The sequence below is a fragment of the Salinicola sp. MH3R3-1 genome, from assembly GCF_001937155.1.
Classification (GTDB): Bacteria; Pseudomonadota; Gammaproteobacteria; order Pseudomonadales; family Halomonadaceae; genus Salinicola; species Salinicola halophyticus.
Window position 1 is genome coordinate 55405 of record NZ_MSDP01000003.1, and the last position, 40482, is coordinate 95886.

Sequence of the window (40482 nt, forward strand, 5' to 3'; positions counted from 1 at the left end):
CAGCAATCCGGCATTGAGCAAGGAGGCTTGACCATGGATCTGGCTATTCGCGGCAAGACAGCGCTGATCACGGGCGCTCAGAGCGGTATCGGTCTGGCAACGGCAAGACAGCTGGCCGCCGAAGGCGTCAGTCTGATTCTCAGCGATCTCGATGCAGACGCCCTCGACCAGGCTGCCAGTGAAATCGATGGCGATCCGCTCTGTGTCATCGCCGACGTGACCCATCAGGAAGAAGTCGATGCGCTGGTTCGCCAGGGAGTCGAGCGCTTCGGCGCGGTCGACATCGTCGTCCACACGGCAGGCGTCACCGGCGCCAAGGGCGATCCGCTGGCACTCAGCGACGACGATTACCGCGACGCCTGGGAGATCGATTTCTTCTCGGCGGTGCGACTGGCGCGAGCGACGATTCCGGCGATGCGCGAGCGCGGCTGGGGCCGCTTCATCTGCATCACCTCGGAAAACACCGTTCAGCCCTACTGGGAAGAAGCGGTCTACAACACCGCCAAAGCCTCGCTCAGCACGTTCATCAAGAATCTCTCCTACCAGGAAGCCGCCCATGGGGTGCTCTGCAACACCGTGGCCCCAGCCTTCATTGCGACGCCGATGACCGACGGCATGATGAAACAGCGCGCCGAGCAACTCGGCTGTTCCTTCGAACAGGCGATCGAAAGCTTTCTCGAGGAAGAACGTCCCGGCATCGTCGCCAAACGCCGCGGCGAGGTCGATGAAGTGGCTTTCGTCATCGCCATGCTGGTGTCACAGCACGCCTCGTTCGTCAACGGCAGCAACGTTCGTGTCGACGGGGGCTCCGTCATCTCGGTTCAGAACTGAAGCGGCGGAGATGACGGCACGGAGCAAACGAGAAACGGGGCCGAGGCCCCGTTTTTGATTCCGCGATCATGCGGCGATCACAAATTATAGACCAGCGAGACACCCGTGGTGGTATCGGTCTGACTGGAAGCGCCCGGCGGTGGGTTGTCGTTGAACTCGACCTCGTAGGACACCTTGAGCGACAGCGTGTCGTTCATCGCCACCGTCAGTGCCGTTTCCGAGCGGCCAATGATGTTCTCCTCCGAGGCCTCGGTCGCCAGCGCTTGCGAGAACTTCGACGTCTCGGAGAATTGCCAGTCGTAGTCCAACCCGGCGTAGAGCAGGCCGACGTTGTCATGGCCGCCCTCTTCATACTCGTCGTGGCGTACACCCGGGCCCGCTTCCACGGTCAGCGATTGCGGCGGGCCGATGAGCAACTGTCGCCCGTAGCCGCCAACCAGGGTCGATTGGGAGTCGTAACCCGAGAAGCGGTCCTTGTCCCAGCGGGCCAGGCCAAACAGATAGTTGTAGGTGGAGAGGTTGTAACGCGTGCGCCCGGCGACCAGATACTCCTCCGCCGAGGTCTCGTCATCGTCACTGGCGCTCCTCGCGCTCAGCTGCAGATTGTAGGACCAGGGCGCGTTGAACCAGGTCATGTCCGCCCCGGCAAGCAGGCTCTCGCTATTACTGTTGCCGCTGATCTTGTGATAGCCAAGCTCGGCCGTGCCCTCGAAAGGCTTTTCCGCCGTGGCCGGATTCTTCATGACATCCAGCTCCTCGAGCTGTGCCTGAGCCAGGCCGGCACAGGTCAGGCTCGTGATTCCCAAGCCAGTGACCATGAGCGCTTTCAGCCGCTCTGAAACTCCTTGAGCGGGCGTTCGTCCTTGATGAGTCACACTATCGCCTCTTGTGGCAGTCGAAATGCACCATACGTCGAATTGACGTCAGTACTTTGCATTAGACTTAACCCACGGCAAGGAAACAACCAAACAGCGTTTTGATTCACATTTCCCATCCTGGCATCGAGCTCGGCCCAACCCGATCCGGCTCGAAAGACAGGCATAAAAAAGGCGAGCCAAATGGCTCGCCACAACAACTTCCGTCAATGATTCGTTAGGTCTCATCCCGACGGAAGAGCGCTCGGGAAATGAACCGCGCAATCGCCGAGTCGGCTTGCCGCGCGCTTCATCCTGAAAATGTCGGCACCGATAACGAGACCCGCCCGTTACCGAATGCTCTCGAACGCCAAGTTAAGCGAGCAACGGCCGGCCGTCAATATTTATGGAAACCATTTCCACTTTTTTAATTGCCGAAGCGACAGCCGCTCAGAAGCAGGTCTCCAGCACTTCCATAACCGCCAGCCGCTCATCGACCAGCAGCATGCGCCGCCACTTGTCGAAGGTCAGGCAGGGATGCGAGGTGCCGAAAGCGATGACGTCGCCAACGGAGATCTCGGCAGTCGTCGGCACCTCGAGAAAGACGTGCTGATCCATGATGTTTGTCGTTCGCCACCCGCTGATGTCGATCGGCGCCGCGTTCTCGCCATGCAGGGAATAGAGCCGTAGCGGCAGCGGCATATCCGGCTCGTGGCCGATATCGCGTTTGCCCAGCGCAATGATCGCCAGACCCGGCTCGGGTAGCGACTGCACGTGGGCGAACACCTCGAGCGCCGGCTGTAGCTCGCCTTCGAGCTTGGGGTCACGAGCCTTGACCGCATCCATCGCGCCGGCGTAGAGCTTGTGATCGTGCACCACGTAGCAGCCCGGTCGCAGCACCGGCGTGTAGTGTTCGCGCAGTTCTGCTAGGTCAAACGCCTCGGCGATCAGGTCGAACCATTTGGAACCGGAAGCGGTAACGATCGGCGCCTGACGTTTGAGCACACCGCTGGCCTGCAACGTGCGAACGATGTCGACCAGCCGCTCACCGTAGGCGCGTACGGCCGCGACCTCGTCACCGCCGCCAATCATGCCTTCGTACCCTTCGATGCCCACCAGCGCCAGTGCCGGCTGCTCGGCAATGGCGGCTACCAGGGCGTCTACCTGCGAGGCAGTACGGCAGCCGCAGCGGCCGCCATCGATGCCCAGCTCGATCAGTAAATTGAGCGTAAGACCTCGTGCGGCGAAGAAAGCCCCCAGGTCGCGAACGTTATCCGCACCGTCGACCACGCAGTAGTAATCCAGCCCTGACTCGATGGCATCCGCGACCAGTGCCATGTTGGGTCGCCCCACCAGTTGATTGACCATCAGCACCCGGTCGATGCCGTGAGCATGCGCCGCCACCGTCTGCACTGCCGTCGCCAGCGTGATGCCCCAGGCCCCCGCCTCGATCTGACGTTTGAACAGCTTGGGTGCCATGGTGGTCTTGCCGTGAGGCGCGAGCTTGGCGCCGTGGTCGTCCGCGAAGCGCTGCATCCAGGCCAGATTGTGCGCCAGCGGCGCCTCGAAGATCGCCGCCGCCGGCAACGGGACGTCCGTCAGCAGATTTGCGGGGGTCGAAAGCGGCGTGCCTTTCTCCACGGCCGCCGATGCGTTTCCTGAAGCAGTCATATTGTTCATTGTCTTTCTCCGGATAGGGGTCTCGGCAGGCTCAATCTGTGTTGGAGAGCATGAAGGACGCTTCGCGCAGCGCGCCGATCAGAGTTTCGCGCCGCGATTCATCGGCATCACGACCGATGGTGAAGCAGAGCGTAGCCCGGGCTCGGTCGGTGCCTTCGTGGATCGGCACGGCCATACAGCAGGCGAAGCTGTCGACCAGACCTTCGGTGAGCGCATAGCCACGCTGTTGCGTCAGTTCGATCTCCGCAATGAAACCGTCGATATCGATTCGCTCACCGTCGGGGAGCATGAAGTCCTCATCCGGTACCAGCCCCAGCATGGCTTCCCTGCTCATGCCACCCAGCAGGACGCGCCCGGACGCCGTCCACGGGATCGGCACCTTGACCCCGACTTCGGAGCTGATGCGAAACGGTCTGGCACCGTTTTCGTTGAGCATCACGGTGTACTTGTCGCCATCCAGCATGCACAGCTGGGTAGTCTCGTCGTAGCGCGCCGACAGCTCACGCATGACCGGTCGCGCACGCTTCAGCAGATCGTTGTGATCCGCGTAGTCGAGTCCGAAATAGTGCATCGCCCGGCCGAAAAAGACCCGTCCGTCACTCTCCGTCTCCAACCACCCCGCTTCACTGAGCAGGTTGATCAGCTCGTAAACGCTGGAGCGGGGCGCGCCCGTCGCCTCCATCAACGCCTTCGGCGTCATCGGCTGACGATGAAGATGTAGCTGTTCACACAGGGCGTTAACGCGATCGACCCCGCGGGCGCGAGGAGCCGCGGCGCTGGAAGATGTGGTGGTGCTGGAAGACCTGGTGCTGGAATCGCTCATATCACCTCATTGATGGTGCTACGGGTCCGATCTACCCGGTTAGGTGCCGCTGAATGACACCCTTGCGCAGAGCCGGTGAATAGGTGCAGTATAAATTCATCCGATAAATCGGACAACAATCCGATATATCGGACAAACAACAGCAACAATACGAGCCCACTCCATGAAAACGATCCTCAAAGCGCTGAGCGCCGTTGCGGCGGTCGCCCTCATCCCCTCACTTGCCGCCACCCACGCGCAGGCCGATACCCTGCAGACGGTGCTGGACCGTGGCGAACTGGTCGTCGGCACCGGTAGTTCGAATCCCCCCTGGCACTTCACCGACAATGGCCAGACCGTCGGATTCGATGCCGACATCGGCCATATTCTGGCTCAAGGTCTGTTCAACGATCCCAGTAAAGTCCGTTTCGTCAACCAGTCTTCGGATGCCCGAATTCCCAACCTGCTGACGAACAAGGTCGACATCTCCTGCCAAGGGATGACCGTCACGGCGGCACGTGCGCAACAGGTCGCTTTCACCGTGCCCTATTATCGCGAGGGCGTCGGCCTGCTGATGCTCAAGGGCGGCGACTACGGCGATTACGACGCGCTCAAGTCGGCCGGCAGCGACATCACGGTTGCCGTGCTGCAGAACGTCTATGCCGAGGAGATGGTCCATCAGGCACTGCCGGAAGCCGAGGTCGACCAGTATGAAAGCCAGAATCTGATCTATCAGGCCCTCAACTCCCATCGTGCCGCAGCGGTCGCGACCGACCTTTCGACCTTGAAGTGGTACATGAAGAATAACGGCGATCGCTACGTCGATGCCGGCTACAGCTGGAATCCGCAATCCTACGCCTGCGCCGTGTCGCCCGACGATCAGCGCTGGTTGAATTTCGTCAACACCACCCTCGAAGAAGCCATGTACGGCGTCGAGTTCCAGCGCTCTTCCGATGCCTTCGAACAATGGTTCGGCGAGCGCCCCCCGGCACCGAAAACCGGCTTCCCTGCCGAAATGCGTTAAATCCCGGTTTTGGCGCTGCCGAACTCATAGGGTTCGGCAGCGCCCTGCCAAACCGCTCGACCAGGCAGACGAACGCTCATGAACTATCACTTCAATTTCGCCCCTATTTTCGATCAGTGGCCGATACTGCTGAGTGGCATTGGTCTTGGTCTGCTGCTGGCACTGGTGTCGATCGCGATTGGCTCCGCGCTCGGACTGGTGGTCGCTTTCGCCAGTCGTGCGCCGAATCGATGGCTTCGCAGCCTGGCCTTCACCTGGATCTCGATCCTGCGCAATCTGCCGATCCTGGTGATCGTGCTGTTTCTGTTCTTCGGCATGCCGCAGTTGGGTCTGTCGCTGGACAAGATCACCAGCTTCATCGTGGCCCTGTCGCTTTACGCCAGCGCCTATATGGCCGAGGTCTTCCGGGGTGGCCTGTTGAGCGTCCCCCAGGGATTGATCGAAGCCGGACAGGCGATCGGCCTGACGTCGTTCCGGATCAAGCGCTACATCGTGCTACCGATCATGTTTCGCAACGCGCTGCCGGCGTTCGGCAACAACTTCATCTCGCTGTTCAAGGACACCTCGCTGGCGGCCACCATCGCGGTTCCCGAGCTGACGTTCTATGCCCGCAAGATCAACTCCGAAACCTTTCGAGTCATCGAAGTCTGGCTCGTCGCGTCGCTCCTCTACATCGTTTGCTGCTATGCCATCACGCTCGTGCTGAGAGCCATGGAAAAACGGCTCGTGCTGGAGAAAACCTGACATGGACTGGAGCTACTTCTTCAACGAGGTCGTGAACAACCGTGATGCGCTGCTGCACGGAACTGCGATCACCTTCGCGGTATCGCTGATCGCCATTCTGGCCGGAACCGTGCTGGGCATCGTGATCGGCATTGCCGTCACCTATGGCAACAAGCCACTGCGATGGCCGGCCCGGCTCTATATCGACATCATCCGCGGTACGCCCGTGCTGGTTCTGGTGCTGGCGACCTTCTACGTCTCTTCCGCCGTGGGCTTCAACCTCACCGCCTTCCAGGCCGGCGCGCTGGCGCTCACGCTGTTCTGCGCTTCCCACGTCGGAGAAATCCTGCGTGGCGCACTACAATCCCTGTCGCGCGGTCAAATCGAGGCCGGACGCGCCATCGGCCTCACCTTCGGCGGCATCTTCCGCTACATCCTGTTTCCCCAGGCGCTGCGCTATGCCCTGCCGACATGGATCACTGCTGCGGTGGAAATGGTCAAGGCGTCGACGCTGCTGTCGGTCATTGGCGTCGCCGAACTACTGCTGACCACCCAGCAGATCATCAGCAACAATTTTCTCAACATGCAGTTCTACCTGCTGGCCGGTGTGATCTATTTCCTGATCGACTTCGCCATCGAGCAGGTCGGGCGTTTCATTGGTCGGCGTCTCGAACAGCCCACTCGGAGAATGGTATGACCCCTATCGTGGAAGTGCGCGCGCTACACAAGCGATTCGGCGAGCTCGAAGTGCTCAAGGGCATCGACTTTACGGTCGCAGAGGGCGAGGTCGTCTCGGTCATCGGCGCCAGCGGTTCGGGCAAGACCACCCTGCTGCGATGCCTCAATCTGCTCGAAGAGTTCCATCAGGGCGAGGTACTGATCGGTGGCGAAGCGATCGGCTATCACACGCGGCGTGGCCAACGGGCACGGGTGGGCGAGCATGAAATCGCGCGTCAGCGGGCAATGACCGGCATGGTCTTTCAGTCGTTCAACCTGTTCCCGCACATGAGCGCGCTGGACAACGTCACGCTCGGGCTGACCAAGGTGCGGGGCATGCCGAAAAACCAGGCGATCGAGCTCGGGGATCATTGGCTGGAGCGAGTCGGCATGCTCGAACGTCGGGATTACCGCCCCTCGCAACTCTCCGGCGGCCAGCAGCAGCGTGTCGCGATCGCGCGCGCCATCGCCATGAATCCCAAGGTGATGCTGTTCGACGAGGCCACTTCTGCGCTCGATCCGGAGCGCGTCGGCGAGGTGCTGGAGACGATTCGCTCGCTTGCCCAGGAAGGCATGACCATGGTGCTGGTCACGCATGAAATGCGATTTGCCCGGGACGTCTCCGACAAGGTCGTGTTCATGGAGGATGGCCGGATCGCCGAGCAGGGCCCGCCCGAAAGATTGTTCATGCACCCGGAGTCGCCACGCCTGCAGGCGTTTCTCAAGACCTCTTCATTCTGATCTGAACGACATCTGCCTGACCTGAACGACATCTACGGGAGCTCTGGAAAGTTAACCGGCAAGGTGCCTGGCCTCATACCTTGGTCGGAAAGTCTCGCCCGCGGAAGATAACAACTTTCATAAAAATAAATTCTAGGTTAGAAAGTGCCAGGAGAGTTCGAATCGCGTTTTAAGTCATGCCAAGGAATGCCGTGTGAGCCAGCAGATCGACATCCTGTCGCATATCACCGCCTGTCTGCCAAGTCTGCGCGAGGCGGAGAAGAAGGTGGCCAACCTGATCTTCGATGATATCGATTTCGTCGCCGAGGCGAGTATCGGCGAGATCGCAAAGCGCGCCGAGGTGAGCGATGCCAGCGTGACTCGTTTCGCTCGCGCGGTGGACTGCCGCAACGTGCGCGATCTCAAGACGCGCCTGACTCGGGCGCTGGCGGCCGGTCGCCGTTTTATCCAGGAAGCCAGCGAGGACGATGGACTGGGGGTGATCTACGATACCGCTGCCCAGACCCTGGCGCTCAATCGCACGCTGATGGAGCAGGCCGATGTCGAGGGCGCGGTGGCGATGCTCGACGACGCTCGCCAGATTCTGGTGTTCGGTGCCGGCGGCGGCTCGACGGTGATGGCGCAGGAGATGCAGTTCCGGCTGGTTCGTCTCGGCTACGCGATCAGCGCCTATCCCCAGTCGCTGTTGCCGCGCATGGTCGCCTCGACCCTGGAACCCGATGACGTCGTGGTGGCGCTTTCGGTCACCGGCTATACCCCGGAAATCGTCGAGGCGGCCGAGCTGGCTCGCCAGTATGGCGCTCGGGTGCTGGCCGTCACCGCGGCCGGTTCGCCGCTGGCCAAGGTCGCCAATATCACGTTGCCGCTGGCGGCCCGCGAGACCGACTACATCTATTTTCCGTCGTCGTCGCGCTACGCCATGATGGCCGCCATCGACATGCTGGCGCTTGGCCTGGCCTTGCGGCATCGCTCGCGCACTCGCGACAAGCTGCGACGACTCAAGATCACTCTCGATGCCCACCGCGGCGGCGACAACCGCCAGCCGCTGGGGGATTGAGCGCCCAGGAGCGCTCTCCGGGAACCATCATCCAGGAGTCACGATGTCCCACGATTTGTTGATTCGCCGCGCCAGCATCATCGACGGCAGCGGACGCGAGCCTTTCATCGCCGACATCGCGATCGACGACGACCGAATCGTCGCCATCGGTGATCTGGACGGCGAGGAGGCGGGAACGGTCATCGATGCCGAAGGGCTGATTCTCACCCCCGGCTTCATCGACGTGCATACCCATGACGACACCAATGTCATTCGCCAGCCGGAAATGCTGCCGAAACTGTCCCAGGGCGTCACCACCGTGGTGGTCGGCAACTGCGGCATCAGCGCTAGCCCCGTCAAGCTGGCCGGTGAGGTGCCGGACCCGATGAACCTGCTCGGCCGCGCGGAGGATTTTTGCTACCCGAGCTTCGCCGCCTACGCCGAGGCGATCGCCAAGGCACAGCCGAGCGTCAACGTGGCTGCGCTGATCGGCCACACCAGCCTGCGCAGCCAGGTCATGGATCGCTTCGACCGGGCCGCCAGCGATGGTGAAATTGCCGCGATGCGCGAACAGCTGGAAATCGCGCTGGCCGAGGGCGCCGTCGGCATGAGCTCCGGACTCGCCTACCGCAACGCCTATCACGCGCCCACGGCCGAGATGGATACGCTGGTCGAGGCCGTCGGCCGCGCCGGTGGCGTCTATACCACGCATTTGCGCGATGAGTTCGCGGGCCTCCCCGAGGCAATGGACGAGGCCTTCGCCACCGCCAGACACGGTCAGGCACCGCTGGTGATCTCGCACCTCAAGTGTGCCGGTGCCGGCAACTGGGGCAACGCGCCCAAGGCGCTGGCCAAGCTCGACGATGCCGCGCTATCACACGGCGTGCACTGCGACTGTTACCCCTACACCGCCGGCTCCTCGACGCTGGATCTGGGTCAGGTCACCGACGAGATCGACATTTTCATCACCTGGTCCGACCCGCATCCGGAGATGGCCCGCCAGCCGCTGAAGGCGATCGCCGAACAGTGGGATCTGTCGCTGATGGACGCGGCCCGGCGTCTGCAGCCGGCCGGCGCGGTCTATCACAACATGAGCGAGGCGGACATGCGTCAGGTGCTGTCGCATCCGTTGTCGATGGTCGGCTCCGACGGCCTGCCCAACGATCCGCATCCGCATCCGCGGCTGTGGGGCGCGTTTCCGCGGGTGCTCGCGCATTACAGTCGCGACCTGCAACTGCTGCCGCTGACCGAGGCGGTGCGCAAGATGACCGGGCTTTCCGCCGCCAACTTCGGCCTGACCGATCGCGGCGAAATCCGTGTCGGCGCTTTTGCCGATCTGGTGCTGTTCGACCTCGACACGCTCGAGGACACCGCGACCTACACCGCGCCGATCGCCAGAGCAGGCGGCATCGAGCTGGTCGTCGTCAACGGCGTGGTCAGCTATCGCCAGGGCGAGGCCAGCGAACATAGGGCCGGACGACTGCTGCGGCGTCAGGTCCGGCTGTCGGCTCGGCCTTCCCGCACGGCGTCATGATTTTTCACTCGCATTACCCATCCGATCATTGAGACAACCCAGGAGAAAACCGTATGAGCATCAAACGTTATGGCGTCGAAGGCGGCGTCGGCACCGGTGGCCAGAAACTGCCCTTCGCCCGCGCCACCGAAGCGGCCGGCTGGCTGTTCGTCTCCGGCCAGACTCCGATGACCGACGGCGAAGTCGTCGAAGGCAGCATCGTCGAGCAGTCGCGGCTGGCGTTCGCCAACTGCCTGAAGATCGCCGAGGAAGCCGGCTACGGCGTGGAAGACGTGGTCCATGTCACTGCCGTGCTCACCGACGCGCGCTATTTCAGCTCGTTCAACAAGGTGTTCAAGGAAGTGTTCGGCGATCACCCGCCGGCGCGGATCTGCAGCGTTCAGGATCTGGTGGTGGACTGTAAGGTCGAGGTCGACATCAAGTGCTATCGCGCTGATCGCGCCTGATAAGCGCCTGCGCGTACGCATCGCCCGAAAGTTGATCGAATGCGTTGAAGAGACGCTTTGGAACATCTGCAAGAAAGGTGGCCGCGCCCCGGCAAGGGCGCGACCGCAGTGAAAAACCCCATAGGCCATGACATTCCACACTGCTCCGGTCGCGGCAACGACCGGAACGACAATTATAAGAGGTCATTATGAACAGTCACGTTTTCCTCGGGACCTTTATCGCCTACGTGATCATCATGATCGCGTTCGGGTGGTGGGTTTCTCGCAACAGTCGCGGCAGCGGCGACGATTTCCTGCTCGGCGGACGTAGCGTCCCGATCTTTCTGACCATCGGTACCACGGTGGCGACCATGGTCGGCACCGGTTCAAGCATGGGCGCCGTCGGTTTCGGCTACGCCAACGGCTGGGCCGGCGCGCTCTACGGTATCGGCGGCTCCATCGGCGTGATCCTGCTGGCGTTGTGCTTCGCGCCGGTTCGCCGCTTCCGCTTCATGACCATGAGCGAAGAGCTTTCCTACTACGTCGGTGCCAATCGCTGGGTTCGCAACATCGTCGCCGTGCTGATCTACATCGCCTGCATCGGCTGGCTGGGCGCGCACATTCTCGGCGGCGGGCTCTATCTGTCGTGGATGGCGGGGATCGATCTGACCACGGCGCGCATTCTGGTCGCGCTGGGCTTCGGTATCTACTGCGTGATCGGTGGCTACATGGCGGTGATCTGGACCGATACCGTGCAGGCCGTGATCCTGTTCGTCGGCTTCATCGTGATGGCGATCATCGCGCTGGTCGAAGTCGGCGGTTTCTCGGGTCTCGGCACCAACATGGATGTCGCGGCCACCAGTTTCCTGGGTGTCGACAAGATCGGACTGATACCGGCGATCTCTCTCGCCGCCGTCATCGCCGTCGGCGTGCTGGCAACGCCCTCCTACCGCCAGCGGATCTACTCCGGCAACTCGGTCAGCTCGGTGCGCAAGTCGTTCATCATCACCGGCGTCCTCTATCTGTTCTTCTCGATCATTCCGGCGATCATCGGCATGGCGACCCATGCGCTGAACCCTAGCCTCGACAACAGCAACTTCGCTTTCCCGTTCCTAGCCACCGAGATCCTGCCGCTGTGGCTCGGCCTGCTGCTGCTGGTCGCCGGGCTGTCGGCGACCATGTCCAGCGCGAGTTCGGATGCCATCGCTGGCGTCTCGATCCTGCTGCGCGACGTCTACGTGCTGTTCACCGGTCACACGCCGTCGGCCCGCAAGGTCGTGGGCCTGTCACGGCTGGCGCTGGTCGCCACCATCGGCCTGGCGCTGCTGTTCGCGCTGACCTCCAACAACGTCATCAGCTATATCACCAGCATGATCGCGACCGTGATGGCCGGGATGTTCGTATGTGGCGTGCTGGGACGCTTCTGGCCACGCTACAACTGGCAGGGCGCCATCGCTACGCTGATCGCTGCGTCTGCCACGTCTCTGGCGGTGATCAACGTGGATAGCTGGACGGCCTTCTGGGGCAACCCCAGCATTCCGGCGGTGCTGGTCGCGCTGGTCGTTGGCGTCGTGGTCAGTCTGGTCACGCCGGCCTCCAAAGTGACTCCGGAGCAGGCGCTCAAGATCATCGATGACGAACGCGAGCGCATGGAGCTGGATGAAGATCCGGCTGCGGCGATCAGCGGCAGCAAATCGGTCTGAGCCAATGGCAAGATGATGCCTTCGACGCCCCGCTCTCTAGTGGGGCGTCGTCGTTCCATGTCATGCCATCAGCACCCGAATCGCCATCGGTCGCTCGTCGAGATTGTCCGAGCCGCCGCGGTCGACGACCAGAAACTCGCCTTCATGTTCCAGCACCGAATGGATCGCATGCCAGGTACCGGCGCGATAGTTGACGCCCTGGCGACCGTCGGTGACGAAGGCACAGACCCTCATCGGATCGATCTCGTCTCCCGGCGGCGCCACCACGACGATGAAGCGCTCCTCGTGCAGCGGCATGAACGCCTGGCTGCCCAGCGGATGGCGCTCCAGCAGCTCGATCTCCAACGGCAACGAGACCGGCTGGCTCACGAACACGCTAATCAGCGCTCGTGACGGCGCGTCCAGAATCTCCACCCGAGCCAGATCGTGATGTCGCTGGGTACGCCCGTTGTTGATCGGGAAAGCGGCGCTGGTGCGCGCATCGATCACGTCGCCGAACGGCGCGAAAGCCTCCGCCGTCAGGGGCCGCGCGGTCAATTCCATCATGATCTCTATTCCCCTTTTGATCAGCTTCAAATGTCGGCCGCAAATGTTGGTTTCGGCTTCCTGAATCCGGCTATCGTACACAAAAACCCATCGATACCGTTTCTCGCACCGATAGAGTGCAGAGGATCAATATTTTGCGCCTTGATCATGCTCTGCCACTCATCATGAGCTTCTAAACCTGTTTAATGGTCTCTGTAGAGCGCGCTTTACCGAGATCCAGCGAACAGGTCCTTATGAAACCCCACGGCCTAACGCCTTGGTCTGCGACGTGATTATTCGTCGCCGACCGTCTCCTGCCCAATTGCGACAACCTTAGACCATCGTTAATGGCCAAAATGGCACACATCTTGTATACAAAAAATGGGATCACAATCACAAGACGGCCCCGCGGAGGGCACACGCCATGTCGCAACAACCTCCCGGCTACAGCGATCGGCTCTACAACGCCGACCTGGCGCCAACCACGCAGAACTGGAACTGGTACAACATCCTCGCTTTCTGGCTCTCCGACGTTCACAGCGTCGGCGGCTACGTGGTCGCCGCCAGCCTGTTCGCGCTCGGCCTGGCCGGTTGGCAGGTGCTGATCTCGCTGTTGGTGGGCATCTGCATCGTCCAGATCTTCGCCAACCTGATGGCGAGGCCGAGCCAGAAAGCCGCAGTGCCGTTCCCGGTCATCTGTCGGCTCTCGTTCGGTGTACTGGGCGCCAACATTCCGGCGATGATTCGCGGCCTGATCGCGGTGGTGTGGTACGGCATTCAGACGTTTCTCGCCTCCAACGCCCTGACCATCGTGATCCTGCGCCTGTTCCCCGGCATGGAATCGCTGGCCGGACCCAGCTTCCTGGGGCTCTCCTACCTGGGCTGGATCAGCTTCATGCTGCTGTGGTGTCTGCAGGCGATCGTATTCTGGCGCGGCATGGATTCGATCCGGCGCTTCATCGACTGGAGCGGCCCGGCGGTCTATCTGGTGATGTTCGCGCTCGCCGCCTGGCTGGTGTGGCAGGCGGGCTGGGCCAATATCAGCTTTACCCTGAGCGATATCCAGCTCTCTCCCGGCGAACAGCTGTGGCAGATGGTGATCGCGGCCGCCATCGTCGCCGGCTATTTTGCCGGCCCGACGCTCAACTTTGGCGATTTCACCCGCTATGCGCGCACCTTCGATGACGTCAAACGCGGCAACTTCTGGGGCCTGCCGGTCAACTTCCTGGTGTTCTCGGCGACCACGGTGATGATGGTCTCGGCGACGATTCCGGTATTTGGCGAGATGATCGACGACCCGATCGAGACCGTCTCGCGCCTCGACAACACCTTTATCGCCGTACTGGGGGCCGCGACGTTCGTGACGACGACCATCGGTATCAACATCGTCGCCAATTTCGTCGCCCCGGCGTTCGACTTCTCCAACATGGCACCGAGCAAGATCAGCTTTCGCACCGGCGGCTTCATCGCCGCCGTCGGCTCGATCTTTCTGACTCCGTGGAACCTGTTCAGCAACCCGGAGATCATCCACTACACCGTCGATCTGCTGGCAGCGGCCATCGGCCCTCTCTACGGCATCCTGATCATGGACTACTACCGCATCCGCCGCGGGCATATCGATGTCGATGCCCTGTTCAGCGTCGATCCCGACGGCCCCTACTGGTATCGCAACGGTTTCAATCCGGCGGCGGTGAAGGCGGTGATCGCGGCGAGCGTGATCGGCATCGTGATCAACTTCCTGCCGCTGGGCGATCTCGGCCACTTCTCGGTGTTCATCGGCGGCGCGCTCGGTGCGACGTTCTATTCGATGGCGATGCGCCGCGCTACCGCCGCGGCGGCCGTCGCCTCGTAGACGTCCGCTCTGTCTCCTTGAACGCCTAGCGTTCTCTCCCTTACCGGCGCCTTCCGCGCCGTTTTTTTGTGTCACGCTGGATTTCCCTTACGACACGGCTTCACATTGCGTCGCGAAGATTGTATAAAATCTACAATGCGTGAATCACGCACCCCGATGCTTGCTCCGAAGCTTGCGAGCCCGTCCAGATCAGAGGAAAGCCTGCATGAAGCGCATCCATGTCATCGACTCCCATACCGGGGGAGAGCCGACGCGCCTGGTCATGAACGGCTTCCCGACCTTGCCGGGCGACACGCTGGTCGAGAAGCGCGACGCGCTGCGCGAATCCCACGATCACTGGCGGCGCGCCTGCCTGCTGGAGCCACGTGGCAATGACGTACTGGTCGGCGCGCTCTACTGCGAACCGGTTACGCCAGGCGCGACCTGCGGCGTGATCTTTTTCAACAACTCAGGCTACCTGGGCATGTGCGGCCACGGCACGATCGGTCTGGTGGCATCGCTGCATCATCTCGGAATGATCGCGCCCGGCGAACACAAGATCGACACCACCGTCGGTCCGGTCAGCGCCACGCTGCACCAGGACGGCATGGTGACGGTGCGCAACGTGCCCGCCTATCGCTACCGCCAGCGCGTGCCGGTCGAGGTGCCGGGCTACGCCGTGGTGCATGGCGATATCGCCTGGGGCGGCAACTGGTTCTTTCTGGTCGGCGAGCATGATCAGACGGTGACCCTGGCCAACGAGGAGGCGCTGACGGCCTTTACCTGGGCGATCCGCCAGGCGCTGGACGCCCAGAAGATCACCGGTGAAAACGGCGGCCATATCGATCATGTCGAGCTGTTCGCCGACGACGCTGGCGCGGAAAACCCGGCCGATAGCCGCAACTTCGTGCTCTGCCCCGGCAAGGCCTACGACCGCTCCCCCTGTGGCACCGGCACCAGCGCCAAGCTGGCCTGTCTCGCCGCCGACGGCAAGCTGGCTCCCGGCGAGACCTGGGTCCAGGCCAGCATCACCGGCAGCCGCTTCGAGGGACGCTACGAGTGGGAGGGCGAACGGGTACTGCCCTCCATCACCGGCAGCGCCTACATGACCGCCGATGCCACGCTACTGATCGACGAGAACGACCCGTTCGCCTGGGGCATTACCGCGTCGTAGCCATACGGGAAATAGCCATCCGTAGGCTCATCCCGACAGATCATCAACAGATTCCAGAGGACAACCATGAACGACTCCATCTTTACCGGCTGCATTCCTGCCCTGATGACCCCCTGCACCGCCGATCGCACGCCCGACTATGACGCGCTGGTTGCCAAGGGACGCGAGCTGGTCGATCTCGGCATGCGCGGGGTGGTCTACTGCGGCTCGATGGGCGACTGGCCGCTACTGAGCGAGGCCGAACGCCAGGAAGGCGTGGCGCGACTGGTTGCCGCCGGCGTACCCGTCATCGTCGGCACCGGCGCGGTCAACTCGAAGGAAGCCGTCTCCCACGCCGCCCACGCGGCCAAGGTCGGCGCCCGGGGGCTGATGGTCATTCCTCGCGTGCTCTCTCGCGGTACCGCGCCCGCGGCGCAGAAGGCGCACTTCTCGGCGATTCTGAAAGCCGCTTCTGAGCTGCCGGCGGTGATCTACAACAGCCCCTATTACGGCTTCGCCACCCGCGCCGAGCTGTTCTTCGCGCTGCGTCGCGAACATCCCAATCTGATCGGGTTCAAGGAGTTCGGCGGTGCAAACGACCTGCGCTACGCGGCCGAGCACATCACCTCTCAGGATGACGACGTCAGCCTGATGGTGGGGGTCGATACCCAGGTATTCCACGGTTTCGTCAACTGCAACGCCACCGGCGCCATCACCGGGGTCGGCAATGCGCTGCCGCGGGAAGTGCTGCAGCTGGTCGCGCTGAGCCAGAAAGCCGCCAAGGGCGATCCCCAAGCCCGGCGCCTGGCCCAGGAGCTGGAGTCCGCGCTGGCGGTGCTCTCATCCTTCGACGAGGGCGTCGATCTGGTGCTTTTTTACAAATACCTGATGGTACTCAACGGCGACAGCGTCTACGAACTGCACTTCAACGAGAGCGACGCTCTGAGCGATGCGCAGCGCCGCTACGTCGAAACCCAGTACGCGCTGTTCCGCGAGTGGTATGCGCAGTGGTCGGCGCAGCTCGACGCGGCGTGAGACGCTCGGGCCTGAAAAGTCGGCGGGAGCGATATGGATTGCATACAATATCCAGATTTTGCGAAACGACGAGACTTCATGGCGACTTTCAAGACCCGAGCCCAGTACGTGGCGGACGATCTGCGCGAACGCATTCTCGGCGGCGAGTTCAAGGGCGGCTCGCAGCTACGCCAAGACGCGCTGGCCAAGGACTACGACGTCAGCCGCATCCCCGTCAGGGAAGCGCTGCTGACGCTGGAGTCAGAAGGCCTGGTGGAATTTCACGCCCATCGTGGCGCTTTCACCACCGAGCTCTCGGTGGCGGCGATTCGCGAGCTTTTCGATCTGCGCGTACTGCTCGAGACCTACGTGCTGCGCCACGCGATCCCCAATCTGACGGCGGCGGATCTCGATCACGCCGCGAGCATTCTCCGTCAGTATGATGCGGCGCTCGATTCCGGCAGCCAGATCGACAACTGGAGCGACTACAACTTCGCGTTTCATCACGCCCTGTACGCGCCCTCCGGGCTGCCCGAGACGCTGGCCATGATCGGTCAGTTGAATACCAAGTCCGGGCGTTATATCCGCATGCAGCTGGTTTACACCCGCGAGATCGAGAAGGCAGAAGTCGAGCATCGCCAGCTTCTGGAGCTGGCCCGCCAGGGCGATGTCGACAGAACCTGTCAGTTGCTGGAAACCCACATCAAGGACGCCGCGGAAGGTATCGCGGCGGTGCTGGAAAAGAGTCTGCGCAACGCCTGATTCGTCAGCCTTTCCCCTATTGCCCCGGTCGTGAGGTAGCGCATGTCGGACCCATCTCATCCTGTTCCGCCCGAGACAGAGAGCAATGCCGACATCATCATTGTCGGGGCCGGTCTCGTCGGTGTCACCAGCGCCCTGGCGTTGGCGCGCCGGGGCCACCGCGTGCTGGTACTCGACAAACAGGAGCCGGGCCGTGGCGCTTCCTACGGTAACGCCGGACACATGGCCACGGAGCAGGTCTTCCCGATCGCCGATGCTTCAATTCTCAGATCGCTGCCCGGCATGCTGATGGACCCGATGGGGCCACTGCGGCTGGACTGGAAATACCTGCCCCGCGCGCTGCCGTGGCTGACCCGGCTGGTACTGAATCTGCGCCCGGCGCCTTTTCGCCAAAGCGTTGCCGGTATCCGCGCCCTCAACGAACGCAGCCTGGCGGCGTGGCAACGCCTGCTGGCATCGGTCGATAGCAGCCACCTGCTCAAGGCGGACGGCTCGCTGCTAGTCTACGAGAAGCCGGAGTCGCACTCGAAGCTCGAAGCGCTCGAGTCGCGCATGCGCGAACAGCAGGTGCCGGTCGAGCTTTGGGATAGGGAAGCGATTCAGCGAGCGGCGCCGCAGCTGTCGGATGATCTGCTGGGCGGGCTGTTCTTTCCCGCCACGGGCCACGTACTGGATCCGTGGCGGGTGGTCACCACCCTGGTGGAAGCCGCCCGGCGCGAAGGCGTTCGTTTCGAGCAGGCAACCGTGCAGTCGACTCGGTTGACCGCGAAAGGCGTCGCCGTGACGACCAATGCCGGCGAACGCGAGGCCGGGCAGGTGCTCGTCGCCTGTGGCGCCCACTCGGCGGCGTTGACCGCCCAGCTCACCGGCAAGCGCGTACCGCTGGATACCGAACGCGGCTATCACCTGATGCTGCCCCGCGAGTCCGACCGTCTGCCCTTCGCGGTCACATCATTGGAGCGCCGCTTCATCATGACGCCGATGGAAACCGGCCTCAGGCTCGCTGGCACCGTGGAGTTCGCGGGACTGGAGGCACCGCCCAACATGGGGCGAGCGTGGCAGTTGCATCGCCTGAGCCGGGGACTGTTCAAGACCGATCTCGACGCCGAGGACGCGACGCCGTGGATGGGCTTCCGACCTTCGCTGCCGGACTCGCTGCCGATCATCGACGGGGTGTGCGACGGCCGCGTGCTGCTGGCGTTCGGCCACCATCACCTGGGGCTGACCCAGTCGGCAATCACCGCCGAGCTGATCGCCGATCTGGCCGGCCCCGGCGAACACGCCGCGTCCGTCACGACGACCCACCGCAACGACCTGCCGTCGCTGGCGGCCTATCGTCTGGCCCGCTTTGGCTGAATGCAGAGCGCCTGCGGCGAGATGACCGGCAGATGCTCAATGGCACCTTGTGGATTCTCTGTTCCGGCGCGGGTGGAGGAGATCCTGCGAACGCTCAAGAGGCTTTGCCGATCGTGCCCCGGTCACAATTGGCAGCCTCTGTCAGCAACCAGTCGACGAAGAGCGCGACCCTGGAAGGCGCCTCGCCGCTGGCGGGCGTCAACAGCTCGAAGGTCATGGGAGAAGCGAGGACATGTTGCTCGCCGAAGGGGCGAACAAGCACGCCGCTTTCCAGCCGGTCCATGGCCAGGGAGTGACTTGCCAGCATGATGCCACGCCCAGCGATAGCCTGATCCATGGCCAGACCAGACACCGAGTAGCGACGCTGTGGTGGTGTTACCTGGTCGGCGACACCGGCGGCTTCTAGCCACACCTGCCAGCCCGGAAAGTCAGCGCTCTGTGGTGAGTCCCAGGCGACTTCCAGCAGGGTGTGATGGGCCAGGTCAGCGGGCTTCATGGGCCGCTCGTACTGCGCCAGCAGAGAGGGCGCGCAGACGGGAAACAGTTCGTCACCGAACAGGCGCCGACTTCTTACTTCCGGCCAGGGGCCACGACCATAGCGGATCGCCAGACGCGCGCCATTGCCTTGCCAGGCGGGCACCGTCAAAGACTCACTGGCCTCCAGCGAGATGTCGATACCGCCGATTTGGGCGTCAAATGCCGCCAAGCGCGGCAGCAACCACAGCTGCAGAAAGGAAGGCGGGGCGCTAAGCGTCAGCAATGGCGTTCGCTGTGCGCTTTCGCGTGCGCGCTCTCTCGCAGTCAGGACACCACTGGCGATGCGCTCGAGACCGCTGTCGATGTCTTTGGCCAGCTGCCGTCCTAGCTCATTGAGTTGCACCCCATTGGCATGTCGAGCAAACAGCGAGACGCCAATGCGGTCTTCCAACTGCTTGATCTGACGACTGACCGCGCCGGGGGTAACACCTAGCCGGCTGGCCGCGTGTTTGAAGCTTTCCGAACGTGCTGCTTCGGCAAACGCCCGCAGCGCATTTAAGGGAAGGCGTTCGATCTTCATAGAGTGATATTTCCTGAGCCTTGGTCTTCAAAGTAATCGTTTGGCGTCAATACTGGCAAGTGCTCAACTTAGTGTTTATCAACACCAAGGTGGGCATATGCAGAACGTCGGACAGTTGAGAAATACTAAGGGATCTGCAGGCGGCTCGTCGCGTCGAAGGCTGGACATGCAGGGCAGTGCCTTGACGATGCTCTTTTGTCTGGCACTAGGGGCTCAGCAAGTGGCTATCAAGATGGTCGCGGCAGATGTCCCTCCACTGGCTCAGGTTGCATTACGCTCATTCCCAGCGGCGCTGCTGGTGTTAGTGCTGGTGTACCGGCAAGGCATCAGGATGGCTGATCTACGCGCGCATCTCGGTCCCGGTATTCTGGTGGGGCTGGGGTTTGCTGCGAATTTTGTGTTCATCGCATGGGGGCTCAACTATACGCTGGCCTCCCACATGTCGGTGTTTCTCTATACAGCACCGATTTTCGCGGCTTTAGGGTTACATCTGTGGGTACCGGGAGAGCAACTGGCGCGGCGCCAGTGGATAGGCGTCGCCCTGGCCTTCGGCGGGATGGTGCTTGCCATGGCACCGGCGACCGGCATCGACAATGCCGGGGATATCCTGTGGGGAGATTTCCTGGGGCTGTTGTCCGGTCTCACCTGGGCGGCGACCACACTAGTGATCCGTCGCTCTTCGCTTTCCGAAGCGCCGCCAGTCCAGACGCTGTGCTACCAGCTCACCATCACCTGGCTGCTGTTGCTGCCAGCCAGCGCACTGCTGGGCGATCTTGACCACATTCAATTTACCGGCATCGCGATCGCCAGCCTGGCGTTTCAGACGCTGGTCATCTCCTTCGCCGCACTGCTGCTATGGTTTACGCTGCTGAGGCGCTATCTCGCCTCACAACTGGGAATCTTCTCATTTCTGTCGCCCGTATTTGGCGTACTGTTTGGCGCGCTGCTGCTGGGCGAACCGCTGACGGCCAACTTCCTCGCGGGCGGGATCGCGTTGCTGATCGGTTTGCTGGTGGTGACTCGCTAGCGGTCTAGTCACCACGGCCCTTGGGCATCACCACGCGTTTGAGTCTCGCCAAGGAAGTCTTGCGCTTGAATACCGCACATTTCAAGCCCGGCGCCCCGGCCGGTGTATGCACCGATACCCACGCCGCCCACCGCGACGACCTGCCACCGGTGGCGTCCTATCGCCTGGCTCGCTTCGGCTAACGCCCGGAAAGCGACAGCTTCATGTGTCGATTGACGTCCTTGTAGAGCAGATAGCGGAACGGCGTCGAACCGGCGGCATAGCAGGACTGCGGGCAGAAGGCACGCAGCCACATGTAGTCGCCGGCCTCCACCTCTACCCAATCCTGGTTGAGATGATAGACCGCACGGCCCTCGAGCACGTAGAGCCCGTGCTCCATCACGTGGGTCTCGTCGAACGGGATCACCCCACCCGGCTGGAAGGTGACGATGGTCACGTGCATATCGTGGCGCAGGTCTGCGGGATCGACGAAGCGCGTGGTCGCCCAGCGGCCGTCGGTATCCGGCATCGGCGTCGGCGCGATCGTCTGCTCGTTGGTCACGAACGCCGGCGGCGCCTCCAGCCCATCGACGAATTCGTACGCCTTGCGGATCCAGTGGAAGCGCACCGGCGCGGCGCTTGCGTTGCGCAACTGCCAGTTTGCGCCCGGCGGCAGATAGGCGTAGCCGCCCGGCGCCATCTCGTGCGTTTCGCCCGCGAGGGTCAGCGTCATCTCCCCCTCGACCACGAACAGCACGCCCTCGGCGCCCGCATCCGGCTCCGGGCGCTCACTGCCGCCACCGGGCGAAACTTCCATGATGTACTGCGAAAACGTCTCGGCGAAGCCGGAAAGCGGCCTCGACAGCACCCATAGCCGGGTCTTTTCCCAGTGCGGCAGGAAACTGGTGACGATGTCGCTCATCACGCCCTTGGGGATCACCGCATAGGCCTCGGTGAAGACCGCGCGACCGTGGATCAGCTGACTCTGCGGCGGCAGACCGCCGTGGGGGGCGTAGTAGGTTCTGTCGGGCGTGTCGTGACTGCGCTGCGGCATGCTCTCTCCTTGTTCGGGGGAAACCCTCTACCGTCCTCTGCAGCGGAGCATTGACGGGAAGGTCTTCAGGCCTTGTAACGCTAAGGGGCCAGTTCGTCCAGCGCCTCATACAGCTCGGCCACTTCGCCAATCCTGGCCCGCCCCTGGGCCAGTCTTTGATGCAGCATGGCGTTGGCGAGCAGACTGACCAGGCTCATGGCGCTGGCGTAGCTGTCGAACGCCGAGATCGTTTCCAGGGCGCACTCCAGCCGCCAGGTCACCCGATCCGCATACTTGGCCGTGGTCGGGTCGCCGATCAGCAGCACCCTCTGTTCACGAGCGGCCAGTGCTTCCACCAGCGTCTCGAATAGCCTGGGCCGACGGCGAAAGCCGATCAACACGACCAGCGCGCCGGGCTCGAGCTCGACCAGTTCCTCGGCCAGCGACTGATTGGGCGCGGGCAGCAGACGCACATTGGCGCGCGCCTGCAGCAGCTGCTGGCGCAGGTGCAGAGCCACCGGATAGCTGTTGCGATAGCCTATCACGGCAACGGCGGGAGCCTTGTCGAGCGCGCGGACGACCTCGTCGAACAGCACCGGCGTCAGCCCGTCGAGACATTGACGCAGATTCTCCTGCTCGCGCTCGGCGTGCCGGCGGAAGCGTTCGATGCCGTCGTCCAGGGCATCGGATCGGGACGCCAGCGGGACACCGTAGTGACGCAGCTGACGGGCATGCGCCTTGACCGCCTTGAAATCCTGGTAGCCCAGGCGCTTGAAAAGACGGGTCACGGTCGCCTTGGAGACACCGCTGAGGCGCGACAGATCGGTCGCGCTGTAGACCGCCAGATCCTCGAGATGGGCCAGAATGAAGTCCGCCACCCGGCGCTCCTGCGGCCCCAGATCCGGGAAATGGTGCTGCAGACGACGACCGATATGCGTCTGTGGGCTCGTTTCCGCCATGATTATTGTCGCTCTACCGTACGGACGCGATGAACTGGCTCAGTTCCGGCGTCTTGGGTTGAGTGAACAGCGTCTGCGGATCGCCCGACTCGTGAATTCGCCCCTGGTGCATGAATACCACTCGGTGACTGACGTCACGGGCGAACTTCATCTCATGGGTAACCAGAATCAGCGTCATCCCTTCCCGAGCCAGATCCTCGAGCACGCGTAGCACCTCGCCGACCAGCTCGGGGTCAAGTGCCGAGGTCACCTCGTCACACAGCAGCACTTTGGGGTTCATCGCCAGCGCCCGGGCAATCGCCACGCGCTGCTGCTGGCCACCGGAGAGCTGAGCCGGATAGGCGTCGATCTTTTCCAGCATCCCCACCTTGTCGAGCACCTGCTCGGCGATCCGGCGCGCTTCGGCCTTCGGTGTCTGCTTGACCACCAGCGGTGCCAGCATCACGTTCTCGATCACCGTCTTATGCGGGAACAGGTTGAAGCTCTGGAACACCATGCCGACGTTCTGACTCAGCTCGCCTGGCGACATTGCCCCGCCGTCGAGGCGCTGATCGGCCAGATGAATCGTGCCCCAATCGTGACGCTCGAGCTGGTTGAGGCAGCGCAGCAGCGTGCTCTTGCCCGAACCGCTACGACCGATGATCGCCACCACCTCGCCGGTCTCGACTTCCAGGTCGATGCCCTTGAGCACCTCCAGCTCACCGAAGGATTTATGCAGGTCTTTAACGGATACCAGCGCCATAGAGCTTTTTCTCCAGGTGACGGGCGTAGCGTGACAGCGGATAGCAGAGGATGAAGTATCCGAGCGCCACCAGCGCGAAGATGGTGAAGGGGGCAAACGCCGCATTGTTGAGCATGGTGCCGGCCTTGGTCAGTTCGACGAAGCCGATCACCGAGGCCAGCGCGGTGCCCTTGATGACCTGGACCGAGAAACCCACGGTCGGCGGCACCGCGAGTCGCAGCGCCTGGGGCAGGATGACGTGGCGCATCGACTGCAGGTAGTTCAGCCCGAGCACACGGGACGCCTGCCACTGGCCGCTGGGTACGGCTTCCACGCAGCCCCGCCAGATGTCGCAAAGGAAGGCGCTGGTGAACAGCGTCAGCGCCACGCTGGCCGCGGTCCAGGCGGAAACATCGAAGCCCAGCACGGCGGCGCCGAAATAGGCCAAAAACAGCTGCATCAGCAGCGGCGTGCCCTGGAACAGATCGACATAGAGCCGAATCAGCCAGCGAATCGGCTTCAGCCCGCCCATCCGCAGCAGGGTCAGCACCAGCCCGACGATAGCGCCTCCGGTGAAGGCGATCAGCGACAGCACCACGGTCCAGCGCCCCGCCAACAGCAGGTTGCGGACGATGTCCCACAGCGTGAAATCGGTCATAACGAACCTCCCTGACGAAACGCGAACAGTCGTCGTCCGACGAATTCGAACGCCAGCCGCAGACCCACCGCCAGCAGCAGGTAGATCAGCGTCACCACCAGATAGACCTCGAAGCCGCGGAAGCTGCGCGACTGAATGAAGTTGGCGGCGTAGGTCAGATCGAACACCGAGATCTGGGACACCACCGCCGAGCCCAGCATCACGATGATGCACTGGCTGATCAGCGACGGATAAACCCGCGAGAACGCCGGCACCAGCACCACGTGGCGAAAGCTCTGCCGGCGCGAAAGCCCCAGCGCGCGGGCGGCTTCATGCTGCCCTTTCAGCGTCGAATCGATACCTGCGCGCAGGATCTCGGCGGTATAGGCGCCGAGATTCAGAATCATCGCCAGCAGCGCCGCGGCCGTCGCGCTGATCGGCACGCCCAGCGCCGGTAGACCGAAATAGAGAAAGAACAGCTGCACGATGAACGGCGTGTTGCGGACGACCTCGACGTAGCCGCCCAGCAGGCGACTAATGACCGCTCTGGTACCGGTCGGCGAACCATCGCGGACATAGGCGACGAGAATCGCCAGCGCAATCCCAGCGGCGGTGGTGACGACGGTGAGCCACAGCGTCGTCACCAGGCCTTCGAGGATCACGTCCGTGTATGGCAGCAGCGTGGAGAAATCCAGCGTCATGGACGATCACCCGCTCAGGAGGAAAGGTCGTCGGGCAGCGCGGTGTGGAACCACTTCTGCGACATCGATTCCAGCGTGCCATCCTGCTTGGCCTGCTCGATCAGCGCATTGACGCGATCCTTCAACGCACCGTTGTCCTGCGCCAAACCGATATAGCAGGGCGAGTTCTTGATCTGGAAGACCATGGTCGGCGCCCGCTCGGCGTTACGCTCGGCGATCTGTGCCGCGACCACGTTACCGGTGGCGATATAGGAGACCTGACCGGAAAGGAACGCGGAGATCGTGGTCGCGTTGTCTTCGAAACGCTGGACGGTGGTATCGCTCGGTGCCAGATCGGAAAGCTCCATGTCCTCGACCGAGCCACGAGTCACGCCGATGGTCTTGCCGGAGAGACCCGCCGACTCATCGATCGGATCCGCTTCAGGCGTACCGAACACGCCGAGGAAGAACGGCGCGTAGGCTTCGGTGAAGTCGATCACCGCGGCACGTTCAGGGTTCTTGCCCAGGCTCGAGATCACCAGATCGACCTTGTCGGTCTGCAGGAACGGGATGCGATTCGCACTGGTGACGGTCACCAGTTTCAGGTCGACATCCATCTGGTCGGCCAGGTAATGCGCCATGTCGATGTCATAACCCTGCGGCTGCAGATCGGTGCCGACCGAGCCGAACGGCGGGAAGTCCTGCGGGACCGCGACACGCAGCGTGCCGCGCTGTTCAATGGTTTCCAGATCGCTGGCCTGTGCCGACACGGCGGCAAGGCCGGCGGCGACGGTGCAGCAGAGTGCCAGCACGAGCTGGCGCGAGAATCGATTCTTGGCGAAAGCGAACATGCCATACCTCCTGAGGAGAGCTTTATACGTTGTTATGCCGGCAAAGAAACGATTGGCGACTTCTCCGCCGAGTGAGAAACGTTTGTTTCACACCGCTACGTAGCAAGCTTGGCGCCAACTTGGGTTTCAGCGTCGACGATTCAGGGGGTTAGCCAACGATCGAGAGCCCAGTGCCTCTTCTCAACGACTCGCGCAGAGGAGACGATGATCGAACCAGAGGCACGAATCCTCTCGTTCGCACCATGAAGGAGCGCGATTGGCGCGAGATTCGGTCCCTGGATTGGCGCGATGCGATCGATCCGCTATGAGGCCGGATGCTCGGCCGCCCAGTGGCGGGCGATATCCACACGCCGAGTTATCCACACCCGGTCGTGCGTTTCGAGATAATCGAGGAAGCGCTGCAACGCCCGAAAGCGCCCGGGGCGACCAACGAGGCGGCAGTGCAGCCCGATCGACAGCATCTTCGGCGTCTCCGCGCCTTCTGCGTAGAGCACGTCGAAGGCGTCGCGCAGATACTGGAAGAACGGTTCGCCGTGATCGAAGCCGGTCGGCGAGGCGAAGCGCATGTCGTTGGTATCCAGCGTATAGGGGACGACAAGATGCTGATGGGTTTTGCCCTGACTGTCTTCAGCCGGCATCCAGAACGGCAGGTCGTCACCGTAGTAGTCGCTGTCGTAGAGGAAGCCGCCCTGATCGAGCAGCAAACGCCGGGTATTGGGGCTGTCGCGGCCGGTGTACCAACCCAGCGGCTGCTCGCCGTAGAGCGACTGGAAAATAGCCAGGGCACGTTGGAGATGCTCGCGCTCGACCGCTTCCGGCACGTTCTGGTAGTGGATCCAGCGATAGCCGTGGCAGGCGATTTCATGGCCCAGCTCATGGAACGCTTTGGCCACTTCCGGGTTGCGCTCCAATGCCATCGCCACGCCGAAGATCGTCAGCGGCAGACCGCGGCGCTCGAACTCGCGCAGCACGCGCCACACCCCGGCCCGGGAGCCGTACTCGTAGATCGACTCCATGCTCAGGTGGCGGTCGGGATAGGCGTCGGCGCCGGCGATCTCGGAGAGGAACTGCTCGGAATGGCTATCGCCATGCAGGACGCTGTTCTCGCCACCCTCTTCGTAATTGAGTACGAACTGCACGGCGATGCGCGCCCCGCCCGGCCAGTTGGCTTGCGGTGGCGTACGGCCGTAGCCGATCAGGTCGCGAGGATAGTCTGGAGAGAGCATGCGCAGCGCCTTTTTGTCTTCCGTCGAGATGCCGGTTTCGGACCGGCCTTCATCGATATTGTATTCAAAATCGGTTATTTTTGTGGACAAAACAAACCTATCGCGATTTTCTCGCCTCGCCAAGGTGGCATGCCATGCAGATCCACGTCATCAATCCCAATACGACCGCCAGCATGACCGACAAGATCGGCGCCTGCGCCAGCCGCGTGGCCGCCGAGAGCACCCGGATCCATGTCAGCCAGCCGGATAGCGGGCCGGTATCGATCGAAAGTCACTTCGACGAGGCGATCAGCGCGGTTGGCGTGCTCGAAGAAGTTCGCCGTGGCGAGGCGATGGGCATGAACGCCTATGTCATCGCCTGCTTCGGCGATCCCGGTCTACTCGCTGCCCGGGAGCTGACTCGCGCTCCGGTCATCGGCATCGCCGAAGCGGGCTTTCACCTGGCGACGCTGATCAGCACGCGCTTCTCGGTCGTCACCACACTCACGCGCACCGCGATTATCGCCGAACATCTGCTCGACCAATACGGCTTCCGCCATCACTGTCGCCGAGTCCGAGCCACCGACCTGCCGGTGCTGGAACTGGAGAATCCGGCGGGCAACGCCTATCAGGCGCTGCTCGACGAGTGCCAGCGGGCGAAAGATAACGACGGCATCGGTGCCATCGTGCTCGGCTGCGGCGGCATGGCCGATCTCACCGAGCGGTTGACGCATGACCTCGGCATGCCGGTGATCGAAGGCGTCAGCGCCGCGGTGAAACTGGCGGAATCGCTGGTATCGTTGGGCCTGGGCACCAGCAAGCACGGCGATCTCGCCTTTCCCCGGCCCAAACCGTTCGTGGGTCGTTTCGCCGATTGGGGCGAATGACCCAGCGCTTCTCGACTCCGCAATAAACCTCAATTCCAACGGCTTCAAAAAGTTAGCGAGCGAAGGCCAGCCCTAGGCCCGTTCCCTACGGGCCAACGCACTTCCCATATCCCTATGGGTCGCAAGGCAAAAGTCTGCGACAAATCGTCAGGATTGACGATTTGGAAAGCTTCGCTGCTCGAGGAGCGAGCGACACGGATGTCGCGAGTCCACAAGCGGAGTTTACGAGGGTGTAAATGAGCATTTGACCGGGCTGGCGATCCAGCAGATTTTTAACGCCGTATGGCCGAGCGCAGCAACTTTTCAGCCGAAAATCGCACTTAGATCCGGCGTCTCATCCACGCTGTCTTCAATCGACAGCGACGCCTCGATCGCCTTGAGATGACGCTGCATGAAGGCCACCGCGCGCTCCTCCTTGCCGGCTTCCAGTAGCGCGATCAACTCGTCGTGATCGTGGGATTCGCAGCCCAGATGCCCCGAATCCCCATAGACCGCGAGGATCAGCGACGAGCGCGAGCAGAGCCGTTCGATAAACTCCGCCAACGGCGTATTGCCCGAGAGTTCGGCCAGACGCTGGTGAAACTGGGCGGAAAGCTGAATGGCGCGGCTCTGCTCGCCGCTGCGCAAAGCCTGGCGCTCGCTCGTTGCCAGCGTGCGCAACGCCTTGGCGTCGGCCGGCTTGAGGCGGCGGGAAACCCACGGCATCAGCTGGCATTCGACCAGCTGGCGCGCGGCGAACACGTCCCGCGCCTCCTCGATCGTGGGTCGGCTGACGCTGGCGCCCCGGCGTGGCGTCAGCGTTACCAGATACTCGAGCGCCAGTCGCTGGAGAATCTTGCGAATGCCGGTGCGGCTGACCCCGAACACTTCCGCCAGCGCGTCCTCGCGCAGCCGCGCCCCCGGCTTGAGACGGTGCTCGACGATCGCCTCGCGAATCTGCTGATAGATCGTTTCGTGACGTTCGGCACCGTCGCCGGCCTTGCCCGCGCCGCGACTGCGTCCGCTCGCCTTGCTGTTTCGTCCTTCATTCTGCACCGTCGCTGCGTTCGCGCTCGTTGCCATCGTTGTTCGCTCCACCCAGCGTGCGTCTTCCACATCCCTCGACCGATGAGCCGATTGTATACGCCGGTCCTGGAGATGACAGCCTCGGGGTGACAGCCTCGGGATGACAGTCGCCCCCGGGACCGTCAAGCCTCCACCAGCCGCCGGGCGCAGACGTTATGCCTCGCCACCATGGCATCGAGGTCGTGACCCAACAGCCGGCCATTCTCGACACGCCGCACGCCGTTGACGATCGACAGATCGACGCTCGGCGGCTGGCAGAACACCAGCGACGCCAGCGGGTCGTGAATCGCGCCACCCGCCAACGCCAGCGAGTCGAGCCGGAAGCCGATGATGTCGGCGGCCTTGCCCACCGCGAGTTGGCCGATATCGTCGCGGCCCAGCGTGGATGCCCCGCCGCGGGTGGCGAACCACAGCATTCGGCGCGCGGTGAACTCGCTCATGTCACCCTGCAGCCGGCCCAGCAGCATTGCCTGGCGCGCTTCCGCCAGCAGGTGCGAGCCATCGTTGGAGGCGCTGCCGTCGACCCCCAGACCGACGCGCATGCCGGCGCGATGCATCGCCATCACCGGTGCGATTCCGGAGCCGAGCCGCATGTTGGAACTGGGGCAGTGCGCGGCACCGCAGCAGTGGCCACCCAGCCGCGTGATCTCGTCTGCATGCGGATGCACCATGTGCGCGAACCAGACGTCGCTGCCGACCCAGCCGACCTGCTCGGCGTATTCCACCGGCGTGCAGCCGAAGCGTTCGCGGCAGAAAGCTTCCTCGTCGCGGGTCTCGGCCAGGTGCGTATGCAGATGCACGCCGTAATGGCGGGCCAGCGCGGCGCTCTCGACCATTAGCTCACGGGAGACCGAGAACGGCGAGCAGGGCGCGACCACGATGCGGGTCATCGCTCGCTCGGACGCATCGTGATAGCGCTCGATGGCGCGCTGGGTATCGTCGAGAATCGCCCGCTCCGACTCCACCACGCTGTCCGGCGGCAGCCCGCCCTGGGATTCGCCCACCGACATCGAACCGCGCGAGGCGTGAAAGCGCAGCCCCAGCTCGGAAACCGCCGCGATCTGATCGTCGATGCGCGCCCCGTTGGGCCAGATATAGGTGTGATCGGCTGCCGTGGTGCAACCGGAGAGCAGCAGTTCGGCCGCGGCGATCTGACTGCTGGCGTGAAGCGATTCCGGATCGAGCCGCGCCCAGATCGGGTAGTGGGTCACCAGCCAGTCGAACAGCTCGGCGTTCTGCCCGGCGGGAAGGTTGCGCGTCAGGGTCTGATAGAAGTGATGATGCGTGTTCACCAATCCGGGCAAAAGCACATGACCCCGCGCATCGATGACGACGTCGGCCGGCCCGGCTCGCTCTTCTGCCAGCGTCTCCGCCGGGCCGATGGCGACGATGCGATCGTCCTCCAGCCGGATACTGGCGTTACGCAACTCGCGCTGGGTATCGTCGAACGTCGCGATCAGCTCGGCGTTATGGATCAGCGTCGTCGTCATCAACTACCTCGGTACGTCGAGTAGCTGTACGGCGATAACAACAGCGGCACGTGATAATGCTCGTCGGGAGAGTCGACGATGAACTGCAGCGGAATCCGATCGAGAAAACGTCCAGCGGATTGCTGACCGGCGCCTAGGGAGTCGGCGTCCAGATAGTCACCAGCGTGAAACAGCAATTCGTAGACCCCCCCGGTAAAGTCCGCGCCTTCCAGCAGCGGGCCATCGCAGCGGCCGTCGGCATTGGTCACGACATCGGTCAGCTTCAGACGGCTCCCGCCCTCCAGTCGGTAAAGCTCGATGCGTAGATCGCGGGCGGGGCGACCGCGAGCCGTGTCCAGCACGTGGGTAGTCAGATAACCTTTGAGGGTGTCGCTCATGATGACCTCGATGGAGTGACGGGCGCGGCAGGCTCGAAAACAGTGGATTGCCGAGCGCGCAAGGCGTTAGCCTCATTCAAATGCGTTTGTATACAAAGGTCAACCGGAGGCCCCATGACGCCAGCGCTTCTCTCCCCACGGCCCAGTCAGCTGGACCGCGCCGCTTTCATTGCCAGTTATGGCGAGATCTACGAACACTCGCCGTGGATCGCGGCGCAGAGCTGGGATCGCGGCCTCGACGAGGCCCAGGATACTCCCGCCGGACTGGCCGAGCGGCTGCGCCGGCAGGTGGATGCGGCCTCGGCCGATGCCCAGCTGGCGCTGATCCGCGCGCACCCGGACCTGGCCGGCAAGGCGGCGATCGGCGGCGAGCTGACGCAGGATTCCTGCAGCGAGCAGGCCGGCGCCGGGCTCGATCAATGCACCGCGGAAGAGTTCGCACGCTTCGAGCGGCTCAATCACGCTTACCGTGAACGCTTCGACTTCCCCTTCGTCATCGCCGTTCGCGGGCTCGATCGCCACGCGATCCTCGCGGCGTTCGAGACGCGCCTGCATCACTCGCCCGAACAAGAACGCCGCACCGCCATCGATCAGATCCACCGGATCGCGCGGCTGCGCCTGGAGCAGCGAGCCACCGAAAGTCGTAGCCGATAGCGCACAGACACCACCGGATCGAGCGGTTATCCTGAGCGCCTGATAAAGGCGATCATGAGAGCGGCGACGGGTGACGGACAGAGAGCAGAACCGGGCGACTGAACAGCAGCGGCATCGGGCGACTGACACGCAGCAGGATCAGCAAACGGAACCCAAGCGGCGATCGGTCGGTCGACCGGCGGGCGGCGCCAAGAGCAGCGGCGGGCACAGCCAGTCTCTGGTCAGGGGCCTGACCATTCTGGAGGGTCTGGCGGCGGCGCCGGATGGGCTGGCGCTTTCCGATATCGCCGAAGACGTCGAGCTGGCGCCCTCGACCACCCACCGCCTGCTGCAGGCGCTGTTCCACCAGGGCTTTATCACCCAGGACGTCGAAAGCGGCCTGTGGAAGATCGACGTCAAGACCTTCCGCATCGGCAACAGTTTTCTCGAAGCGCGGGACTTTGTCGCCACCGCCCGCCCGTTCTTGCGCCGACTCACCGCCACCAGCGGTGAAACCGCCAATCTGGGTATCCGCGACGACGGCATGGTGGTCTATCTCGCCCAGAGCGAATCCAAGCAGATGATGCGCATGATCACCCGTCTCGGGTCACGGGCGCCGCTGCACGCCTCCGGCGTCGGCAAGGCGTTGCTGGCATGGATGCCGCCGCAGGAGTTCGAGCAGATCGTGGCCGGGCGCAAACTGGAGGGCGAGACGCCCAACACGCTGACCGACGCCGCCCGGCTGCGCGAGCAGCTGATCGAGATTCGCCGCCAGGGCTACGCCGTCGATCGCGAGGAGCACGCCATCGGCCTCAACTGCGTGGCGGCCACCCTGCACGACGAAAGCGGCCTGCCGCTGGCGGCGATCTCGGTTTCCGGGCCGGTTGCCCGAATCGACGACTCCCGCCTGCCCGAACTTGCCGCCTTGGTCGCGGAGACCGCCCGCGAGATCACCGCCAAGATCGGCGGCAAGACCCCCAGCGAACCGCCAACGTAGGTTGGGGCCGAAAAGTCGCCGAGCGCAGACGCTTCTCGCCCGGAAGCCATCAGGTATTCAGGATCACCCCGCCATTCAGATGAATCGTCTGCCCGGTCATGTAGGAAGACTCCTTGCTGGCCAGATAGACATAGGCCGGGCCCATCTCGCTGGGCTGGCCGGCGCGCTTCATCGGCACCTGTCCACCGAATCCTTCGACCTTCTCGTCGTCGAAGCTGGCCGGAATCAGCGGCGTCCACACCGGGCCCGGGGCCACCGCATTGACGCGAATCTCGCGATCCACCAGCGACTGCGCCAGCGAGCGCACCAACCCCTGAATCGCGCCCTTGGTCGATGAATAATCGATCAGCGTGGCGTTGCCCTTGAAGGCGTTGACCGAGGACGTGGCGATGATGGTATCGCCAGCCCCCATATGGGGCAGGGCTTCACGCACGAAATAGAAATGGCTGAAGATGTTGGTGGCGAATGTGCGCTGCAGCTGCTCGTCGGTGATTTGCGTCACGTCGTCCCAGTCATGCTGCTCGGCAGCGTTGTTGACCAGAATGTTGAGCCCACCCAGTTCGCTGCGCGTGCGCTCGACCGCCTCGCGGCAAAATGCAGAGTCGACCACGTCACCTTTGAGCAGCAGACAGCGCTGACCTTCCGCTTCGACCAGCGCCTTGGTGTCTTCCGCATCGCGATCTTCATCGAGGTAGACCACGGCGCAGTCGGCCCCTTCGCGGGCATAGTGCACCGCTACCGCGCGGCCGATGCCGCTATCGCCGCCGGTGATCAATGCCACCTTGCCCTTGAGCTTGTCGGTGCCGCGGTAGTCATTACGGATGAACTCCGGCTCGGGCTGCATGTCGTGCTCGTCGCCCGGCTGGTGACTCTGATGCTGCGGGGGAAAATGCGATTCTGACATCCTGGCTCCCTCCTGAATGGAATCGAATGAAACCGTGTCTATCGAACAAGACAACGTCTGCTGGCCGAGGAATCCTCCGATGGATTGGCCCCGACGCCTCCTGAGCATAGAAAGCCTGAGGCTTTTGTCCAAACCGGCGTGTCAACTTTTAACTCAAGTTAATAAACCGTCAGAGCCTGCACGTCGTCGGATACCCAAACCCTCGAGCGGGAGACGTGAAGCCAGCGGCGTGCGGCGCTACACTAGCGCCCGGCGCCGATAGCGAAGCCCAACCGATCGCTACGCTCGGCCAACCCAGATTTCGCCCCCTGCCGCCAACGAGGTCTTCCGATGCCTTCGCACCTGCTCTCCGTCGATTCGCTCTCCCGCGATGCCGTCGATCACCTGCTCCGCATCGCCGAGCGCATGGAGCCGATCGCCCAGCGCCGCAAGGTGACCCGCGTGCTGGAAGGCGCCGTGCTCGGCAATCTGTTCTTCGAGGCCAGCACCCGAACCCGCATCAGCTTCAACGCGGCCTTCTGCCGGCTCGGCGGCAGCGTCTGCGATACCACCGGTTTCACCTTCTCGTCGATGGCCAAGGGCGAATCGCTCTACGACACCAGCCGGGTGATGGGCGGCTACGTCGACGCCATCGTCATGCGCCACCCCGAGCAAGGGTCGGTGGCGGAGTTCGCCGAGGCGACCCAGGTGCCGGTGATCAACGGCGGAGACGGCCCCGGCGAGCATCCGAGTCAGGCGCTGCTGGACGTCTACACCATCACCAAGGAGTTCGCGCGACTGAGCAAGCCGTTGGCGGGCGCTCATCTGCTGCTGACCGGGGATCTCAAGTACGGCCGCACGGTGCACTCGCTGATCAAGCTGCTGTCGCTGTACGACCCGCTGCGAATCACCCTGGTGTCGCCGCCGGGGCTGGAGATGCCGCAGCACCTGATCGATCTGGTGGCGTCTCGCGGCCACCGCATCGAGACGCGACCCAATCTGGCGGAGAACTTCGACGATGTGGACGTGATCTATGCCACCCGCATCCAGCGCGAGCGGTTTACGGCAGAGATGTCGGAAAGCTTCGCCGAGCTGACCTCGGACTTCGTCGTCGATCGCGGTTTTCTCGACCGACGCTGCTCGCCGACCACCATCGTGATGCACCCGCTGCCGCGCGACAGCCGCCCCGGCGCCAACGACCTCAGCACCGATCTCAACGGCGACCCGCGCCTGGCGATCTTCCGTCAGACCGACAACGGCATCCCCATGCGCATGGCGATCTTCGCCCATCTGCTGCAGGTAGAGGATCTGATCGAGAAGGATCTTCGCGACGTGGGTTGGTTCGTGCCGCCCAGCTTCGGGGTGGATGACCGCACGCTCTGAATCAGCCTCGCGCCTGCCAGAACAGTGAAAACAGCTCCGACTGGGAATTGACTCCCAGCTTGGCGTAGAGATGCTTCTTGTGGGCGCGCACCGTCTCGATCGAGATCGCCAGTCGGCGGGCGATCTCCTTGGTCGAGCTGCCTCCCAGCATCAGTTGACTCACTTCGCGCTCGCGTTCGGTCAGCGCATAGCGGGAATCGAATTCAAGTGCTCTGTCCGGCAGCGGATGCCAGGGATGGAGCCCAGCCTCTCCGTCGTCTTGCGGCTCGAAATGCATGCGCAAGCGCATCAGCGCCAGCAACCACGGCTGCATCAACGTGAGGCTGCCCAATGCCTGACGGGAAAAGGAACGGGTCGAGCCCAGCGACAGGCACAGGGTTCGGCCCGCATCCAGCTTCTGATTGAAGTGAACCTCGTCGGCGACGATGTTGCGTCGAAAATAGCGCTGATAGTACTCGGTGCGGGTGAAGTGCTGCGGCGCCACTTCCGCCAGTGTGAACAGGCCGGAGCGCTCACGCTCGCAGGCATCGATGTAGAACGGATCGAGCAGATACAGGCCGCGCTGATAGTCCTGAAACAGCGCGTCGTCGGCACCGTCGTCCTCGTCGCTCTCGGCGAGAATGCGGGGCGGCTGATGGCGATCGAACACCAGTGCCACCCAGGTGTCGAAATGCACTTCCGTCGCCAGACGCCGAACGAGCGCCAGCCAGAAGCCGGCACGATCGACGCTTTCCGCCAGCTGGCCGAAGGCACGATGCCATTCCAGGCTCTCCAGCGGCGTCGTCTCGACCGGGCGCGTCTCGACGGTGTTCGTCTCCGGCCGGGGGCGATGGGTCATCGTTTCTCCCTCTCTCTGTCAGAACGCTTCAGAACACCTCGAGACACTTCACTCAATCGTATTGGCGACACGCCCTGAAGTCAGGCCACGTCCCCCGAACGGGTTACCCCGCTTGCGGGATAGGCACCGGCGCGGGATTGGGGATACTGGAGATGGCCGACTCCCGTTCCAATCACAACTCCCGGAGTGTTCCATGCAGCTTGTCCTGGCACAACTCGCCAGCCGCGAAGGCGACATCGCCCACAACCTCGGCCGAGCACTGGAGGTCGTGCATGCCGCCGAGGCCGGCACTGCGCTGATCGTCTTCCCCGAAACCCATCTGAGCGGCTTTGCCGAATCCGGCCATGTGCTCGATCGCGCCCTGGCGGTGGACGGGCCGGAGCTCGAGGCACTGATCGAGGCCAGCCGCGAGCGCGACCTGGCGATCGCCATCGGCCTGCTGGAACGGGATGGCGAGACGGTATTCAACACCACCGTGCTGATCACACCCGAAGACGGCATCGCACTGCGCTATCGCAAGACCCATCTGTGGCCGGACGAGCGCGAGCTGGTTCGACCCGGCGATGCGCTTCACTGCCTCGAATGGCGCGGCCGGTGTATCGGCCTGCTGATCTGCTACGACCTGGAATTCCCCGAACCGGCGCGCGCGCTGGCCGCTATGGGGGCCGATCTGCTGGTGGTGACCAACGGCAACATGGATCCCTATGGCCCCGTACACGCCCGCGCCGCCCAGACCAGAGCCCAGGAAAACCAGTGCTTTCTAGCCATGAGCAATCGGGTCGGCGAGGGCGCCGGGCTGACCTTCGCCGGCGAAAGTGCGCTGATCGGCCCCGATGGCGAACCGCTGTTTCGGGCCGGTCGCGAAGAGGTTGTCCAGCCGCTGCATCTGGATCCGGCGCGCCTGTCCAGCGCCAGGCGGGACTACGACTACAACGGAGATCGGCGTCTGAGTCTTCAGGGACACCTCGAAACCCGGGGCTCTCGACGCAGCTGGCATTTCGGCTGAACACGGTTTCGCCACACGTCTCTCGGCTTCACCCATCAACCCGTCGCAGTAGCCGCGATTCATAAGAATCCCGGTCCGTAAAAACCACGGCTCACACAATAACCACAACAGGAAACGACAATGTCGGAAATGAAGAAGACCCTCACCCTCTCCCAGGTCGTGCTGTTCGGCCTGGCCTACATGACCCCGATCATCGTGCTGGGCACGTTCGGCGTGCTGGCGGTGGTCACCCAGGGCGCAGTGGCGGGCGCCTATCTCGCCGCGCTGATCGCCATGCTGTTCACCGCCCATAGTTATGGCCGCATGGCCGCCGCCTATCCCGTAGCCGGTTCGGCCTATGCCTACGTTCGTCATGCCATCGATGATCGGCTGGGCTTTCTGGCCGGCTGGGCGATTCTGCTCGATTACCTGTTCCTGCCAATGGTGATCTGGCTGATCGGAGCGGCCTATCTGAATTCTGCCTTCCCGGCAGTCCCGACGGCGCTGTGGCTGCTGGCTTTCATCGGCGTGACCACGGTGATCAACGTGCTCGGTCTGAAGCTGGCCAGCCTGATCAACAGCGCCATGATGCTGATCCAGATGCTGGTGCTGGTGGCTTTCGTCGGTCTCAGCGTGCACTACATTCTCGGCGACCCGAACCAGCCCCTGTTCAGCCTGGCGCCGTTTCTGGGCGCTGACCATGGCTCGTTACCGGTACTGATGGCCGGTGCCGCCGTGGCCTGCTACTCGTTTCTCGGTTTCGATGCAGTGACCACGCTGACCGAGGAGACTCGCGACCCGCAGCGTACGCTGCCTCGGGCGATCCTGCTGATCACGCTGCTGGGCGGGCTGATCTTCGTCGTCGCTTCCTACTGTGTGCAGCTCGCGGCACCAGGCTTCGACTTCGCCAACCCGGACGCCGCCGCCTACACCATCGCGCGCAATATCGGCGGCGATCTTTTCGTGTCGATCTTCCTGATCGGGTTGGTCGTAGGCCAGTTCGCCTCCGGCATCGCCGCCCAGGCCAGCGGCGCCCGACTGATCTACGCCATGGGCCGCGACGACGTGTTGCCGCGCCGCTGGCTGGGTCGCCTGGGTCGTCATGGAACACCGCTGGGCGGGCTGATCCTGAGTGCGGTGGTGGCACTTCTGGCGCTGACGATAGATGTTCTGTCAGCGGCCTCGTTCATCAACTTCGGCGCGTTCCTGGCCTTTGCCCTGGTCAATCTGGCGGTGATCTTTCATTACTACCTGAAGGGCAATCGTCGTGGCCCGGGCGATACCCTGCGCTTTCTGGTATGCCCGGCGATCGGCCTCGCCGCGATCGTGTGGCTGCTGTTCAGCCTCGATTACCGGGCAGTCACGCTCGGCTCGCTATGGCTATTGGCGGGATTGGGCTGGCTGCTGTGGCTGACCCGAGGCTTTAGCCGCCCGACACCGGAGCTGCATATCGACGCCTGAAATCTCGTCTACAAAACCCTTTGTCTGGAAAAGACCGTCGTCTGAAAAAGGGAATCTTGCGGAAGGAAACGGGGTCACGCCCCGTTTGTCCGGCTACTGGTTGAACCAGTTTTCGAGAATCAGCTGGGCAGCAATACCGTCGACGCCGCGGTCACGGTAGTTGCCCTTGTGGCCCTGCTCCCGGGCGATCAGCTTGGCGGCGCGGGTGGTGCCGCGCTCGTCGAACATCTCCACCGGCTTGCCGAAGCGACCGTGCAGGCGATTACCGAACTTGCGTGCCCGCACGCTCATGTCGGACTCGCTGCCGTCGTCGTGGATCGGCAGCCCGACCACCAGCAGATCCGGCTGCCATTCCTTCAACAGCTTCTCGACCTTGACCCAGTCGGGGATTCCGTCGCGGGCCGTCAGCGGTTCCAGGCCGCTGGCCGAGCGCAGCATCTCGTTGCCGACCGAGACGCCGATGCGCCGGGTGCCGTAGTCGAAAGCCATCACCAGGCGCTGGCCGGTTTTATCGCTTGCTGCCGACGACATCAGGCGTGACCGGCGTCGCGGGTCATCAGGTTGAGATCAACACCGAGAATCCCGGCGGCCGCGCTCAGGCGCTGCTCCGGCGGGCGGTCGAACAGGATCCCGGCGTCGCCTTCGGCAATCAGCCAAGTGTTCTGCTTGAGCTCGGCCTCGAGCTGCCCGGACTTCCAGCCCGCGCAACCCAGCGTCACCAAGTACTGTTCGGGGCCGCGTCGCTGGGCGATCGCCTGCAGGATGTCCACTGAAGTGGTCAGTGCCAGTCCGTCTGCGACCTGAATGCTGGAGTCCCACTCTTCGGCGTTGCCGCGGTGCAGGATGAATCCGCGGTCGCGATAGGTCGGTCCGCCGTTGTAGACCAGCACGTCGTTGTGCGGGCCGGATTCGGACTCGATATCGAGCTGCTCGAACAGCCCGTCCAGGGTCAGGTCGGAGGGGCGATTGACGACGACACCCAGGGTGCCGTCGTCGTCGTGATCGCAGAGATACGTCAGCGTTCCCGCAAAGTTGGGATCTTCCATATGCGGCATCGCCATCAGGAAGTAGTGCTTGAGGCTCTGCATCGGGGGCGTTGGCCTGATCGTTGGCATAAGACTCCATCGGACATCGCGCGGCGGCCCGGCGATCGCGCCGCCGCCGCCAGTCGTAAACGAAATAGGTCCATTGTATCACTTCTGCCAAATGACCTTTGATCCGCGCAATCGGCCCAGCGCTGTGACTCAAGCCCTATTACTTCAGCCCTGTGACTCGAGCCCTGTGACTTCAGTCCTGATTTCAGCCCTATGACTTCAACCGTTTGGCGATCGCCGCCATCAACTGGGCGGCGATGTCCGTGCCGCGCTGGTCGTCGATCTCGCGCACGCAGGTGGGGCTGGTGACGTTGATCTCGGTGATGTAGTCGCCGATCACGTCGAGGCCGACGAACAAAAGCCCTTTCTCGCGGATCATCGGCTGCACCTGCTCGACCAGCCAGTAGTCGCGGTCGGTCAGCTCGCGGGAGACGCCGCGGCCGCCAGCGGCCAGGTTGCCGCGGGTCTCGCCGGCGCTGGGGATGCGTGCCAGGCCGTAGGGTACCGGCTCGCCGTCGACCAGCAGGATGCGGGTGTCGCCATCCTTGATCTCGGGCAGGTAGCGCTGGGCCATGATCTGGCGCTGGCCACGCTCGGTGAGCTGTTCGATCACCGCGCCGAGATTGCGACCTTCCGGGCCGATATGAAAGATGCCGGTGCCGCCCATGCCGTCCAGCGGCTTGAAGATGGTGTCGCCATGCTCGGCCTGGAAGGCGCGCAGCACCGCGTCGCGACACGACACCACCGTGGGTGGTATGCAGTGGGCGAACTGCTGCGCGAACAGCTTCTCGTTGCACTCGAACAGCGCCCGGGTCGGGTTGACCACCAGCGTGCCCTCGCGCTCGGCGAAGGCCAGCAGATGCACGGCATTGAGAAAGTGGCTGTCCACCGGCGGATCCTTGCGCATCAGGATCACATCGAGCTCGCCCAACGGCATCGCCTCACGCTCGCCCAGGTCATACCAGTGCTGCGGATCGCGATGGACCTTGAGCGAACGCGCACTGCCCATCGCCCGCCCCTCGTAGAGGTAAAGGTCTTCCTGCTCGAGATAGTAGAGCGACCAGCCCATCGCCTCTGCCGCCCACAGCAGCGTCAGGGAGGTGTCCTTCTTGTAGGTGATGTCGGCGATGGGATCCATCACCACGCCGAGCTTCACCGTGCCGGTCTTCAACGTGCCCTGGCTCATTGATCGGGTTTCCCAGAAAGAGGATTGAATGAGCCGCAGTATGACGTAGCTCCCGCCTGATCTGTAGGGGTCCGGTGAAACCGGAGCGCGGCGCAAGATCCTCGAAGCCTGCCGCGACTAATGGCTAGGCGAAAAACGAGGTCGAGCCGACCAACGTATAATGTATACATTGAGTCAATAGGCGCAATCTCCCTGTTGAAGAGCATCGACTGACTGCCTGGAGAAAGCCCCGGCGCCTGCGTTATTCGACGCGGCGGCCGTCTTCCAGCGCTCGATCATGGCGGGAAAGCGCTTTCGGGTTCACAGCCGATCTCTTCTTCAAGGCACGGGTTTCAGAGCATCG

Annotated in this window: 41 protein-coding genes; 21 read left to right on the forward strand and 20 right to left on the reverse strand. The window is 63.1% G+C overall.

The window, feature by feature from the left end; genetic code table 11:
- Window positions 1-33: 33 nt before the first annotated feature.
- The gene (locus tag BTW08_RS02370) at window positions 34-831 is read left to right on the forward strand and encodes an SDR family oxidoreductase (protein ID WP_075560916.1); all 798 of its coding nucleotides are present in this window, start codon (window positions 34-36) and stop codon (window positions 829-831) included.
- A 77-nt stretch (window positions 832-908) separates the two neighbouring features.
- On the opposite strand, the gene BTW08_RS02375 is transcribed toward BTW08_RS02370, so the two are convergent.
- From BTW08_RS02375 to BTW08_RS02385, 3 genes are all read right to left on the reverse strand, one after another.
- Window positions 909-1637, reverse strand: coding sequence for a DUF481 domain-containing protein (locus BTW08_RS02375; RefSeq protein ID WP_168170625.1), 729 nt, complete (start codon window positions 1635-1637; stop codon window positions 909-911).
- A 498-nt stretch (window positions 1638-2135) separates the two neighbouring features.
- Window positions 2136-3365, reverse strand: coding sequence for an amino acid deaminase (locus BTW08_RS02380; protein WP_348638907.1), 1230 nt, complete (start codon window positions 3363-3365; stop codon window positions 2136-2138).
- A 31-nt stretch (window positions 3366-3396) separates the two neighbouring features.
- Window positions 3397-4188 (reverse strand): IclR family transcriptional regulator, encoded by a 792-nt coding sequence (locus tag BTW08_RS02385; RefSeq protein ID WP_075560917.1) that lies wholly within the window; start codon window positions 4186-4188, stop codon window positions 3397-3399.
- Between the two features lie 163 nt (window positions 4189-4351).
- Here BTW08_RS02385 and BTW08_RS02390 point away from each other — a divergent pair, with 163 nt between their 5' ends.
- From BTW08_RS02390 to BTW08_RS02425, 8 genes are all read left to right on the forward strand, one after another.
- Window positions 4352-5191, forward strand: coding sequence for a transporter substrate-binding domain-containing protein (locus BTW08_RS02390; protein ID WP_075560918.1), 840 nt, complete (start codon window positions 4352-4354; stop codon window positions 5189-5191).
- Window positions 5192-5269: 78 nt separating this feature from the next.
- Complete coding sequence (locus tag BTW08_RS02395; RefSeq protein WP_075560919.1) at window positions 5270-5935, forward strand: amino acid ABC transporter permease; 666 nt, start codon at window positions 5270-5272, stop codon at window positions 5933-5935.
- A 1-nt stretch (window position 5936) separates the two neighbouring features.
- Complete coding sequence (locus BTW08_RS02400) at window positions 5937-6611, forward strand: amino acid ABC transporter permease (protein ID WP_075560920.1); 675 nt, start codon at window positions 5937-5939, stop codon at window positions 6609-6611.
- Window positions 6608-7372 carry an amino acid ABC transporter ATP-binding protein gene (locus BTW08_RS02405; protein ID WP_075560921.1) on the forward strand — a complete coding sequence of 255 codons (765 nt, stop codon included), beginning with the start codon at window positions 6608-6610 and terminating at the stop codon, window positions 7370-7372. The genes BTW08_RS02400 and BTW08_RS02405 overlap by 4 nt, the downstream gene beginning before the upstream one ends.
- 193 nt (window positions 7373-7565) lie before the next feature.
- Window positions 7566-8429, forward strand: coding sequence for a MurR/RpiR family transcriptional regulator (locus BTW08_RS02410; RefSeq protein ID WP_075560922.1), 864 nt, complete (start codon window positions 7566-7568; stop codon window positions 8427-8429).
- Between the two features lie 43 nt (window positions 8430-8472).
- Window positions 8473-9942, forward strand: a complete 1470-nt coding sequence (locus BTW08_RS02415; protein ID WP_075560923.1) for a D-aminoacylase — start codon at window positions 8473-8475, stop codon at window positions 9940-9942.
- 53 nt (window positions 9943-9995) lie between these two features.
- Window positions 9996-10388 (forward strand): RidA family protein, encoded by a 393-nt coding sequence (locus BTW08_RS02420; RefSeq protein ID WP_075560924.1) that lies wholly within the window; start codon window positions 9996-9998, stop codon window positions 10386-10388.
- Window positions 10389-10576: 188 nt separating this feature from the next.
- A complete protein-coding gene (locus BTW08_RS02425) occupies window positions 10577-12070 on the forward strand; it encodes a sodium:solute symporter family protein (protein WP_075560925.1) in 1494 nt (497 codons plus the stop codon).
- A 60-nt stretch (window positions 12071-12130) separates the two neighbouring features.
- Here the strand turns inward: BTW08_RS02425 and BTW08_RS02430 are convergent, their stop codons facing one another.
- Window positions 12131-12616 (reverse strand): ureidoglycolate lyase, encoded by a 486-nt coding sequence (locus BTW08_RS02430; protein WP_075560956.1) that lies wholly within the window; start codon window positions 12614-12616, stop codon window positions 12131-12133.
- 403 nt (window positions 12617-13019) lie between these two features.
- Here BTW08_RS02430 and BTW08_RS02435 point away from each other — a divergent pair, with 403 nt between their 5' ends.
- The 5 genes from BTW08_RS02435 to BTW08_RS02455 all read left to right on the forward strand — a co-directional run bounded on the left by BTW08_RS02435 (window position 13020) and on the right by BTW08_RS02455 (window position 18711).
- Window positions 13020-14447, forward strand: a complete 1428-nt coding sequence (locus BTW08_RS02435; protein WP_075560926.1) for an NCS1 family nucleobase:cation symporter-1 — start codon at window positions 13020-13022, stop codon at window positions 14445-14447.
- Window positions 14448-14652: 205 nt separating this feature from the next.
- The gene (locus BTW08_RS02440; protein ID WP_075560927.1) at window positions 14653-15600 is read left to right on the forward strand and encodes a 4-hydroxyproline epimerase; all 948 of its coding nucleotides are present in this window, start codon (window positions 14653-14655) and stop codon (window positions 15598-15600) included.
- Window positions 15601-15666: 66 nt separating this feature from the next.
- A complete protein-coding gene (locus tag BTW08_RS02445) occupies window positions 15667-16614 on the forward strand; it encodes a dihydrodipicolinate synthase family protein (RefSeq protein WP_075560928.1) in 948 nt (315 codons plus the stop codon).
- Window positions 16615-16692: 78 nt separating this feature from the next.
- The gene (locus tag BTW08_RS02450) at window positions 16693-17355 is read left to right on the forward strand and encodes a GntR family transcriptional regulator (RefSeq protein WP_075560929.1); all 663 of its coding nucleotides are present in this window, start codon (window positions 16693-16695) and stop codon (window positions 17353-17355) included.
- 42 nt (window positions 17356-17397) lie between these two features.
- On the forward strand, window positions 17398-18711 hold the full coding sequence (locus BTW08_RS02455) for an FAD-dependent oxidoreductase (RefSeq protein WP_075560930.1): 1314 nt from the start codon (window positions 17398-17400) through the stop codon (window positions 18709-18711).
- Window positions 18712-18805: 94 nt separating this feature from the next.
- On the opposite strand, the gene BTW08_RS02460 is transcribed toward BTW08_RS02455, so the two are convergent.
- Window positions 18806-19768 carry a LysR substrate-binding domain-containing protein gene (locus BTW08_RS02460; RefSeq protein WP_075560931.1) on the reverse strand — a complete coding sequence of 321 codons (963 nt, stop codon included), beginning with the start codon at window positions 19766-19768 and terminating at the stop codon, window positions 18806-18808.
- 166 nt (window positions 19769-19934) lie between these two features.
- On the opposite strand from BTW08_RS02460, the gene BTW08_RS02465 reads away from it, so the two are divergent.
- Entirely contained in the window at window positions 19935-20795 is an 861-nt protein-coding gene (locus BTW08_RS02465; RefSeq protein ID WP_083627638.1) for a DMT family transporter, read from the forward strand.
- Window positions 20796-20973: 178 nt separating this feature from the next.
- On the opposite strand, the gene BTW08_RS02470 is transcribed toward BTW08_RS02465, so the two are convergent.
- The 7 genes from BTW08_RS02470 to puuE form a co-directional block, all read right to left on the reverse strand.
- The gene (locus BTW08_RS02470) at window positions 20974-21828 is read right to left on the reverse strand and encodes a bifunctional allantoicase/(S)-ureidoglycine aminohydrolase (RefSeq protein WP_075560933.1); all 855 of its coding nucleotides are present in this window, start codon (window positions 21826-21828) and stop codon (window positions 20974-20976) included.
- An 80-nt stretch (window positions 21829-21908) separates the two neighbouring features.
- Entirely contained in the window at window positions 21909-22766 is an 858-nt protein-coding gene (locus tag BTW08_RS02475; RefSeq protein ID WP_075560934.1) for a MurR/RpiR family transcriptional regulator, read from the reverse strand.
- A gap of 13 nt (window positions 22767-22779) precedes the next feature.
- Window positions 22780-23508, reverse strand: a complete 729-nt coding sequence (locus BTW08_RS02480) for an amino acid ABC transporter ATP-binding protein (protein WP_075560935.1) — start codon at window positions 23506-23508, stop codon at window positions 22780-22782.
- Window positions 23489-24145 carry an amino acid ABC transporter permease gene (locus tag BTW08_RS02485; protein ID WP_075560936.1) on the reverse strand — a complete coding sequence of 219 codons (657 nt, stop codon included), beginning with the start codon at window positions 24143-24145 and terminating at the stop codon, window positions 23489-23491. Before BTW08_RS02485 ends, BTW08_RS02480 begins: the two co-directional genes overlap by 20 nt.
- Window positions 24142-24825 (reverse strand): amino acid ABC transporter permease, encoded by a 684-nt coding sequence (locus BTW08_RS02490; RefSeq protein ID WP_075560937.1) that lies wholly within the window; start codon window positions 24823-24825, stop codon window positions 24142-24144. The genes BTW08_RS02485 and BTW08_RS02490 overlap by 4 nt, the downstream gene beginning before the upstream one ends.
- A 14-nt stretch (window positions 24826-24839) precedes the next feature.
- Window positions 24840-25655 carry a transporter substrate-binding domain-containing protein gene (locus tag BTW08_RS02495; protein ID WP_075560938.1) on the reverse strand — a complete coding sequence of 272 codons (816 nt, stop codon included), beginning with the start codon at window positions 25653-25655 and terminating at the stop codon, window positions 24840-24842.
- A 302-nt stretch (window positions 25656-25957) separates the two neighbouring features.
- Window positions 25958-26881 carry an allantoinase PuuE gene (gene puuE / locus BTW08_RS02500; RefSeq protein WP_075560957.1) on the reverse strand — a complete coding sequence of 308 codons (924 nt, stop codon included), beginning with the start codon at window positions 26879-26881 and terminating at the stop codon, window positions 25958-25960.
- A 134-nt stretch (window positions 26882-27015) separates the two neighbouring features.
- On the opposite strand from puuE, the gene BTW08_RS02505 reads away from it, so the two are divergent.
- Window positions 27016-27747: an aspartate/glutamate racemase family protein gene (locus BTW08_RS02505; RefSeq protein WP_075560939.1), complete on the forward strand. Its 732-nt coding sequence runs from the start codon at window positions 27016-27018 to the stop codon at window positions 27745-27747.
- Between the two features lie 303 nt (window positions 27748-28050).
- Here BTW08_RS02505 and BTW08_RS02510 read toward each other — a convergent pair whose 3' ends face one another.
- The 3 genes from BTW08_RS02510 to uraH form a co-directional block, all read right to left on the reverse strand.
- Complete coding sequence (locus tag BTW08_RS02510; RefSeq protein ID WP_083627639.1) at window positions 28051-28809, reverse strand: GntR family transcriptional regulator; 759 nt, start codon at window positions 28807-28809, stop codon at window positions 28051-28053.
- A 125-nt stretch (window positions 28810-28934) separates the two neighbouring features.
- Complete coding sequence (locus BTW08_RS02515) at window positions 28935-30302, reverse strand: 8-oxoguanine deaminase (protein ID WP_075560940.1); 1368 nt, start codon at window positions 30300-30302, stop codon at window positions 28935-28937.
- Window positions 30302-30679 (reverse strand): hydroxyisourate hydrolase, encoded by a 378-nt coding sequence (uraH, locus tag BTW08_RS02520; RefSeq protein WP_075560941.1) that lies wholly within the window; start codon window positions 30677-30679, stop codon window positions 30302-30304. The genes BTW08_RS02515 and uraH overlap by 1 nt, the downstream gene beginning before the upstream one ends.
- A gap of 114 nt (window positions 30680-30793) precedes the next feature.
- On the opposite strand from uraH, the gene uraD reads away from it, so the two are divergent.
- Both uraD and BTW08_RS02530 read left to right on the forward strand, forming a co-directional pair.
- Window positions 30794-31333 (forward strand): 2-oxo-4-hydroxy-4-carboxy-5-ureidoimidazoline decarboxylase, encoded by a 540-nt coding sequence (gene uraD, locus BTW08_RS02525; RefSeq protein ID WP_075560942.1) that lies wholly within the window; start codon window positions 30794-30796, stop codon window positions 31331-31333.
- 70 nt (window positions 31334-31403) lie between these two features.
- Window positions 31404-32309, forward strand: coding sequence for an IclR family transcriptional regulator (locus tag BTW08_RS02530; RefSeq protein WP_075560943.1), 906 nt, complete (start codon window positions 31404-31406; stop codon window positions 32307-32309).
- Between the two features lie 49 nt (window positions 32310-32358).
- Here the strand turns inward: BTW08_RS02530 and BTW08_RS02535 are convergent, their stop codons facing one another.
- Window positions 32359-33213: an SDR family oxidoreductase gene (locus BTW08_RS02535; protein ID WP_075560944.1), complete on the reverse strand. Its 855-nt coding sequence runs from the start codon at window positions 33211-33213 to the stop codon at window positions 32359-32361.
- Between the two features lie 330 nt (window positions 33214-33543).
- Here BTW08_RS02535 and pyrB point away from each other — a divergent pair, with 330 nt between their 5' ends.
- On the forward strand, window positions 33544-34575 hold the full coding sequence (pyrB, locus tag BTW08_RS02540) for an aspartate carbamoyltransferase (RefSeq protein WP_075560945.1): 1032 nt from the start codon (window positions 33544-33546) through the stop codon (window positions 34573-34575).
- A gap of 1 nt (window position 34576) precedes the next feature.
- Here the strand turns inward: pyrB and BTW08_RS02545 are convergent, their stop codons facing one another.
- Complete coding sequence (locus BTW08_RS02545; RefSeq protein ID WP_083627640.1) at window positions 34577-35413, reverse strand: helix-turn-helix transcriptional regulator; 837 nt, start codon at window positions 35411-35413, stop codon at window positions 34577-34579.
- A gap of 193 nt (window positions 35414-35606) precedes the next feature.
- Between BTW08_RS02545 and BTW08_RS02550 the strand changes: the two genes are divergently transcribed.
- Both BTW08_RS02550 and BTW08_RS02555 read left to right on the forward strand, forming a co-directional pair.
- Window positions 35607-36419 carry a carbon-nitrogen hydrolase family protein gene (locus BTW08_RS02550; protein WP_075560946.1) on the forward strand — a complete coding sequence of 271 codons (813 nt, stop codon included), beginning with the start codon at window positions 35607-35609 and terminating at the stop codon, window positions 36417-36419.
- A 120-nt stretch (window positions 36420-36539) separates the two neighbouring features.
- Window positions 36540-37859 (forward strand): APC family permease, encoded by a 1320-nt coding sequence (locus BTW08_RS02555; RefSeq protein ID WP_075560947.1) that lies wholly within the window; start codon window positions 36540-36542, stop codon window positions 37857-37859.
- A 93-nt stretch (window positions 37860-37952) separates the two neighbouring features.
- Here the strand turns inward: BTW08_RS02555 and ruvX are convergent, their stop codons facing one another.
- The 3 genes from ruvX to gshB all read right to left on the reverse strand — a co-directional run bounded on the left by ruvX (window position 37953) and on the right by gshB (window position 40139).
- Window positions 37953-38390 carry a Holliday junction resolvase RuvX gene (ruvX, locus tag BTW08_RS02560; protein ID WP_075560948.1) on the reverse strand — a complete coding sequence of 146 codons (438 nt, stop codon included), beginning with the start codon at window positions 38388-38390 and terminating at the stop codon, window positions 37953-37955.
- Window positions 38390-38947 carry a YqgE/AlgH family protein gene (locus BTW08_RS02565; protein WP_075560949.1) on the reverse strand — a complete coding sequence of 186 codons (558 nt, stop codon included), beginning with the start codon at window positions 38945-38947 and terminating at the stop codon, window positions 38390-38392. Before BTW08_RS02565 ends, ruvX begins: the two co-directional genes overlap by 1 nt.
- Before the next feature lie 217 nt (window positions 38948-39164).
- Window positions 39165-40139, reverse strand: coding sequence for a glutathione synthase (gene gshB / locus BTW08_RS02570; RefSeq protein ID WP_075560950.1), 975 nt, complete (start codon window positions 40137-40139; stop codon window positions 39165-39167).
- Window positions 40140-40482: the final 343 nt, after the last annotated feature.

Excerpts from the sequence above, each read along its gene's own strand:
- BTW08_RS02370 (WP_075560916.1), top strand. The coding sequence starts at position 34 with ATGGATCTGGCTATTCGCGGCAAGACAGCGCTGATCACGGGCGCTCAG.
- BTW08_RS02380 (WP_348638907.1), bottom strand. The coding sequence starts at position 3,365 with ATGAACAATATGACTGCTTCAGGAAACGCATCGGCGGCCGTGGAGAAA.
- BTW08_RS02385 (WP_075560917.1), bottom strand. The coding sequence starts at position 4,188 with ATGAGCGATTCCAGCACCAGGTCTTCCAGCACCACCACATCTTCCAGC.
- BTW08_RS02390 (WP_075560918.1), top strand. The coding sequence starts at position 4,352 with ATGAAAACGATCCTCAAAGCGCTGAGCGCCGTTGCGGCGGTCGCCCTC.
- BTW08_RS02395 (WP_075560919.1), top strand. The coding sequence starts at position 5,270 with ATGAACTATCACTTCAATTTCGCCCCTATTTTCGATCAGTGGCCGATA.
- BTW08_RS02400 (WP_075560920.1), top strand. The coding sequence starts at position 5,937 with ATGGACTGGAGCTACTTCTTCAACGAGGTCGTGAACAACCGTGATGCG.
- BTW08_RS02405 (WP_075560921.1), top strand. The coding sequence starts at position 6,608 with ATGACCCCTATCGTGGAAGTGCGCGCGCTACACAAGCGATTCGGCGAG.
- BTW08_RS02415 (WP_075560923.1), top strand. The coding sequence starts at position 8,473 with ATGTCCCACGATTTGTTGATTCGCCGCGCCAGCATCATCGACGGCAGC.
- BTW08_RS02420 (WP_075560924.1), top strand. The coding sequence starts at position 9,996 with ATGAGCATCAAACGTTATGGCGTCGAAGGCGGCGTCGGCACCGGTGGC.
- BTW08_RS02425 (WP_075560925.1), top strand. The coding sequence starts at position 10,577 with ATGAACAGTCACGTTTTCCTCGGGACCTTTATCGCCTACGTGATCATC.
- BTW08_RS02430 (WP_075560956.1), bottom strand. The coding sequence starts at position 12,616 with ATGATGGAATTGACCGCGCGGCCCCTGACGGCGGAGGCTTTCGCGCCG.
- BTW08_RS02435 (WP_075560926.1), top strand. The coding sequence starts at position 13,020 with ATGTCGCAACAACCTCCCGGCTACAGCGATCGGCTCTACAACGCCGAC.
- BTW08_RS02440 (WP_075560927.1), top strand. The coding sequence starts at position 14,653 with ATGAAGCGCATCCATGTCATCGACTCCCATACCGGGGGAGAGCCGACG.
- BTW08_RS02445 (WP_075560928.1), top strand. The coding sequence starts at position 15,667 with ATGAACGACTCCATCTTTACCGGCTGCATTCCTGCCCTGATGACCCCC.
- BTW08_RS02450 (WP_075560929.1), top strand. The coding sequence starts at position 16,693 with ATGGCGACTTTCAAGACCCGAGCCCAGTACGTGGCGGACGATCTGCGC.
- BTW08_RS02455 (WP_075560930.1), top strand. The coding sequence starts at position 17,398 with ATGTCGGACCCATCTCATCCTGTTCCGCCCGAGACAGAGAGCAATGCC.
- BTW08_RS02460 (WP_075560931.1), bottom strand. The coding sequence starts at position 19,768 with ATGAAGATCGAACGCCTTCCCTTAAATGCGCTGCGGGCGTTTGCCGAA.
- BTW08_RS02465 (WP_083627638.1), top strand. The coding sequence starts at position 19,935 with ATGCAGGGCAGTGCCTTGACGATGCTCTTTTGTCTGGCACTAGGGGCT.
- BTW08_RS02470 (WP_075560933.1), bottom strand. The coding sequence starts at position 21,828 with ATGCCGCAGCGCAGTCACGACACGCCCGACAGAACCTACTACGCCCCC.
- BTW08_RS02475 (WP_075560934.1), bottom strand. The coding sequence starts at position 22,766 with ATGGCGGAAACGAGCCCACAGACGCATATCGGTCGTCGTCTGCAGCAC.
- BTW08_RS02480 (WP_075560935.1), bottom strand. The coding sequence starts at position 23,508 with ATGGCGCTGGTATCCGTTAAAGACCTGCATAAATCCTTCGGTGAGCTG.
- BTW08_RS02485 (WP_075560936.1), bottom strand. The coding sequence starts at position 24,145 with ATGACCGATTTCACGCTGTGGGACATCGTCCGCAACCTGCTGTTGGCG.
- BTW08_RS02490 (WP_075560937.1), bottom strand. The coding sequence starts at position 24,825 with ATGACGCTGGATTTCTCCACGCTGCTGCCATACACGGACGTGATCCTC.
- BTW08_RS02495 (WP_075560938.1), bottom strand. The coding sequence starts at position 25,655 with ATGTTCGCTTTCGCCAAGAATCGATTCTCGCGCCAGCTCGTGCTGGCA.
- puuE (WP_075560957.1), bottom strand. The coding sequence starts at position 26,881 with ATGCTCTCTCCAGACTATCCTCGCGACCTGATCGGCTACGGCCGTACG.
- BTW08_RS02505 (WP_075560939.1), top strand. The coding sequence starts at position 27,016 with ATGCAGATCCACGTCATCAATCCCAATACGACCGCCAGCATGACCGAC.
- BTW08_RS02510 (WP_083627639.1), bottom strand. The coding sequence starts at position 28,809 with ATGGCAACGAGCGCGAACGCAGCGACGGTGCAGAATGAAGGACGAAAC.
- BTW08_RS02515 (WP_075560940.1), bottom strand. The coding sequence starts at position 30,302 with ATGACGACGACGCTGATCCATAACGCCGAGCTGATCGCGACGTTCGAC.
- uraH (WP_075560941.1), bottom strand. The coding sequence starts at position 30,679 with ATGAGCGACACCCTCAAAGGTTATCTGACTACCCACGTGCTGGACACG.
- uraD (WP_075560942.1), top strand. The coding sequence starts at position 30,794 with ATGACGCCAGCGCTTCTCTCCCCACGGCCCAGTCAGCTGGACCGCGCC.
- BTW08_RS02535 (WP_075560944.1), bottom strand. The coding sequence starts at position 33,213 with ATGTCAGAATCGCATTTTCCCCCGCAGCATCAGAGTCACCAGCCGGGC.
- pyrB (WP_075560945.1), top strand. The coding sequence starts at position 33,544 with ATGCCTTCGCACCTGCTCTCCGTCGATTCGCTCTCCCGCGATGCCGTC.
- BTW08_RS02545 (WP_083627640.1), bottom strand. The coding sequence starts at position 35,413 with ATGACCCATCGCCCCCGGCCGGAGACGAACACCGTCGAGACGCGCCCG.
- BTW08_RS02550 (WP_075560946.1), top strand. The coding sequence starts at position 35,607 with ATGCAGCTTGTCCTGGCACAACTCGCCAGCCGCGAAGGCGACATCGCC.
- BTW08_RS02555 (WP_075560947.1), top strand. The coding sequence starts at position 36,540 with ATGTCGGAAATGAAGAAGACCCTCACCCTCTCCCAGGTCGTGCTGTTC.
- ruvX (WP_075560948.1), bottom strand. The coding sequence starts at position 38,390 with ATGTCGTCGGCAGCAAGCGATAAAACCGGCCAGCGCCTGGTGATGGCT.
- BTW08_RS02565 (WP_075560949.1), bottom strand. The coding sequence starts at position 38,947 with ATGCAGAGCCTCAAGCACTACTTCCTGATGGCGATGCCGCATATGGAA.
- gshB (WP_075560950.1), bottom strand. The coding sequence starts at position 40,139 with ATGAGCCAGGGCACGTTGAAGACCGGCACGGTGAAGCTCGGCGTGGTG.